Annotated in this window: 68 protein-coding genes and 1 tRNA gene (1 of these 69 running past the window's edge); 60 read left to right on the top strand and 9 right to left on the bottom strand. The window is 50.9% G+C overall.

The annotated features are described in order from the left end of the window. A protein-coding gene (locus R0J87_RS15830; protein ID WP_404341677.1) for a LysR family transcriptional regulator crosses the window boundary here: on the bottom strand, nt 1–122 show its 5' end (the start). Its footprint begins 781 nt before the window's first position; only the first 122 of its 903 coding nucleotides appear in the window; it begins with the start codon at nt 120–122; its stop codon lies beyond the left edge, outside the window. Between the two features lie 189 nt (nt 123–311). Here R0J87_RS15830 and ppnN point away from each other — a divergent pair, with 189 nt between their 5' ends. The 3 genes from ppnN to R0J87_RS15815 all read left to right on the top strand — a co-directional run bounded on the left by ppnN (nt 312) and on the right by R0J87_RS15815 (nt 2,798). Next, entirely contained in the window at nt 312–1,694 is a 1,383-nt protein-coding gene (gene ppnN, locus R0J87_RS15825; RefSeq protein ID WP_404341679.1) for a nucleotide 5'-monophosphate nucleosidase PpnN, read from the top strand. A 60-nt stretch (nt 1,695–1,754) separates the two neighbouring features. Beyond that, entirely contained in the window at nt 1,755–2,489 is a 735-nt protein-coding gene (locus tag R0J87_RS15820; RefSeq protein ID WP_498887365.1) for a TSUP family transporter, read from the top strand. Between the two features lie 108 nt (nt 2,490–2,597). Beyond that, nucleotides 2,598–2,798: a hypothetical protein gene (locus R0J87_RS15815; RefSeq protein WP_498887363.1), complete on the top strand. Its 201-nt coding sequence runs from the start codon at nt 2,598–2,600 to the stop codon at nt 2,796–2,798. A 72-nt stretch (nt 2,799–2,870) separates the two neighbouring features. Here the strand turns inward: R0J87_RS15815 and R0J87_RS15810 are convergent, their stop codons facing one another. From R0J87_RS15810 to R0J87_RS15795, 4 genes are all read right to left on the bottom strand, one after another. Beyond that, nucleotides 2,871–5,606, bottom strand: a complete 2,736-nt coding sequence (locus R0J87_RS15810) for a cation-translocating P-type ATPase (protein ID WP_498887361.1) — start codon at nt 5,604–5,606, stop codon at nt 2,871–2,873. A 216-nt stretch (nt 5,607–5,822) separates the two neighbouring features. Then, a complete protein-coding gene (locus R0J87_RS15805; RefSeq protein ID WP_498887359.1) occupies nt 5,823–6,542 on the bottom strand; it encodes a DUF6694 family lipoprotein in 720 nt (239 codons plus the stop codon). 280 nt (nt 6,543–6,822) lie between these two features. After that, nucleotides 6,823–6,899 (bottom strand) — tRNA-Pro (locus R0J87_RS15800). Between the two features lie 339 nt (nt 6,900–7,238). Then, on the bottom strand, nt 7,239–7,646 hold the full coding sequence (locus R0J87_RS15795; RefSeq protein ID WP_498887357.1) for a helix-turn-helix domain-containing protein: 408 nt from the start codon (nt 7,644–7,646) through the stop codon (nt 7,239–7,241). A gap of 294 nt (nt 7,647–7,940) precedes the next feature. Here R0J87_RS15795 and R0J87_RS15790 point away from each other — a divergent pair, with 294 nt between their 5' ends. From R0J87_RS15790 to R0J87_RS15525, 54 genes are all read left to right on the top strand, one after another. Then, a complete protein-coding gene (locus tag R0J87_RS15790; protein ID WP_498887356.1) occupies nt 7,941–8,108 on the top strand; it encodes a hypothetical protein in 168 nt (55 codons plus the stop codon). Nucleotides 8,109–8,206: 98 nt separating this feature from the next. Then, nucleotides 8,207–10,429, top strand: coding sequence for a cobaltochelatase CobT-related protein (locus R0J87_RS15785; RefSeq protein ID WP_498887354.1), 2,223 nt, complete (start codon nt 8,207–8,209; stop codon nt 10,427–10,429). A gap of 98 nt (nt 10,430–10,527) precedes the next feature. After that, nucleotides 10,528–11,757 (top strand): AAA family ATPase, encoded by a 1,230-nt coding sequence (locus R0J87_RS15780; protein WP_498887352.1) that lies wholly within the window; start codon nt 10,528–10,530, stop codon nt 11,755–11,757. 25 nt (nt 11,758–11,782) lie between these two features. Further along, complete coding sequence (locus R0J87_RS15775; RefSeq protein ID WP_498887350.1) at nt 11,783–12,310, top strand: hypothetical protein; 528 nt, start codon at nt 11,783–11,785, stop codon at nt 12,308–12,310. Continuing rightward, nucleotides 12,307–15,657 (top strand): DNA polymerase III subunit alpha, encoded by a 3,351-nt coding sequence (gene dnaE, locus R0J87_RS15770; protein ID WP_498887348.1) that lies wholly within the window; start codon nt 12,307–12,309, stop codon nt 15,655–15,657. Before R0J87_RS15775 ends, dnaE begins: the two co-directional genes overlap by 4 nt. A gap of 614 nt (nt 15,658–16,271) precedes the next feature. Then, nucleotides 16,272–16,565 (top strand): hypothetical protein, encoded by a 294-nt coding sequence (locus R0J87_RS15765; RefSeq protein ID WP_498887346.1) that lies wholly within the window; start codon nt 16,272–16,274, stop codon nt 16,563–16,565. Then, nucleotides 16,562–17,023: a hypothetical protein gene (locus tag R0J87_RS15760; RefSeq protein WP_498887344.1), complete on the top strand. Its 462-nt coding sequence runs from the start codon at nt 16,562–16,564 to the stop codon at nt 17,021–17,023. The genes R0J87_RS15765 and R0J87_RS15760 overlap by 4 nt, the downstream gene beginning before the upstream one ends. Before the next feature lie 437 nt (nt 17,024–17,460). Beyond that, nucleotides 17,461–17,847, top strand: a complete 387-nt coding sequence (locus R0J87_RS15755; RefSeq protein ID WP_498887342.1) for a hypothetical protein — start codon at nt 17,461–17,463, stop codon at nt 17,845–17,847. Between the two features lie 84 nt (nt 17,848–17,931). After that, nucleotides 17,932–18,441: a hypothetical protein gene (locus tag R0J87_RS15750; protein WP_498887341.1), complete on the top strand. Its 510-nt coding sequence runs from the start codon at nt 17,932–17,934 to the stop codon at nt 18,439–18,441. Nucleotides 18,442–18,547: 106 nt separating this feature from the next. After that, nucleotides 18,548–19,594 carry a hypothetical protein gene (locus R0J87_RS15745; protein ID WP_498887339.1) on the top strand — a complete coding sequence of 349 codons (1,047 nt, stop codon included), beginning with the start codon at nt 18,548–18,550 and terminating at the stop codon, nt 19,592–19,594. Then, nucleotides 19,554–20,609 (top strand): 5'-3' exonuclease H3TH domain-containing protein, encoded by a 1,056-nt coding sequence (locus R0J87_RS15740; protein ID WP_498887338.1) that lies wholly within the window; start codon nt 19,554–19,556, stop codon nt 20,607–20,609. Before R0J87_RS15745 ends, R0J87_RS15740 begins: the two co-directional genes overlap by 41 nt. Next, complete coding sequence (locus R0J87_RS15735) at nt 20,606–21,670, top strand: RecA family protein (protein ID WP_498887336.1); 1,065 nt, start codon at nt 20,606–20,608, stop codon at nt 21,668–21,670. The genes R0J87_RS15740 and R0J87_RS15735 overlap by 4 nt, the downstream gene beginning before the upstream one ends. Before the next feature lie 69 nt (nt 21,671–21,739). After that, nucleotides 21,740–22,333: a hypothetical protein gene (locus R0J87_RS15730; protein WP_498887335.1), complete on the top strand. Its 594-nt coding sequence runs from the start codon at nt 21,740–21,742 to the stop codon at nt 22,331–22,333. Next, the gene (locus tag R0J87_RS15725; RefSeq protein ID WP_498887334.1) at nt 22,281–22,691 is read left to right on the top strand and encodes a hypothetical protein; all 411 of its coding nucleotides are present in this window, start codon (nt 22,281–22,283) and stop codon (nt 22,689–22,691) included. The genes R0J87_RS15730 and R0J87_RS15725 overlap by 53 nt, the downstream gene beginning before the upstream one ends. 19 nt (nt 22,692–22,710) lie before the next feature. Continuing rightward, nucleotides 22,711–23,082: a hypothetical protein gene (locus R0J87_RS15720; protein ID WP_498887333.1), complete on the top strand. Its 372-nt coding sequence runs from the start codon at nt 22,711–22,713 to the stop codon at nt 23,080–23,082. A gap of 105 nt (nt 23,083–23,187) precedes the next feature. After that, complete coding sequence (locus R0J87_RS15715; protein WP_498887331.1) at nt 23,188–24,261, top strand: metallophosphoesterase; 1,074 nt, start codon at nt 23,188–23,190, stop codon at nt 24,259–24,261. Then, nucleotides 24,251–26,164 (top strand): AAA family ATPase, encoded by a 1,914-nt coding sequence (locus R0J87_RS15710; protein WP_498887329.1) that lies wholly within the window; start codon nt 24,251–24,253, stop codon nt 26,162–26,164. Before R0J87_RS15715 ends, R0J87_RS15710 begins: the two co-directional genes overlap by 11 nt. Next, a complete protein-coding gene (locus tag R0J87_RS15705) occupies nt 26,165–26,380 on the top strand; it encodes a hypothetical protein (protein ID WP_498887328.1) in 216 nt (71 codons plus the stop codon). It abuts the gene before it with no gap. A gap of 74 nt (nt 26,381–26,454) precedes the next feature. Then, on the top strand, nt 26,455–27,201 hold the full coding sequence (locus R0J87_RS15700) for a hypothetical protein (RefSeq protein ID WP_498887326.1): 747 nt from the start codon (nt 26,455–26,457) through the stop codon (nt 27,199–27,201). Between the two features lie 133 nt (nt 27,202–27,334). Then, complete coding sequence (locus R0J87_RS15695; protein WP_498887324.1) at nt 27,335–27,907, top strand: crossover junction endodeoxyribonuclease RuvC; 573 nt, start codon at nt 27,335–27,337, stop codon at nt 27,905–27,907. A 126-nt stretch (nt 27,908–28,033) separates the two neighbouring features. Further along, nucleotides 28,034–30,400, top strand: a complete 2,367-nt coding sequence (gene nrdA, locus R0J87_RS15690; protein ID WP_498887322.1) for a class 1a ribonucleoside-diphosphate reductase subunit alpha — start codon at nt 28,034–28,036, stop codon at nt 30,398–30,400. Between the two features lie 24 nt (nt 30,401–30,424). Beyond that, on the top strand, nt 30,425–31,585 hold the full coding sequence (nrdB, locus tag R0J87_RS15685; protein ID WP_498887320.1) for a class Ia ribonucleoside-diphosphate reductase subunit beta: 1,161 nt from the start codon (nt 30,425–30,427) through the stop codon (nt 31,583–31,585). A gap of 128 nt (nt 31,586–31,713) precedes the next feature. Beyond that, nucleotides 31,714–32,493: a pyrophosphohydrolase domain-containing protein gene (locus R0J87_RS15680; protein ID WP_498887319.1), complete on the top strand. Its 780-nt coding sequence runs from the start codon at nt 31,714–31,716 to the stop codon at nt 32,491–32,493. 203 nt (nt 32,494–32,696) lie between these two features. Then, on the top strand, nt 32,697–33,770 hold the full coding sequence (thyA, locus tag R0J87_RS15675) for a thymidylate synthase (protein WP_498887317.1): 1,074 nt from the start codon (nt 32,697–32,699) through the stop codon (nt 33,768–33,770). A gap of 87 nt (nt 33,771–33,857) precedes the next feature. After that, on the top strand, nt 33,858–34,124 hold the full coding sequence (locus tag R0J87_RS15670; protein ID WP_498887315.1) for a hypothetical protein: 267 nt from the start codon (nt 33,858–33,860) through the stop codon (nt 34,122–34,124). 3 nt (nt 34,125–34,127) lie between these two features. Then, nucleotides 34,128–34,496 carry a hypothetical protein gene (locus R0J87_RS15665; protein WP_498887314.1) on the top strand — a complete coding sequence of 123 codons (369 nt, stop codon included), beginning with the start codon at nt 34,128–34,130 and terminating at the stop codon, nt 34,494–34,496. Further along, complete coding sequence (locus tag R0J87_RS15660; protein ID WP_498887313.1) at nt 34,493–35,104, top strand: phiTE_072 family protein; 612 nt, start codon at nt 34,493–34,495, stop codon at nt 35,102–35,104. Before R0J87_RS15665 ends, R0J87_RS15660 begins: the two co-directional genes overlap by 4 nt. After that, on the top strand, nt 35,101–35,304 hold the full coding sequence (locus R0J87_RS15655) for a hypothetical protein (RefSeq protein WP_498887312.1): 204 nt from the start codon (nt 35,101–35,103) through the stop codon (nt 35,302–35,304). Before R0J87_RS15660 ends, R0J87_RS15655 begins: the two co-directional genes overlap by 4 nt. Beyond that, complete coding sequence (locus R0J87_RS15650) at nt 35,301–35,801, top strand: ribonuclease HI (RefSeq protein ID WP_498887310.1); 501 nt, start codon at nt 35,301–35,303, stop codon at nt 35,799–35,801. The genes R0J87_RS15655 and R0J87_RS15650 overlap by 4 nt, the downstream gene beginning before the upstream one ends. After that, complete coding sequence (locus tag R0J87_RS15645; protein WP_498887308.1) at nt 35,798–36,160, top strand: hypothetical protein; 363 nt, start codon at nt 35,798–35,800, stop codon at nt 36,158–36,160. Before R0J87_RS15650 ends, R0J87_RS15645 begins: the two co-directional genes overlap by 4 nt. Before the next feature lie 112 nt (nt 36,161–36,272). Continuing rightward, nucleotides 36,273–36,968 carry an HD domain-containing protein gene (locus R0J87_RS15640; RefSeq protein WP_498887306.1) on the top strand — a complete coding sequence of 232 codons (696 nt, stop codon included), beginning with the start codon at nt 36,273–36,275 and terminating at the stop codon, nt 36,966–36,968. Nucleotides 36,969–37,051: 83 nt separating this feature from the next. Then, complete coding sequence (locus tag R0J87_RS15635; protein WP_498887305.1) at nt 37,052–37,546, top strand: hypothetical protein; 495 nt, start codon at nt 37,052–37,054, stop codon at nt 37,544–37,546. A gap of 88 nt (nt 37,547–37,634) precedes the next feature. Further along, the gene (locus R0J87_RS15630) at nt 37,635–37,880 is read left to right on the top strand and encodes a type II toxin-antitoxin system Phd/YefM family antitoxin (protein WP_498887303.1); all 246 of its coding nucleotides are present in this window, start codon (nt 37,635–37,637) and stop codon (nt 37,878–37,880) included. Next, the gene (locus R0J87_RS15625; protein WP_498887301.1) at nt 37,877–38,272 is read left to right on the top strand and encodes a type II toxin-antitoxin system VapC family toxin; all 396 of its coding nucleotides are present in this window, start codon (nt 37,877–37,879) and stop codon (nt 38,270–38,272) included. The genes R0J87_RS15630 and R0J87_RS15625 overlap by 4 nt, the downstream gene beginning before the upstream one ends. Before the next feature lie 99 nt (nt 38,273–38,371). Next, complete coding sequence (locus R0J87_RS15620) at nt 38,372–38,644, top strand: hypothetical protein (protein ID WP_498887300.1); 273 nt, start codon at nt 38,372–38,374, stop codon at nt 38,642–38,644. Next, entirely contained in the window at nt 38,637–38,957 is a 321-nt protein-coding gene (locus R0J87_RS15615) for a hypothetical protein (protein WP_339118930.1), read from the top strand. The genes R0J87_RS15620 and R0J87_RS15615 overlap by 8 nt, the downstream gene beginning before the upstream one ends. An 84-nt stretch (nt 38,958–39,041) precedes the next feature. Then, the gene (locus R0J87_RS15610) at nt 39,042–39,503 is read left to right on the top strand and encodes a hypothetical protein (protein WP_498887298.1); all 462 of its coding nucleotides are present in this window, start codon (nt 39,042–39,044) and stop codon (nt 39,501–39,503) included. Continuing rightward, nucleotides 39,500–39,745, top strand: coding sequence for a hypothetical protein (locus tag R0J87_RS15605; RefSeq protein ID WP_498887296.1), 246 nt, complete (start codon nt 39,500–39,502; stop codon nt 39,743–39,745). The genes R0J87_RS15610 and R0J87_RS15605 overlap by 4 nt, the downstream gene beginning before the upstream one ends. A gap of 40 nt (nt 39,746–39,785) precedes the next feature. After that, entirely contained in the window at nt 39,786–40,283 is a 498-nt protein-coding gene (locus R0J87_RS15600; RefSeq protein WP_498887294.1) for a dihydrofolate reductase, read from the top strand. Nucleotides 40,284–40,292: 9 nt separating this feature from the next. Continuing rightward, a complete protein-coding gene (locus R0J87_RS15595) occupies nt 40,293–40,907 on the top strand; it encodes an AAA family ATPase (RefSeq protein ID WP_498887292.1) in 615 nt (204 codons plus the stop codon). Nucleotides 40,908–40,914: 7 nt separating this feature from the next. Continuing rightward, a complete protein-coding gene (locus R0J87_RS15590) occupies nt 40,915–41,274 on the top strand; it encodes a hypothetical protein (protein WP_498887291.1) in 360 nt (119 codons plus the stop codon). A gap of 56 nt (nt 41,275–41,330) precedes the next feature. Further along, nucleotides 41,331–41,813 carry a hypothetical protein gene (locus R0J87_RS15585; protein ID WP_498887289.1) on the top strand — a complete coding sequence of 161 codons (483 nt, stop codon included), beginning with the start codon at nt 41,331–41,333 and terminating at the stop codon, nt 41,811–41,813. Further along, a complete protein-coding gene (locus tag R0J87_RS15580) occupies nt 41,791–42,345 on the top strand; it encodes a 3'-5' exonuclease (RefSeq protein WP_498887287.1) in 555 nt (184 codons plus the stop codon). Before R0J87_RS15585 ends, R0J87_RS15580 begins: the two co-directional genes overlap by 23 nt. A 10-nt stretch (nt 42,346–42,355) precedes the next feature. Continuing rightward, nucleotides 42,356–42,673, top strand: a complete 318-nt coding sequence (locus R0J87_RS15575) for a hypothetical protein (RefSeq protein ID WP_498887286.1) — start codon at nt 42,356–42,358, stop codon at nt 42,671–42,673. Nucleotides 42,674–42,773: 100 nt separating this feature from the next. Continuing rightward, nucleotides 42,774–43,601: a hypothetical protein gene (locus tag R0J87_RS15570; protein ID WP_498887284.1), complete on the top strand. Its 828-nt coding sequence runs from the start codon at nt 42,774–42,776 to the stop codon at nt 43,599–43,601. 146 nt (nt 43,602–43,747) lie between these two features. Next, a complete protein-coding gene (locus R0J87_RS15565; protein WP_498887283.1) occupies nt 43,748–44,350 on the top strand; it encodes a hypothetical protein in 603 nt (200 codons plus the stop codon). Between the two features lie 152 nt (nt 44,351–44,502). Next, nucleotides 44,503–44,907 carry a hypothetical protein gene (locus R0J87_RS15560; RefSeq protein ID WP_498887282.1) on the top strand — a complete coding sequence of 135 codons (405 nt, stop codon included), beginning with the start codon at nt 44,503–44,505 and terminating at the stop codon, nt 44,905–44,907. A 196-nt stretch (nt 44,908–45,103) separates the two neighbouring features. Further along, nucleotides 45,104–45,370: a hypothetical protein gene (locus R0J87_RS15555; RefSeq protein ID WP_498887281.1), complete on the top strand. Its 267-nt coding sequence runs from the start codon at nt 45,104–45,106 to the stop codon at nt 45,368–45,370. A gap of 108 nt (nt 45,371–45,478) precedes the next feature. Next, nucleotides 45,479–45,859: a hypothetical protein gene (locus R0J87_RS15550; protein WP_498887279.1), complete on the top strand. Its 381-nt coding sequence runs from the start codon at nt 45,479–45,481 to the stop codon at nt 45,857–45,859. Continuing rightward, nucleotides 45,856–46,134: a hypothetical protein gene (locus tag R0J87_RS15545; protein ID WP_498887277.1), complete on the top strand. Its 279-nt coding sequence runs from the start codon at nt 45,856–45,858 to the stop codon at nt 46,132–46,134. Before R0J87_RS15550 ends, R0J87_RS15545 begins: the two co-directional genes overlap by 4 nt. 422 nt (nt 46,135–46,556) lie before the next feature. Continuing rightward, nucleotides 46,557–46,796, top strand: coding sequence for a hypothetical protein (locus R0J87_RS15540; protein ID WP_498887276.1), 240 nt, complete (start codon nt 46,557–46,559; stop codon nt 46,794–46,796). Between the two features lie 14 nt (nt 46,797–46,810). Further along, nucleotides 46,811–47,062: a GrxA family glutaredoxin gene (locus R0J87_RS15535; RefSeq protein ID WP_498887274.1), complete on the top strand. Its 252-nt coding sequence runs from the start codon at nt 46,811–46,813 to the stop codon at nt 47,060–47,062. Next, the gene (locus R0J87_RS15530; protein WP_498887273.1) at nt 47,055–47,441 is read left to right on the top strand and encodes a hypothetical protein; all 387 of its coding nucleotides are present in this window, start codon (nt 47,055–47,057) and stop codon (nt 47,439–47,441) included. The genes R0J87_RS15535 and R0J87_RS15530 overlap by 8 nt, the downstream gene beginning before the upstream one ends. Further along, nucleotides 47,438–47,746: a hypothetical protein gene (locus R0J87_RS15525; RefSeq protein ID WP_498887271.1), complete on the top strand. Its 309-nt coding sequence runs from the start codon at nt 47,438–47,440 to the stop codon at nt 47,744–47,746. The genes R0J87_RS15530 and R0J87_RS15525 overlap by 4 nt, the downstream gene beginning before the upstream one ends. Nucleotides 47,747–48,493: 747 nt before the next feature. Here the strand turns inward: R0J87_RS15525 and R0J87_RS15520 are convergent. After that, nucleotides 48,494–48,706: a hypothetical protein gene (locus tag R0J87_RS15520; protein ID WP_498887269.1), complete on the bottom strand. Its 213-nt coding sequence runs from the start codon at nt 48,704–48,706 to the stop codon at nt 48,494–48,496. An 824-nt stretch (nt 48,707–49,530) separates the two neighbouring features. After that, complete coding sequence (locus R0J87_RS15515) at nt 49,531–49,800, bottom strand: hypothetical protein (RefSeq protein WP_498887267.1); 270 nt, start codon at nt 49,798–49,800, stop codon at nt 49,531–49,533. A 116-nt stretch (nt 49,801–49,916) separates the two neighbouring features. Here R0J87_RS15515 and R0J87_RS15510 point away from each other — a divergent pair, with 116 nt between their 5' ends. After that, a complete protein-coding gene (locus R0J87_RS15510; RefSeq protein WP_498887265.1) occupies nt 49,917–50,246 on the top strand; it encodes a hypothetical protein in 330 nt (109 codons plus the stop codon). Nucleotides 50,247–50,724: 478 nt separating this feature from the next. Here the strand turns inward: R0J87_RS15510 and R0J87_RS15505 are convergent, their stop codons facing one another. After that, nucleotides 50,725–51,096 carry a hypothetical protein gene (locus R0J87_RS15505; RefSeq protein WP_498887263.1) on the bottom strand — a complete coding sequence of 124 codons (372 nt, stop codon included), beginning with the start codon at nt 51,094–51,096 and terminating at the stop codon, nt 50,725–50,727. A 205-nt stretch (nt 51,097–51,301) separates the two neighbouring features. Here R0J87_RS15505 and R0J87_RS15500 point away from each other — a divergent pair, with 205 nt between their 5' ends. Beyond that, the gene (locus R0J87_RS15500) at nt 51,302–51,625 is read left to right on the top strand and encodes a hypothetical protein (protein WP_498887261.1); all 324 of its coding nucleotides are present in this window, start codon (nt 51,302–51,304) and stop codon (nt 51,623–51,625) included. A gap of 620 nt (nt 51,626–52,245) precedes the next feature. Continuing rightward, a complete protein-coding gene (locus R0J87_RS15495) occupies nt 52,246–52,881 on the top strand; it encodes a hypothetical protein (RefSeq protein ID WP_498887259.1) in 636 nt (211 codons plus the stop codon). A gap of 572 nt (nt 52,882–53,453) precedes the next feature. On the opposite strand, the gene R0J87_RS15490 is transcribed toward R0J87_RS15495, so the two are convergent. Then, nucleotides 53,454–54,731 (bottom strand): DNA adenine methylase, encoded by a 1,278-nt coding sequence (locus R0J87_RS15490; RefSeq protein ID WP_498887257.1) that lies wholly within the window; start codon nt 54,729–54,731, stop codon nt 53,454–53,456. Nucleotides 54,732–54,977: the final 246 nt, after the last annotated feature.

Here is a 54,977-nt window from a genome sequence, read left to right as displayed (position 1 = left end):
TCCAACTTACGAATATGCTGGCTAACCCCAGGCTGCGTCATCTCTAAACGGCGCGCCGTTCGTGTGAAACTGCCGGTTTCCACTAACGTTATGAACGTTCGAAAATATTGGGCATTAAACATAGGGTGTAAGCAACATCCTCATTATCCATCATCGCCAGGCGCTCTTGTTACTCACCGCTGCGCGCTTACAAAGGCTCTAGCGTAGCACAAACGCTGATAAGACGGGCGCTTAGCAGCGGTGCTGAACAGCGCTAAGTGCCGTGCTAGTATGCAGTTTCGTTATCAATACTTTTAGGGACAGCCCAACTAATGACGCAGATGCCAGCGCCTCGTGCCACGATTTCCAGCATTATTTCTCCTGAAGGGAGTCTTGAGGTCCTCTCGCAGCATGAGGTTAATCGACTCAAGAGCACGTCCAAAAGTGGTTTGCACGATTTACTGCGCCGCTGCGCACTTGCCGTACTTAATTGCGGCAGCCCCACGGATGACAGCCTGGCCATTCTCGAAGCGTATAAAGACTTTGATATCGAAGTGCTGCAGCAAGATCGCGGGATACGCTTAAAACTGACTAACGCACCCGCAGAAGCGTTTGTGGATGGACGAATGATTCGCGGTATTCGCGAACACCTCTCGTCAATCATTCGTGACATTGTTTATGTTTATAACGAGATTCAGCACCACAAGCGTTTTGATCTCAGCACTGGCGAAGGCACCACCAACGCGGTATTTCATATTCTCCGCAAGGCGGGAACGCTGAAACCCGGCCGCGACCCCAGCTTAGTAGTGTGCTGGGGCGGGCACTCTATTTCCCGGGAAGAGTATGAGTACACCAAGGATGTGGGCTACCACCTGGGCCTGCGGGATTTAGATATTTGTACCGGCTGCGGGCCAGGCGCTATGAAAGGCCCCATGAAAGGGGCCAACGTGGCGCACGCTAAACAGCGCCGTAAAGACGGCCGTTACCTGGGCATCTCTGAGCCGGGCATTATTGCTGCCGAAGCGCCCAATCCCATCGTTAACGAACTCGTGGTGATGCCGGATATCGAAAAGCGTCTGGAAGCGTTTGTACGTTTAGGCCACGGTATTATTGTCTTCCCCGGTGGCGTAGGTACCGCAGAAGAGATTCTTTATCTGCTGGGTATTTTGCTGCACCCCAGTAACAAAGAGATCCCCTTCCCACTGGTGTTTACAGGTCCCGCCAACTCAGCGGCCTACTTCCAGAAAATTGATGAATTTTTGGTATACACCCTGGGTGAGGAGATCCGTCGCTACTACACCATTATTACCGGCGACCCGGTGGCTGTTGCTCGTAAAATGCGCGAAGGCATTGACCAAATTGCCGACTTCCGCCGCCAGCACCAAGACGCCTTCTACTACAACTGGCGCTTAACCATTGCCCGTGAGTTCCAAGCACCGTTCGAGCCCACCCACGAAGCGATGCGCGGCTTGGCACTTCACCGCCAGCAGCCTACTCACGAGCTAGCCGCTAACCTACGCCGCGCTTTTTCCGGCATTGTGGCGGGCAACGTCAAAGAGCCGGGCATCCGTGCTATTGAAGCCCATGGGCCCTTCGAGCTCACCGCTGAGCCGGAACTGATGCAGCGTTTAGACGCACTGCTCAGCTCCTTTGTCGCCCAAGGGCGCATGAAGCTGGACGGTCAGCCCTACACGCCCTGCTACGTGCTTAAATAACAGGTTAATAACCGCCAACGGCAGGCATCCTGTAGCGGTGCCTGCTAAAGAGAGTTTGCTGTGATCATTGCACTGCTTACCTTGGTTGTTGCAGGCATCGTTAAGGGGGCAATAGGCTCTGGAGTGCCTGTGGTCGTTGTGCCTGTATTGACCATGCTCTACGACGTTAAACTGGCCATTGCCGTGCTGGTAGCTCCCAACCTGTTCAGCAATGCACTTCAAGTATGGCAGTACCGCCAACACCTTCTGCCCTTACGCTTTCTCTTTAGCTTTGCAGTGGCCGGTGGCGCGGGCATTGTGCTTGGCACCTGGGGGTTGGTCGTTCTATCACCGACGCTGCTCTCGCTAGGCGTGGCAGGGGCCATTCTTCTGTATCTTGCCATTAAGCTGGTTAAGCGTAAGGCCACGCTGCCGTTTACCATTGCAGAGCGCATCGTGCTGCCTGTTGGGCTAGTCGCTGGTGTGCTTCAGGGCGCGGCAGGCATGTCCGCACCGGCCTCCGTCACATTCTTAAATGCCATGCAGCTTGAACGCCGCGTGTTTATTGGCTCCATCTCGGTATTTTTTGTGGCGATTACGCTGGTGCAAATTCCTGCCCTGCTAAACGCTGGCATACTGACAGGAGAACGCACGCTTTACAGCCTCGGGGCCCTGCTGGTCATACTGGCGGCGATGCCCCTTGGCGCAACGCTTGGCAAACGCTTACCCCATAGCTGGTTCGATAACCTCGTTATGTGTTTGCTGGCGAGCATTGCGCTTAAAATCATCGTGGATACGGTACTGGCATACCCCTAACAGATGCACCTTTCTGCAAAACCAAACGATAGCCGCTACACTAAAGGCCTCTATCTCCGCAATATTTAGCGTTGACGAGCTGATTTTCACCAAGGAAAGGAGCAACACATGGAAATAATCAATCAGTTACAGGACGGCCAAACCAAAGCTTTCGCGAAGCACTGTTTTGAGCGCTACTCCCCTGAAGAGCTCAACAGCGCAGCAGAAGGCTACCCTGATCAAGCCGAAATGGAGCACTGGGGCATCACTGCCGGGCAGTGGGAAGAAGCGGTTGCTGCCGCCCTTGCTGATCATAAAGCGCAAGGTTGACCTTCTCTTACTAACTTCTTGTTTTTAAAAAGCCGCGTGCTGAATGCAGCACGTGGCTTTATCAGCTATTCATTACTGGATAAGCGCGTCAGGTGAAAATCGACGCCACGCTGCCTTTTCCAGCTCAATAACAACGTATACCGACATGCTCATTATCAGTATCGCGCACCAGTGGAAAAAGGAGAGCCCCTCACTGGCGAAGATAAATTGCATGAACGGAAGGTAGGTGAAGCTAAACTGCAACACCATCACCACGGAAATCGCCAACCACACCGGCTTGCTGCCGAAGATACCCTGGAACGACAGCGTACTATTAAGCAAATAGCGGCTATTGATGAGGTAGGCCGCGCTGCCCGCTACCAACATGTTCACTGCCCCTGTACGCGCCAGCTCCACACTTCCGCCTTGCGCCACAAGCCCACTAAACATACCAAATACACAAACGAGCAGCAGGGTCGACACGAAGACAACGCGCCACAGTAAGAACATATCTAATAAGGGTGCCTTAGGGTCACGGGGTTTGCGCTGCATAAGATTTTTTTCTCGCGACTCAAAGGCAAGCGCCAGCCCTAGCGTAATCGCAACGACCATGTTCACCCATAGCGCCTGAAGCGGTGTAACGGGTAGCGTCGAGCCTGCCAACACGGCCAACATGATGGCTAACCCCTGAGCCCCGTTAGTGGGCAGAATAAAGGTGATCGTCTTACGGATGTTATCGTAGACTTTTCGACCTTCCTCAATCGCTCGCACAATGGTGGCAAAATTGTCGTCGGCCAATACCATCTCTGACGCATCTTTCGCCGCCTCAGTGCCTTGGATCCCCATCGCGACACCTACATCTGCACGCTTTAACGCCGGACCATCATTAACGCCATCGCCCGTCATTGAACAAACGCCGCCCCGAGCCTGCATGGCTTTTACCAAACGCAATTTATGTTCAGGCGACGCGCGGGCAAAGACATCAACCTCCAAAATAATCGCTTCCAGCTCGCTATCAGTCATGGCTTCCATTTCTCGCCCTGTTAGCGCTTTGTCCGTTTGCGAAAATCCCAACTGCTTAGCAATTGCCAGCGCCGTCGCGGCGTGGTCTCCAGTAATCATCACTGGGCGAATACCTGCTAACTGGCAACGCCTCACCGCTTCAATCGCCTCTTGGCGCGGCGGGTCTAACAGGCCAATAATGCCCAGTAAGCGCAGGCCGGTTTGCACGTGCTGATGGTCCAGCGGCTCTTGCCCTTCCATGGTTTTATCGGCAATCGCCAGTACCCGCAGGCCTTGTGATGAAAGTTCCTGAATGCGCGCCTCCCACACCGCTTGCTCTATCGGCTGCTCGCCCTCTTTAGTGGCCACCTGGGAACACATTTCAATAATGCGATCCGGTGCTCCCTTCACGAAGACCCTACGCGTCTCTCCCATCGCATGAAGCGTGGCCATATACTTATATTCTGAGTCAAAGGGGATAGCATCGATACGCGGATACTGTTGACGTATCGTTTGCGTCACAATACCCGCTTTTTCAGACGCGACCACCATCGCGCCTTCCGTGGGATCACCAAATACTTGATAGCGCTCCTCCACGCAATGTAGCTCGGCATCGTTGCATAGCGCACCGGCGTGTAAAAAATGCGTCAGTGCAGGCGTCTCCTTCAGTTCAACGGGCGTATTGAGCGCTCCTTGAGACAAAGAGACCCGGTGAAAGCCCCCTTCTGGCACAAAGCCAATGCCATCAATAGTAAACCGCTCATCGGCCAGCCATATCGCTTGCGCGGTCATTTCGTTACGGGTGAGCGTGCCGGTTTTGTCAGAAAAGATAGTGGAGATAGAGCCCAGAGTTTCAACCGCCGGCAAACGCCGAATAATGGCTTGGCGCTTCGCCATACGCTGTACGCCAAGAGCTAAGCCAATGGTCACAATAGCGGGCAAGCCTTCGGGGATGGCGGCCACCGCCAAGCCTACCGCGGCCATAAACATGTCACTGGCGGGCTGTTGATGTATCAACGTGCCCAATAACGCCGTTACGCCTGCTGCTGCGAGTATAAACACCGCTAGCACACGACCGGCTCGGTCTAACTGCTGCAGCAACGGTGTCTTGATTTTCTCAACGCTGCGCAGCAATTCTGAAATTTTACCAATTTCGGTGTGCGCCCCCGTCGCCACCACCAAGCCCCGCGCATTGCCCTGCACCACAATGGTACTGGCAAACGCCATACTGTTGCGCTCCGCTAAATCGGTATTCTCACCTACCAACGCGGCCTGCTTATCCACCGGCACTGACTCTCCCGTCAGTGCCGCTTCCTCTGTTCGCAAGCGCCGCACCTCTACCAGCCGCACATCGGCGGGTACCCGATCACCACTCTCGATCAATACAATATCGCCGGGCACTAATGCCTCTGCAGGAACCGTGGTGCGCTTACCATCACGCAATACATTCGCCTGAGGCGATAACATATGGCGAATACTATCCAGCGCCTGCTCTGCTTTACCTTCTTGAAAGAAACCAATCAGGGCGATAATAACTACCACGCCCACAATCGCGGCAGCATCAATCAGGTGCCCAAGTAGAAAGCTCGCCACCGCTGCCACTAACAGAATTAACATTAAGATATTGGCAAACTGCGCGCGCAGCCGCCGGTACCATGGCCGCCCCTGAGCGCGCTGAAGACGATTTTCTCCGTAACGTGCTAAACGCTCCTGAGCCTCTTGACTCGACAAGCCAACATGGGAAGACGACTGCTGGTGTAACGCCTCCTCTTCAGAAAGCGCGTGCCATTTCACACGTTTATCGGCTGCTGGGGATGCAGAATTCATTGCGTGACTCCTTATGACGCCAACTATCAGCATAGCCCACCATGCTGCAGCGCAGTAAACATCCTCGTAAAAGGATGATATACATCAACTAGAATCACGATAATTGAGGTTTGAAGCGGGAGCCCGGGCTTGCTGCGGGGTGAAGATATTTGATTTCTTCGCCATCATGACGAGCATAAAAAAACCCGCCGACGCGGGTTTTTGCACTGACGACGCTCAGGGTCTTTCCCATAGGGTATTGCCAGAAGGATCACCTAGCCGGAGCACTTCCATACTTAGCATCGCATCATCGGATATGGATGGATTCCCCCATGGCCCCGAACGATCCGGTGCTAGGCTCCACTCCAGCGTTTCGCCGGGCTCAATGCCCCCTGAAATGGTGTAATAGAACGTTTCATCGACCCAAGGAACCGAGCGCCCCGGGCTTTGTAAAATACCTCGGAAGTGCACCCGCGCCACCGGCTCACCGGTGTTGTTAGTGACACGTAGCTCGATAACCGGGGTAGCCCCCGAGGCGCCCTCTTCACTCAGCCGATATTGCGCATTTTCCACAACAAAGCGGCTCAGCATTTCTTGCGCGATGGGCTCTTCAAGTGCATTACTGTCTTTCGTTTTGTCCGACTGCTCCCCGGCAAGCGCCAAGACCTCTTGACCGCTGAGCCCGTGCAAACTCCGGCGAGCCTCAGTAGCGAGATCTTCTAGCTCATCATCACTAAGCTCGCTCATCTCAATCACCGTGAGACCCTCTTGAGAGCGGCGCATCAGTAATGCTTCCAGTGCATCATCAAAGCGCTCGACCTCGCTTGCATCCAGAGAAGCGCGAATCTCTTCAAGCGACCGATCAAAGTATCGAGGGTTAGAGCCGTCTATGGTGGGATCTGCATAAGCAACGCCCGCCATGGCTACTGCTATCGCTACTGCTAATACCCGTTTCATACACTCACCATCCTGTTGGTTGATATATCAACATAAGCTATATGAGGGTGCTTTGGAATATTTTGCAGTCATGACAACTTCCCCGCTGAGCCGCCCCAGCAGAAAGCACAGTGTTACTAGTACCAACTCATTATTTATCGAGAGAAGAGGCTGATGGGCATCGCTAACAGGTGCCAATGCAGACGCGCTGAGTGTTCAAGCGCATCAAGTTCTGGATGAATGTTCAACACAAACAAAAAACGCCGCTCGGGGTGACCCGTAAGCGGCGTTTTATAGATTTTGGTCGGAGTGACAGGATTCGAACCTGCGACCTTTGCAACCCCATTGCAACGCGCTACCAAGCTGCGCCACACTCCGATGTCTATTTGGCTTTTGCCTCAAGACGGTGCGTCAATAAAAACAACCACTTAAATGACTTTTAGCGCCAGAAGACCAAACACGTCACCAAATTATAATTACCAAAAAATTGGATCCATTGTGGATCCACGCCCCAAATTACCTCAAAAATGTGTTGTCTTGGATCCATAGTGGATTCATGGATCCACGCGTAAGCCCTTGATTTATGGTTAAAGATAAGAGGTCGCCTGATTTCAACGAAAAACAGCCACTTTGATCCCAAAATGGCTGTTGCAAGGGGCTAGATTACTTCCATAGAAAAAGGCGGCCTCCGCCGCCTTTATGTATGGAGGGTGACTTCTACATAGAGGCAGCAGATTGCTTCATGATGGTTTGAAAGCCTTGATGGAGACCTTTGATTTCAGCTTCAGTTAGAGCGGGGTCTTCATTGTTAGTAGAGGATCGCCACACCTGCAAAAGAACGCGCTCATTTTGAGTGGTGGGTTCGCCCAGAACATCAACAATGTCGTGGTAGGCGTCGCTCATGTATTCGCTCAGGGCCATACGCATCAAACGAGCGCGGTCGACATTCAGCGCGTCGGCCATCTTTTTGACTTTATCGAGAGGCAGCTTGGTTCTGCCCTTCTTGATCATGCTGATGACGTTTGCATTGGCATATCCAACGCGACCAGCGATGTCTTGATTGGTGAGATTTAGGTCCAGTTGCCGCTCTATGATCAGGTCGGTGACTTTTTTGGTTTCGGCCATGATGTCTCTCCTCGGATTGACATAAAAATGATTTTGAACCCTCTGATGACTCTATTCTTATAGTAAGCTGTTACTGAGTCAAGCAGTGGTTACTTACTTTTTGAAATTTATACTTTTTCCTGACAGCAGCCCCGTATGTGAAATAATAGACTATTATTATTTTTACCTTTAATAACAACATCTTACCTTTTGAAATATTTCTCTTGCCATGCTCACGCCGTGCGCTTACTATAAGCGCTTTCGTAAGCCACCGCTTACTTATCTAACTAATAGGTTGCATGGAGATTTAGACCTATGTCGAGCGCACACGAGACAATTGATCAGGATCGGTTTTGCGAAATGCTAGAGGAGGCTGTCGAGGTCGTCGACCTCTTGGATGGCGGTCAATTGCTCAAAATGCCCTCTGGAAAAGTGGCTCACTTTAGCCCCATGTCCGGCACTGGCAGTGTGTTCACCTTGTAAGTTCTGCAATCAAATATGAAATAGGACTGCGCTACTACGCCAGTCCTATTTTTTTTATCATCTTAATAAGTAAGTGATGACTTAAACCGGAGACTAACATGGCATTTAAAACGAAAGACACTAGCGGTAAGAAGAGCTACACGAACATTGGCGAGATGCGAAACGCCATCGAAGTGGTGGTGAAAATGCTCGCAAACAAGGGCATTAAAGTCACCCAGTCGGGCATTCAAGCGTATGTCGAATACGATGAAAAAACGCTTGAGGCAACTCGCGTCAACATCCCCTCTCTCAGCGAGAAATCTTCACCCGAGCTGGTCACCGCCATTAAGGGCTTCGTTGATCATGAGGTAGCTCACATCCTGTTTACCGACTCAAAGATTGTTGCCAGGGCGCACAAAGAGAAGATCGCCAATCTCCACAACATCGTCGAAGACACCTTCATCGAAGCGAAGATGAAAAAGGCCTTCGCTGGCTCGACAAGGAACATTGATAAAACGGTCGAGTTTGCCGTGAAACACTTCTTTCAGAAGGCGTTTGACAAATTCATTGGTGAGTTTCAGCGAGATGAAAATGCCTCTCAGGCGATGTTCTTCGTAAAGGCTCTGGCAACACCTGGCATCCGAGCTTTAGCCGGACAGGAAGCCGCTCAGAATTACATGGCTGATAAATGGGAGCTGATACCTGACGTTTACGACGCCCTTCTGCCGCTTTCCAAAAAGCTCCAGACCATCGAATCATCTTTTGAGGCGCTAAAGATGGCCAACTCCATCCGCGACATACTCGCCGATGTGGAGCGCGAGCAGCAGGAGAAGAGCAAAGAGCCTGAGCCGGAAGAAAGCGATGAAGAAGGTGAAGGTGAAGGTGAAGGTGAAGGTGAAGGTGAAGGTGGCGACGCTTCTTCTAGCAAAAGCAGCAGCGGCTCGCTAGATCGTCCTGGCGATGAAATTTTCGATACAGCCGAATCTACACCTGAAGAATCGGATGGCGATTCATCCGCCGCTTCAGATGATAACGGCGAAGGTGAGTCTGGCCACGGATCCAGCGACGGAAAAGGCGAAGGCGAAGGCGAATCAGACGAAGGCGAATCAGACGAAGGCGAAGAGTCTGATCGCAAGGGTGAAATGATCGATGAGCGTGGCAAAGAGGCTGCGGAAAAGGACGGCACATCGGCAGACAAGTCAGGCGATGCCCATTCCGACAAATCGACAGGTGATGAGCGAGATCGGGATATTGATTCAGAAGGCGGATCAAAGGGGGCGCTCAACGACGGTAACATCGCTGATCACCCTGAACTGGCAGAAGCTCTGGAGAAGATGACCACCTATGATGCTGCACTTGAAACGGCCATTGCAGAGGGGGCTATTGAGAGCCTAAAAGACAACTCGTATATGCCTTACTCCAACGAAAAAGACTTCATTGGCCCCTACACCATCAAGCCTGGGTCGACCATTGATAGCCGCTCAAAGGATCGTCAAGCAAAATTGCGAAGCAAAACTGGCGAGCAGATCGGTGTGATGTCAAAGGCTTTGGAGCGTCTGTTAATGGCCCGTAACCGCTCCATGTTTGTTCCTGGCTTCAGAAGCGGACGCCTGCACAGCTCCAGCCTTTATAAGCTGAATACCGGCGACACTCGCGTCTTCCGCCGCAAGGAAGAGGTGCGCACTAAGAACACGGCGGTCTTATTGCTTGTGGATTGCTCAGGCTCCATGAACCACCGAGACCGCATCGGAATAGCTTCTGAGGCCGCCTATGCACTTTGCTCGGCTCTGGATCGCGTGAATGTAAAAACGCAGGTAGTTGGCTTTACAACTCAAAGTGATGATCTTCCATCTGAGGCCCGTGAGGAATTGAGCAGAATTGTAGAAAAACATCCAGGCTTTAAGGGTGGGTTTGATCGCATCGAGCCTTTGATGATGCCCATCTATAAAACCTTCGATGAGCGGCTGACGCCTGCCTGTGAGCAGCGTATCGCAGCCATCCCCCTCCTTGAGCTTCGGAATAATGCCGATGGTGAGTGCGTTGAGATTGCCGCGAACATGCTCAGAGCTAGAACCGAAGAGCGCAAGATTTTGGTTGTTCTGTCAGATGGCGAGCCTGCGATGCAAAGCGTCTCGACAAGGGGCGGCTACGGAAGTAAACGCGCCGAGGAACACTTGGCGCATGTTGTGCAAAGCACTGAAAAAGACGGTATCGAAGTGCTAGGGATCGGAATTGAAACCCATCAAGTTGAAGCCTTCTATCCCAAAAATATCGTCCTCGATGATGTCAAAGAGCTGCCAAGCAAAATCGTCTCTGAGCTTTCCGCCATGCTACTTCGCTAAAAAATCCGTCATGCAGCGTTCCAATACCAACACTGCATGACGTATGATTCACTTGTGACAGTAAGTCAAAACTTACTTACCTAACTTTGGAGTTACCCATGACCACTAGCACCGCTACCACCACCGCTCTTCCTTACGCTACTCACGCAGAAGACGGCAAGATCATTTGTCAGCTTGATGGCCAAGCCGTTCACGTCATTCAGACCTACCTGACCAAAAACCACCCGTCTGTGAGCCTGGATGCCTATCGTGATCGCTTTCCTGACGCGCCGCTTTTATCCGAGGCTGCCAAGAAGGCCCTGAAGAAAAAGCGTGAAGAGGCTGAGTCCATCAAGACTCACATGGCTGGCGTAAGCGCCGTCGCAGAAACTAAGGTGGTCTCGCTTCGTAAGAAAGCCCCTGATTATGGCATCCGCACCGCTGACGTATTAAAGCTGATTCCTAATGTAAAAGGTGTTCCGGCCTCCACCTCCATTCCGGTTTCTGTTTTTGAGACTCACGAACATCAGGAAATGGTGCCAGAGACAGACGGTGATTATATCTGGAACCCTGAAGTGCTTCGCGACTGCATCGCCGCAATGGATTACAACATTCCTGCTTATTTCTGGGGTCACGCAGGCACCGGCAAGTCGACCACCTGGGAGCAATACGCGGCTTACACCAACCGCCCCTTCATCCGTATCCAGCACACGGCCAACACCGAAGAGTCTCATATCGTTGGTCAAATGCTTGCTAACGAGAACGGCACCTACTTTGAACCTGGGCCACTTGCGCTCGCTATGCGCTACGGCTGGGTGTATCTGGCTGACGAATACGACTTTGCATTCCCTCAAGTGCTGGGCGTCTACCAGCCCGTGCTAGAAGGCAAAGCGTTGATTATCAAAGAGGCCCCTCAAGAGTGGCGTCGCGTCGACCCACACCCGCAATTCCGCTTTGTAGGCACTGGCAACACGAACGGATCTGGAGACGAAACCGGTCTGTATCAGGGCACCAATCTTCAGAACGCGGCCAACTACTCTCGCTTCGGTATCGTCACGAAGGTGGAGTATATGGACCAGGAAGATGAGGCTCAAATGATTGAGGCGAAAGCGAAGATTCACGCTGACAAAGCGAAAGAGCTGGTCAAGTTTGCCACCCGTGTCCGTGAGTCCTACGACCGTGGAGAGATCACCAACACCATTGGCCCGCGTGAGCTGCTTTTCGCTGCCAAGTTAGGTGCACTGTTCGGTGGCGATTTCAAAGCGGGCCTTAATCGCGCCTTTATCAACAAGATGCCCTCCTCGTCGGCGTTGGCGGTTCGTGAAGTCTGCGACCGAATTTTCGCTTAAATCATAAGTAATAGGTGACTTACAAATGCTCGGTTGCATCAACAGTGCTGTGGTTTTCTCGCCTGAATCGAGCGCTTGTCGTGACTGCCCTTACTTTGAGGGCTGTCATAAAAACGCACTGGCGCTGACACAGCAAAAACGTCCAAACGCCAGTGCGGCTTTCTTATCCGTCAATTACTCAACCAACGCCTCAGATGTCGAAGACATTCTCGACATTCGCCTATCTTCCGGCAGCGAGCGCGTTAAAAACCAAGCCCTCTTGCTCAATCGCAAGGGCTTCTCTTTTTCAAAAGCCAGAGCGCTGATCAAAGCCGGAAAGAACCCCCTCAATGGCTTCCGCACACAGCGCGCCTTCATCACGATTTTCGACCACCTGCTTAGCGAGGGGAAAGTCAGAAAAAGTGACCTCGTTAAGCACGTTATTGCCGTTCATCAGTGCAGCGCCTCCACCGCATCCAGCTTAGTGTCCGATGCTCTCGGGCTGGGCGAGTTGATGAAGGTCGTGACGACCACTCGATTTACCGCTGAAATCAGCATTAAGGACGACAAATGACCATTTTGTTTGCCAGAAGTCACTTCAGCATTGGCGAATCAACACTCACGCCAAAAGCTATCGCAGCAAAAGCAAAAGCTATGGGTCACAACGCCGCGTGCCTCATTGACACGATGAACATCAGCGGAATGATTGCCTTCTCTAAGGCAGCCAAAGAGGCAGGCATTAAGCCCATCGTCGGAGTCAGAGTGCGTATAGTGCCTGACCCGCTGCATCGTAAGCCTAAAAAGGGCGACACTCATGCCGACAAGCCAAACCCTGAAAGCTATCACGACCTGATCATCAAAAATGACGATGGCTTGCAAGATGTGTTTGAGCTGCTATCCAGAGCCTACAGTCGTGACTACTTTTACTACCGCGCTCGCGTGGGTTTCGCTGATCTGAACGATATGATCGCGAAGGGCAATCTCATAGCGCTCAATAGCGACGCTTACAGCGTTTGCCACTCGACAGACTATGCAGATGCTATCCAGAAGATTCCCAGCGCTCAGAACGCAAATTTGAGCGTTCTAGCGATACAACCAATCCACACTCCTTACTACGATCAGCACAATAAGCGCGTCCTGGCGTTAGCTGAGAAAACGGGGCAGCGTGTCATTGCTTATTTGCCCTGTTATTACGAAGAAGGTGAGGCTGACACCAAAGACGTTTACCGCGTCATCACGGAAAACAGCCAGGTCGACAGTCCGTTTACCCGCATACCCTACACACGAGACCAGCACCCTCAATCAGCACCCTCTCTGGTTGAAGCACTCAAGGGCTTTGCAAAGCGAACGGGCTGCAAAGTCAGTAGCGCGATGATCCGCGACCACGACTGGCTCTGCGATCAGGTCACCTACGAGTGGCATAAGCTGCCTATTTCGCTGCCTGAGCTTGCCGAAGATGAGAACGCCGAACTGGTCAACTTGTGCAAGGTCGGCTGGCGTGAGCGATTCTCGGCTCCCGTAATGGGCCATCAGCCAACCGGCGCTGAAGTGGCGGTCTATCGAGACCGATTTAAATTTGAACTCTCAACGCTCAAAAGCATGGGGTTTGCTGGCTACTTCTTGCTAGTCAGCCAGATAACTCGTTGGTCTAAGCTAAACGGCATTGGAGTTGGGCCTGGACGCGGATCAGTCGGTGGCTCTTTGGTGGCCTACCTGATCGGAATCACTGACGTTGACCCGATTCGCTTCGGCCTAATTTTTGAGCGCTTCATCAACCCCGAACGTTTGGATTTGCCCGACGCCGACTTGGACTTTATGTCCTCTCGCCGTGAAGAAGTGATTAGCTACCTACGACAAACGTTTGGCGAGGATCGTGTGGCGGGCATCAGCAACTACGGTCAGCTTGGTGCCGCCTCTGCGCTTCGTGACGTTGGCCGCGTTCACGGCCTATCAAGCGTGGACATTTCGGTCTCGAAGCGTATACCGGCAGACACCACCCTGGAAGTCGCACAGGAAACCGTTGCCGAGATCGATGCGTTCTCTAAGACGCACCCAGACCTTTTCAATCACAGCCTTCGGCTTCAAGGAAAAATGCGCTCTTTCGGTAAGCACGCGGCGGGCATCATCGTGGGCGGCCGACCTTTGCGTCAGATGGCGGTGGTGGAGTCGAGAGGTGATGAGCCGGTCGTCAACTGGGACAAGCGCGTCTGTGAAGACATGGGAATGGTCAAGCTGGATATATTGGGTCTATCGAACCTGGATGTTATTCAGCAGACCGTAGAGCGTATCAAGACGCGGCACGGTATCGAGGTGGATCTGCTCAAAGAGCCTCTTGATCAGCCTGATGTTCTGGAGGCATTCACCCTCGGAAAAACCACCGCTATTTTCCAGTTTGAGTCATCTGGCATGAAGGGGCTGCTCACCAGCTTAGCCTATGCCGGAACGCTGACCTTTGAACAGCTTGTCGCGGCAACTGCGTTATATCGCCCAGGCCCAATGGAATCCGGCATGTTGGAGTCCTATGTGGCAATCACGAAAGGCTTCGAGTCACCGGACTACCCTCACCCGAACCTTATCCCCGTGCTGGAAGAGACCAAAGGCGTTTTTGTTTACCAAGAGCAGGTGATGCAGTCGGCTCAGGTGCTTGCTGGTTTCACGATGGCTCAAGCGGACGGCCTGCGTAAAGCGATGGGTAAGAAAGACGCAGATATGATGAGCAAGGTGCGTGAGGCTTGGGTGAAAGGCTGCGAGTCTCACTCCGGCATGAGTGCGCCTGACGCTGAAAGTCTGTTCGATAAAATCGAAAAGTTCGCGGGTTACGGGTTTAATAAATCACACAGTTGCGCCTACACCCTTCTTTCCTACTGGACGATGCTGCTCAAGGTGCGCTACCCCGCCGAGTTCTTCGCTTCGTGTATGTCGATCATGGACAGCGACCGCATCCCTGCCTTAGTGGGTGATGCAGCCAAGCACAACATCAAGATTGGCCCGCCCGACATCAACGCCTCGACCGCTCGCTACGAAATCAAACGGGATCCCGTCACCGGTCACGATATGCTGGTGGCACCGTTCAATTGCGTGGCCAACATCAGTGATAAGGGCGCAGCCTCCATCGTCGAGGGGCGAGAAAAGGCCGGCGGTTTCTTCACGGATCGAACTCAGTTTGAATTGTCGGTCAACAGGAGAGTCGTCAACAAGCGTGTTATTGACCATTTGGAGCGCGTAGGAGCGTTTGCATCCATCACCTCTGGCACCCCCCCTGCAACGGATAAATCGCGCTTAAAAGATCAGCTTACGCTCATGCCTGGGGTCATTCAGAAGGTGGCCACCATTGATCGCGATATGATCGTGGACAAGGGGACTCATGCGCGGCTGCTGTCTATCGTGAACGACTACTCCACCGTCTTTGATGACCGCTGGGTGTCGGTGCCTCGCATCGGCAAAAAGTCGAAAATCATGGTGGTGTTCGATGCACCCTCTTGGTCAGACGAAAACGAAGGTCGACTGGTATCTGGCAAGCCCTACACGTCTTGGAACGAGGCTATCAAGGCGGCTGGCCTGACCCACGAAAACTTCTACTACACCACTCTGATGAAGTTCGTGAAGCCTAAATCTGACGAGGAAGGCGGTGTAGACGGCTTCAGCAACGAGGAGATTAGCGTCTGCGGTGAGTTCTTGGATCGTGAGGTCGCAGAGCTAGACCCTCCGGTGATTTTGACAATGGGGTCTCTCGCGACACGCCATTTCAGCGATGATCAGAAGAAGAAGCCAGGTGAAATGATCGGCAAGAGCAGCTACAACGCCGCTGCTGACCGGACAGTAGTCTATGGCTTCAGCCAGGGTCGCATCTACTTCAACCCAGAACTGGGGGCTGAGCTGGTCAAATGCCTGAGTAAAGCGATTGAGGCAGCGGGTATTTAGTTCGCCAGTATTAAGGGAGGCGAATCAAGTCTCCCAAATAAATTACCGCTTCATCTTAATTATCAATCGCTGTTACTGTTAGGCTTTCTTCAGATGGCAAGGAGGTATGATGCGACATTTGGTGGCTGCAATTTTCCTCTGGTCCCTGTCGAATGCTGCCTGCGCCCAAGGAGAGGTTACCCCACAAGGCGACATGGCCATTCTAAGACTTTATCAAGCCAGCATCAGTTGTGCTGTAATCCAAGAGGTCAATCCAGAAGCAGTAGGCATTGAGTCGAGCAACTATTTTAGCGACGCCGTTAGTCTTTACGCCCTCTACCACAGCATGTCTGAGAGCGAGTCGGAACTTCATCAAGAAGGTTGGATGGAGGTCGGGACTGGAGAGACTGCCATCAAGGCGCAAGGTCTTCGGTCTAGCGCAATGGCTAACGATTATCTGAGGCCATTTCTGCAAAGAGCCGACGTAAGCAACTGTAATGAAATTAGATTTTCTGCAAACGACGTCCTCTCGCATTACGGACTAAGATTGCCATAGATTTTTCTGCCGTTTATTTTTAGCCTGATCGTGTATCGTGTGGTCAGCTTTTACAGCAACATTGTCATGGACGACCGTCATGCCAAATATGTCTACTAATTTCGTCAAAGCCTACGAGCGTTTTGTGCTGGTCGCTAAAGTCCTTTTTGACGGGCTAGACCGAGTGGGTGTAACAATTTTGGCGCTCAGTATCATAGGCGGATTACTCGCCCCAAAAACCAGTGCAATGACTACCGATAGCGCTTTCACAGGAGCTTTTATCGGGTTTGCTCTCATGATGGTGGGCGGCTACGCGAAAGATAGGGCGGATGCTACACTTAAAACGATCAGAGAAGTATTGCGTGCCGAAGATGAAACTGGAGAACAGCCATGACTTCCGAAAATTGGATTATGATCTCGCCAGCGCTGGTCTTGATTGTAATCGCTATAGTCCTGATTCCCTTTGTAAACCGTGCAAATGCCAAGTTTTCTCGAATGGCTCACGACGTGCGTCAAGCTAAGTCACGCCCGGAAAAAGACACCAGTTTCGCTCATAACCTATCGAAGCTAGAAGCTCAAACCAATCGACTAACAGGTGCAATTGAGGCTTTGTCTCGAAAATTTGAAGAAGCCGGTGCAAAAGATACTGCGACAAGGCCTTTTAAGCGAAGATTTGCCAAAAATAAAGATGTCGCGAGTCGATCTCTCGACCTAACTGATCATTTATTTAGCGCTACTACCTCTCCTGCGGCTTCACTGGCAGAATTAGAAAGTCTCTTAGATTCACAGCGAGACAAGCCAGCGGTTTTCGTTAAACCCATCATTCCTAATTTTGGGAAAGAGTCAAATTAGGACTTGATCCAAACCTTAGCCCGCTCATGCGGGCTTTTTTGTGCCTGTCTTGCTGACCAAGAAGTTTTGCTACTCGAACCAATAAGTAATAGCTTACTATAAATAGTCGCAAATATGAGCTTGGAATCAGCTTATGCAAATTACTTATCTAGGATTTTGTGCATTGGGCGGATTGACCAACCCCAACCTGTTTACACGCAACGTGTATCTGGGAGGTCACTACATGCACACGACCTATTGGATGAGAGATTAGGGAGTAAAGATAGCGGAATATGCGAGACGGGATGCTATAGAGATCGATACTGAAGGCGTCCACTGCCGAGCAGAATCCAAGATAACCAATTGAATGTAATGGAAAAGTTGCTAGCAGAGCTACAGCGCACCGCTCAAAGCTGACATATCATTAACACGTAGCACAACACACAGAGAGACCTATCATGCTAGACGTCTTGAAATACATGGTAATTACCGCAGCGGGCATGGCCGTTATCGAAGCTCACGCGGTCGACACGCCCTTCTCAACCCCGAAGGATTATGCCGACTTCAACGTGTCGATCACCAAGACCGTATTGCAAGCCCCTGAATGCGCCCGCGCTTCTCAGGCGGTTATGAGCACAATGCCCTCAGAATGGAACGGGCTTTCTTCCATCGCCAACAGCTACGAAACCATCGGTGAATTGCCGGTGCTATCCAGCGAGATTGCCGAGATTCGCGATCTATCGATCCACCTCGAAAATCCTGACCTTTTGACAGCTCGATGCGCCTTTTTGATGGGGCAAGCCTACGGCAGCGCTGCGGGGTATTTTTTCTTCTCTGAAATGTAAGTAACTGGTGACTTACTAAAAGCGCAAGTATAAGATTGCGGTGTCTGATCTCGGTCAGACCCGCTCTTTAACAAGGAAATCACCATGACCAAAGAGGTTCAGAACCTTATTGACCCCAAGCAGCTCAAGGAGGATGTGTCATTCAACTCCACCGACCTTGACGCGATGTGGTCAACTCAAGCGGGGTTATACGTCCGCTACGGTGTTATCTCTGCGCGAGCCGATCACCAAGCGGCAGCGTTCAAGAACCGTCTCAGCATCATTGAGGCTGAACTTGGAAAGGCGGCCCGTGAAGAGCTTCCGAAAACCGGAGTTAAGGTGACGGAAGGGACAGTGAAGGAGTTCGTGGCCAGTCATCCACGGATGCTGAAGGCTCACGACGACTTCAACAAGGCGACTCTAATCTCGAACCTAGCGAAAACAGCGCTGGAAGCGCTACGCCAGCGACGAGATATGATCGTTCAAGCCTCCAAGCATCATCTGGAGCAAATGGTGATGAAAGATAGCTTCAAGGGCGGCTCTTCAGCTCGGGACGAGGCTCGCGCTCAACTGGCCGAGTCCATTCGCAACCGTGAAGAGCGTCTTTCGCACTAAATAGTAACTAATCGCTTACTTCCCTTTAACGCAAGCGATAGAATATCTACTCCGCTTGAGCGGATAGACGAAAAACTAAAAAACCACACTGAAACGAGGCTTTACCATGTCAGGATCATTAGCTGCTCTTAAATCCCGTCTGAACAACCGCAAAGCTGAAGCGGCTGCGAAGAAAGCGCAATACATTCGCCCTCACAAGTTCGCCCCAGGCAAAAACCGCGTTCGCATTCTTCCTGGCTGGAACGCTGCATCACCCGACGTCTTCTATCACGACTACGGTATGCACTACGTGAAAGATCGCGAGAACAAGACAGCGGCGGTCTATGTTTGCACCGACAAGACCTACGGTAAGGATTGTCCTGTCTGCTCCGCTGTTTATGAGGGCATCCGCTTAGCGAAAGATACTGGCAACACTTCGATGGAGAAGTTGATCAGTCAAGCTCGCGCCACCCCACGTGTCCTGGTCAATGCGCTGATTCGCGAAAGCGATGAGCCTAATAAGCCGGTCATCCTTGAGCTACCTTCTGGTGTTTTTGATCAGATGGTTGACCAGATGATGACGTTTGCTGATGACGGCGTAGATGTGCTGTCCGTCACAGAAGGTCACGACTTTATCGTCACCAAGTCTGGCTCCGGTCTGGATACGGAATACTCCGTTTCTCTGGCACCCAAGCCGACCGCTGTGACATACGACGTCTCTTTGGTGGTCGACTTGGCAGCTTATTGCTCTCAAGAGTCTGAGCAAGGCTTGCTGAAGGCAGTGAACGCCACCACTGCGGTCACAGGCTTACCCGCTCCTAAGTCGATGGCGTTGGCTGCTCCGGCTCGCACTGGCACTCACGGTGGTAGCGAGGCAGGTGCATTCATCACTCCGCCCGCAACTGCTACGGTCGCTGTGAGCGCCCCCGCTGCTGCGGTAGGTGCTGCCGCCGTTCTAAGCGCTGCCGCTTCTGCTGCGGATGAAGCTGAAAAAGAGCTGGCCGCGCTGGAAGGTGAGCTGATGGAAGAAGCGCCCTGGGAAGCTGATGAGGTGGTTGTCGAGCCTACACCGGCTCCGGCAGCAAGCGCTGCACCCTCTGTTGATCTTGCTGAAGAGATTAACGCCTCTGACGATGACCTCGACTCCATTCTGGACGGACTGGACGACCTCTAAGCAATCGCAAACAGGGAGCCGCAAGGCTCCCTTCTCAGTTGGAGCGACAAATATGCGATATGCCTTTTTCGACAGCCACGCCATAGGTTACGCCGCTCAGGACGGCATGAAACTAACCGTAAACGACCGAGAGGTGCAGGCCATCTTCGGATCGATCAAAAGCGTTCGTCGTTACGTTAATGAGCTGAAAGCTCGCCCCATCATGCTTTGGGACGGAAAAGCCAAGTGGCGCTACGACTTGTTCCCTGACTACAAGGCCAAGCGAGGTAAAGAGCCTGATCCCCGCGTGCAGCACATGCGCGCCTGCTTTCGTGATCAACGCGAAGACATCAAGCGCGGTCTGGGCCTGCTGGGAGTCCCTTCTCTCTATGCCGAAGACTTTGAGGCGGATGATTTAGCTGGGCATCTAGTTCAAACCTACACCGCTCAAGGCAAGCAGGTCTTCATGATCACGGGTGACCACGACTGGAAGCAGCTCATTAGTGACAAGGCCACCTGGGTAAATCACAAGGACGGACGGATGGTTCATGCCGGCACGTTTGCAGAGAACACCGGTTATCTGACCCCCACCGCTTTCGTTCAGGGCAAAGCGCTGTTCGGCGATAACTCCGACGAGATCCCAGGCGTAGGGCGAATCGGCGAGAAGTCTGCCCCGGAAATTCTTGCTCAGTATGGCGACGTGAAGACCTTTATCCAGCGCATTCGCGATGACGTGGCGGCAGGACGGAAAGTCCCTAAAGCCTATCGCGACTTTGCAATGGGCGAAAAATCACCGAAAGAGCCTGCGATGACTCGCATCCAGGTGTTTAAGCGAAACGTCAAGCTGATGAATTTGCTGTCTGGCCCCAAACCAACCGGCGTTCAGGTGCTTTATCGAGACGCTATGGATTTGGATGGCTTTCGCGACTTTTGTCGTGAATTTGCCTTCAACTCAATTCTCAACGACTTCGATGCCTTCGTAGAACCCTTTATTGACCACTGCGTAACCACTAATACCAAGAGAGAAACAGCATGAGCAAGCCAAGCGATTTAGCCAAAGAAATCATGAGCGCCATCGGTGCAAACGACGAAGTGTCCACCGTAAAAATCTGGTTGGATACCGGCTTTCCTCCTCTGAACCGCATTGTTAGTGGCCGTTACTACGGTGGCGGTATGCCCTCTGGTCGAGTGATCGAGCTGTCAGGGCCAGAATCATCGGGTAAGACGGCCATTGCCAACGAGATCATGAAGTCGGCTCAGCGCATGGAAGGTATCGCCGCCTTCTTTGATCATGAGCGTAGCTTTGATACCGACCTGGCTGAACGAGGTGGTCTTGATGTAACGCCAGGTCGCTTCGTCTTCAAGCGCGGTAAGACCTACGAACAGACCGTCGTCGAGACGATCAAGCTGCTGCGTGTGGTGCGTGAGAAGAAGCTGATCCCTAAAGAAGCGCCGATTGCGATTGTGTGGGACTCGCTGGCGTCGATGGTGCCACAGCAGATCGCCGAGAAGTCAGCCGACGCGCTCAATATGAACGACAACACTGCTTTGGCACGGGCAACGTCCGCTTCGTTCAAGTTGATTGCTCAGGCGTGCGACGATTACAACGCCATTCTGGTCGTGCTGAACCAAACGCGCACGAAGATCGGAGTGATGTTTGGTGACCCTACAACGACCCCTGGCGGTGACGCAGTGAAGTTCTACTGCTCGGTGCGCATTCGTCTCGGCAAGACGATGATTAAAAAGTCGGCCAGTGATAGCACCAAAATTGGACAGCAGATTGGTGCCGAGTGCATCAAGAACAAGGTCTCGGTGCCGTTCCGCAAGTGCAAGTGGAATTTCATGTTTAACGAAGATGGCACTGGCAGTTTCGACATCGAAGGGTCGCTGGTCGAATATCTCTGTGAGCATGAAATTGTCGAGCCAGGGGGCAAGACGTCCGCTTACTGCTATTGGGAGGGCGAGAAGATCACCAAAAAGAAGTTGGCCAACCTTATCCGCACCGATGAAACCGTCGCTGAAAAGGTTAAGGCGCTGCTGACGAAGGCGGATCCTGACGATCTGAAGGATCCGGTAGACGCCGCAGAAGAAGCCTAATTTTTCTGCTGGCTGCCTTGTTGGTAGTCGTCCTATAGTCATGGCCGTGATCAAAGGAGATTGGCGGCCATGACTGTGAAATTGAAACGCGCTCGCTGGGTAAAGCGGACAGATGCCGGGCGGTTCACCATCGAAACCGTTGCGGAAAAGAAACGCGAAGTGCTGTTGTGCGATACCTGCGGGATCAATGACCAGTGTCCAGTGAGGTTGATGATGGAAAAGGCAGAATCCTTTGTCACCCTCTCTGTTCGTAATTGCGAAAAATACATCCCCTCTATTGGCTTCATGCCGCCGATGATTGGTCTGGAGCGTCAGTTCAACACGCTGCGTGTCGGTAAGGGTTGGTTTGAGCGTCTGCGCCCAAGCGACAAGATAGCGTTGGTAAATACAAAGACTGAAGAGATCGAGGGGTATGCGGAGGTAACGCACGTATATCACGGCAATTACAACGACATGCTGGAGTGTCATGCAGTCTACAACCACGTAGCTTGCAAACGAGCGCCTGGACAGTCCGCTCAAAGCTATGTCGGTGAAGTGCTGCGGAAGGCACACGGTCATTTTCTCAGCGAGAACTCCACGCTAACCGCGATTTACATGCGGAGACTGGAAAATGGCTTACGAATTAGGTCCAAAGAAGAAGTTGGAGCTGGTCAAGAAGGGTAAGCGTCTTTACGGTGCCATCGTCTCGTTGGATTCTGGCGAGAAAGTCTACATGGCTTACCGAAAACACAACGAGATTTATCGCTCTGGCGAAATGCGTCTCGGGGATGCCATCAAGAAGGGCGTAGCGGCCTGGGCAATGGACGACGAGACCCTCCAAATCATGCGCGCTCACGGCATCAAAGTCGTGGGCGTTTTTGTTCGTGATACCGGCGACCGCTACGTTACTAGCATCGACAACTACTTCGACAAAACCAAGATCAAGATTCTTAACTATGCATCTCGGGGAGGTGCCTTGCAGCGATACTTGCCATTAAAGTATTTTGTCCTCCGAAAATCAAAGAAGACAAAGCTAGATTAACCAATGGGGATAGCTAGGGATGGATGAGGTAGTTACAAAGGGACTGCGGTCAGGAATGACATTTATGTGGGTGATGATGAGCGTGATGATGATTATCGCGGTCCCTATCTTTTTTGGCACACCCATATACTTTTTCTACTGTCTTATTGAATACAACTTTACACCCTTGGAGCTTGATAGGTGGTTTTTAGCCAAGTTCTTTTCTAACTACTGGGATGTTCTAAAGACTTTCGCTTGGTCCATTGCGGCTTTCTGCGGGCTGATTCAACTACTCATACTTATCACTCCTGTAAGGATGCTCAAAATTGCAGCTTATCTGGAGGGAATTAACCCGCCAAGCAATGTTGAAACAGGCAAGGTTTGGGTGCGTGGTCATTACAGAAAAAAATAACCGTTAAGTGGAAGTTATAACTCACCAATAGCGATTGCTTTATCTTTCGTAGTGCATTTAATCAAAGCAAATAGTAAGTAACAAATGACTTATTAAGGAACCTCTATGCGTTACGGCATCATTTCAGACACTCATTACCACTCTTGGTCAGCCTTTTCTAAGCAAGAGGAGCATATCAACAGTCGTCTCGCCATTCTCATCGCAGAAACACGAAAGGCCGCTATCCACATGAAGGATGCTGGCTGCTCTGCTCTCTTCCACACGGGCGATCTGTTTCATGTTCGGGGTCGCGTTTCCCCGTCAGTGTTAAACCCCGTCGTCGACCTCTACAACGAAATCGTCAACGACATCGGCCTTCCAGTCTTTCTGCTGGCGGGCAATCACGACCTTGAATTCGAGGACTCCAACCGTATCGGCAATAGCGGCGAGTCTCTTCGTCACACTGGCGTTCGCGTAGTGTCAGAAGCGCCCTACTTCGACCGTGATCATCGCGTGTTGATGATCCCCTGGCACGCCAAACAAAAAGAGCTGCTGAGCGTCATCGCCAATGAGCTTCTAGGCGGTATCGATCCGCACGATGTCACGCTCATGATTCACGCCCCGATCAACGAGATCATTCCTGGCCTACCAGATCACGGCATCGATCCCGATTTTCTGGCGGATTTTGGTTTCAAAAACGTCTTTTCTGGCCATTACCACAATTTTAAGCGTGTTCGACCTAGCGTCTTCTCAGTGGGCGCTCTAACGCACCAAAACTGGGGTGATGTGAACAGCAAGGCCGGTTACCTGATTGTCTCTGAAAGAGGCACTGCTAGCGATGTGCAGCACTTCGAGACCGACGCGCCCAAGTTCGTCAATATCGAGGAGGTCGACGAGGACTCTCTGGAGGTGGTGGCGGGTAACTACGTGCGCGCCCGCATCGAGATCGAAGAGGAAAAGGAGGTAGTTGCCTTCCGCGAGCTGCTGGTCGAAGAGCTAGGTGCTGCGGCCGCCCTCATCCTGCCCATTCGTAAAGAGAAGGTCATTACGCGCAAAGGTGCCGCGAAAACCAGCCTGGATCGCCTAGAAGACTCAATCACCCATTTTGTTAAGGCTAGCACCACTATCCCAGACCCCATCAAGGACGACGTAAATGCCGAAGTCCTACGCACGTTAGCGGAGATCGACCATGCAGTTTGAGCAGCTATCCGTCACCAATTTCTTGAGCTTTGCACAAGCCGACTTCCAGCTCGCCGGTCGTGGGTTGTTGCTCATTCAGGGCGTCAATCTGGAAAACGGAGGGGCGTCTAGTAACGGCTCCGGCAAGTCCTCCCTAGTTGACGCTATCTTTTGGTGTTTATTTGGTAAAACCGCACGCGGTATCAGCGCTGACGATGTGATCAACGACGCTGCGGGCAAAGAGAGTCGTGTGCTGCTGGTCGTCAAAGATGGCAGCGACGAATACGTTATTGCTCGGCACCGCAAGCACTCGAAAAACAAAAATCGCCTGACCGTCATTCAGAACGGGAAGGACATTACGATGGGCACCGATAAACAGACGCAAGAGCTGGTCAACAAAATCGTTGGCTCTTCAGAGTCCGTATTTGCCAGCTCAGTGTATGCCGGTCAGGAGGCCATGCCCGACTTGCCTATGCGCACTGATAAAGAGCTGAAGGCATTGGTTGAGGAGGCTGCGGGCATCGACCGACTCAACGAGGCTCATAAGCTACAGCGCGATAAAGCCAACCTTGTGAAGCGTGAAGTTGAGCAGCAGCAGTCAGAGGTAGAGAAGCTGCAAACTCGGCTACGTGACGAGAAAAATCAACTTGCTCGCTTCGAGGATACCGAGAACCAGTGGCGCATTGATCAAAAGCTCAAGGCGGATCGCTGCAAAGAGAATGCGAAATCCTACCGCGATAGCTATGTCGCCATGAATGTCGCGGATTTGCAGGCCAAAAAGACCGCACTTGAAGAGAAATTGGCTCAGGTGCGTAAGCGGATTGAGTCGACCGATGAAGAGCGCAAGAAACAGGCGAAACTTCAGTGGGAGGCTAATGATGCCGACACCAAGCTACGGCTGGCCGAAACCTACTTGAAGACAGCAGGTGAAAAGGTAAAAACGCTCAAGACGGCGCTAGATGGCGTCGATGGTCTGGTTGGAAAGCCCTGTGGTGAATGCGGCAAGCCTTACGCGGAACACGACCTGGATGATGCTCGCTCGCATCGTAAGAAAGCACTCACGGATGCCGTTGAGGAGTTCAAGCGTCTGAAGTTGGAATTAGATGCAGCACGGGATCGCTCTACAAGCGCTCAGGAGACGCTTACCAGCTTTGAAGCTGCGATGACTAGCATCAGCGAAGAAACGCGCTCAGAAAGCGAAACTCGCAGTTTAATCGGCAATATCGACGTTGAGCTGACAAAAGCTGGTCGACTGAAAATGCAAATTGAGTCAGAAGTCGAAAACGTCAAAAAAGCGATGGCTGAAACCAGTCCTTACGCCGACATGATCCGTGACTCTCATGCACGCATTACCGGCTTAATTACCGAGATCGATGCCGCTGTCGAAAAGCTAAAAGCCATCTCTCATCGCTGGAACGTGGCCCAGGCTGCCGTTGAGGTGCTGGGGACTTCTGGGGTTCGTGCGCACATTCTTGACCACGTTACCCCAATCTTGAATGAGCGAACGTCCCACTACCTGGGTCAATTATCAGAGGGCGAAATAAGCGCTACGTGGCAGACCATCAGTGCAACTAAAGGTGGGGAGCTGCGAGATAAGTTCGCCATCAATGTAGTGAACACCAAAGGCGCGAAGTCCTTCGGGGGGCTATCGGGCGGTGAGAAGCGAAAAGTGCGCATTGCAACGGCAATGGCACTTCAGGATTTAGTAGCCACGCGCTCAGCCAAATCAATTCCACTGTTCATATTCGACGAGATTGATCACGCCCTAGATTCGGATGGTCTTGAGCGCCTGATGTCGATCATGAAGGAAAAGGCTACCAAGTCCGGCACCGTGTTGGTGATTTCACATAACGATCTGAACCATTACATCAGTGATTCCGTCAGGGTCGTTAAAGAGCATGGCGTTAGCCGCCTGGAGGCATAAATGTCGACACTCGAAAGTCCATCCCAAACCACCCTTGATCAGCGCTGCGACTCTGCCATTGCAGCCATCCAGTTCGCTTTAGAGACCGACGAGGGTTTGGCGTTTCTGCGCTGTTGGAACGAGGGTGATTTTGACGCCATTCGAGATGAGTGGCCAGAGGCTCCAGACGAGGTCTTTATCGGAGCCGACCCACTACATCCTGATACCTCACTTTAACTACTGAGCAGCGTGCATCCCGTCGATGTGCGCTGCATATTGTAAGTAATTAGTGACTTATCATAGAGGCAGTAATGACACACGTTTACATCCCATCGCTACACAGTTTTTCACCCACCACCGATAGTGAGGCTGGCGACTTCGACTATCGGAAGGTGTTGTTACTAGCGGGTGCCAGACTCCCGCAGATCTTCACAGATGCCGTTCGTTCGCTGATCCACAGGGATGAGCTAATTTACGAATCGCCCTCCTATCGGGAATTTGAAATTGCGACAACTGAAGAATCTGCGTTTATCAACCTCTCGACCAGCACCTTCATCCCTCACGACATCGAGAGGTTTGAGTTTGTAACATTGGAAATGGAGAGCGAAGCGCACTTGCCGGAGCTGGCGTTCGGCATACGAATGCGCGATCAAAGTCTGGCTTTGCTGTCGGAGTCGGACTGCATAAGGATCTTCAGTAACATCCAACAGAGCGACCCCAATTCTGAGCCACTGTCCTTTGCAAAACTGATCAACGATCTCGCCTCCAGGTCATTTCATGAATACCGACGAGAGGATAAATGGCCGGTCGATCTGCCTAGCGGAGTGTGGAGATTTTTATCGATGGCAGAGACCCCTCATCGATTGACGCAATATCACGCTATCGAGATTGGCGAGCGAATCATGCGGCACAACAGACTCCCCTTCTTACTAGGAGGAAAAGTCATTGAACCAAAACCGAAGAGTATCGAGGTGCCTGATATTCCCGAGCTAGACCGCTCGTCGGCGTTTGAAGAGGCCAAGAAGATAAACCCCAACTTTGGCGCACTATCGTTTTAGGAGACTGATGTGGTCAAAGCGCCCTATTCCTGCCCTTTCTGCGGTCAAGACGCCTGGCATCATCCAAGCGACATAGACCCACCTGTAGATTACTGCCATGAGTCAGATCATGGCACGGAAGAGGATTACCAAGATGAATGAACTGAATGTGGTCGGATTTGACCCAAGCCTGCGAAATTGGGGGATTGCTGTTGGTCGGCTCAACCCAAGCAGTTTGAAGCTCACCATCGACACCCTGGACGTTATTCGCCCTGATCAGCCACAAGGAAAGCAGGTTCGTCAAAACTCCAAAGATGTCGAGGTGGCCTATCAGCTTTTTACGCGCAGCAAGCTAGCCGCTGGAGGTGCTCAGGCGGTCTTTGTTGAGGTGCCGGTAGGTAGCAAGAGCGCACGGGCGATGGCCTCGTATGGGGTCTGTGTGGGCGTTTTAGGGGCAATCCGAGGGTCGGGCATTCCCTTCTTTGAAGTGACGCCAGATCAGGTCAAGAAGATCTCGGTCGGCAAGAAAACTGCCTCCAAGGAGGAAATGATCGCTTGGGCAATGAGCAAGCATCCAGAGGCCCCCTGGCCTATGCAAACCAATAAAGGCGTTACCTCTGTTGTGGCGGGGTCTGCCGAGCACATGGCGGACGCCATCGCTGCTATTTACGCCGGTATGGCGACCGCTGAATTCCAACGCACGTTAGCCTTTCTAAAAGCTGCATGATGTAACCAATAGACCTCCTCGCTACAAAATCTAGTGCTTGACGGTGAATTTTGTCGCTGTCAAGCCTAGTAAGTAAGTCATCGCTTACTTATCATTGCCGTATCACCCACCCTGTAGGAAAGAAACATGCACGTAATTAAACGTGACGGCACCCGTCAGCCATTTAACCGAGAAAAAATTGAACGCGTTATGTTTTGGGCCGTTGGCGAACTGAAGAGCGTCAGCGTTGCCGCCATTGCCAAGATTGCTGAAGCCAGCGTTCGCGATGGCATGAGCACCAAAGAGCTTCACCACATCATCACGCAGGCCGCCGCTCAGCTCATTGGCACCGAACCTGGGTTTCATCCCAACTACGCCATCGTTGCCGGTCGTCTTGAAATGTTTCGAGCACGAAAAGAAGCCTATGGGCAATACAGCTACCCTCACCTAGCAGTATGGGCGCAAAAGCTGATTGACGAAGGCATCTACGACAAGTCGCTGCTCTGGCATTTCACCATTGATCAACTCAACGACTTGAACAGCTACATTCGGCCAGAGCGGGACATGCAGTTTCACTATGCTGGTGCGATGCAGATGACCACCAAGTATCTGATCAAGAACCGTGTGACGGGTCAGATTTACGATGCCCCTCAACACGCGGCCATGTTGATCGGAATGGCGGTGCTACCTACTCGCTATCATGGCGACGAGCTAATCCAGCAGATCAAAGACTTCTACGACGTGGTGACGACCTTTGAAGGCTCATTGCCTACGCCTATTTGGGGTGGTGTGCGCACTCCTCTGCGTCAATTCTCAAGTTGTGTGGTGGTTGAGGCCGGTGACTCCCTGCCAGAAATCAATGCGGCGTCTGACGTGGCCAGTCTTTACGGCGCTGCTCGTGCTGGCCTTGGTATCAACCCTGGCATGATTCGCGCTGAAGGCTCTCCGGTGCGTGGTGGCTTGGCGTATCACACCGGCATCGTGCCGTTCATCAAGAAGATCGAGGCGTCTGTTAAAGCCTGCTCTCAGGGCGGTATTCGTGGCGCATCGGCAACGCTCTTCTACCCCATTTGGCACCTTGAGTTTGAAAACCTCGTGGTGCTGAAAAACAACAAAGGTTTGGAGCTTAACCGCGCACGGCGGATGGATCACTGCTTTCAGATGAATGGCTATCTTCTGGAGCGTTTGCAGAAAGGCGAAAACATTACTCTGTTTAGCCCGCATGAAGTCCCTGGTCTTTACGATGCGTTCTTCGCTGACACCGCTAAGTGGATCGAGATTTACGAGGCTGCTGAGAAGAACCCCGCCTATCGCAAGGAGGTGAAGAGCGCGGTCGACCTCTTTACTCACCTTCTGCTTGAGCGGTTCGAGACCTCCCGCATTTACGTGATGAACGTTGACCACTGCAACACGCACAGCTCGTTCATTCAGGAAATTGCGCCGATTCGACAATCCAACCTTTGTATGGAGATCACGCTACCCACTAAGCCTCTTCAAAACGTCGATGACCCCAATGGCGAGGTATCTCTCTGCACACTGGCCGGTGTAAATATGGGCAAAGTGACCTCCAGAGCCGATCTGCGCCGCGTGGTGCGGGTTCTGGTGAACTTCCTTGATGCTCTTTTGGATTATCAGGATTACGTCGTCCCTGCTGCACGCAACGCCACGATGAAATATCGGCCGCTTGGCATCGGCATCACCAACTATGCCAACTGGCTGGCAAAAAGCGGCGCGCGTTATAGCGACGGCTCTGGCAACAACTTCACCCATGCCTACATGGAGTCGTTTCAGTATTACCTCATCGAAGCCTCGGTGGATCTGGCTAAGAAATTTGGCGCGGCCCCTGGCTTCCATGCCACGAAGTATTCGCGTGGCCTGATGCCTATCGATCACTACAAGAAAGCCGTCGACGAGCTTCACAGTGAGCTTTTACACATGGATTGGGACTCACTTCGGGCCGACGTCCTGCGTCACGGTATGCGCAACTGCACCCTTTCTGCGCTGATGCCTTGTGAATCTTCAAGCCAGGTATCCAACAGCACTAATGGCATCGAGCCGCCTCGTGAGCTGGTCTCTGTGAAGGGCAATGCGGATATGACCATTGCTCAGATCGTGCCGGATTATGAAACGCTGCAAGACGCCTATGAAACGCTATGGGAGATGCCTCATAACGAGGGCTATTTGGCCCTGGTGGCCATCATGCAGAAGTTTGTTGATCAGTCGATCAGCACCAACACCAACTACTACCCCGACCGGTTCAAGGGCGGCATGGTTCCGCTACAGGTGATCGCTCGCGAGCTTATGTTGGCCTATCGATGGGGTATTAAAACGTTGTATTACAACAACGTGAACGATGGGCAGGGCGTCGAGGAAACTGAGAAAGGCGCTAAGACCGAATCGGTAGAGATCGCCGAGGCATCTGCCAGCGAAGAGCTGACGAGCCTCAAGCAGCGGCAGTGGGAAGCTATTGCCAACGACGAATTGGGCTGCGATAGCGGCGCGTGCGCACTTTAATTTAACCCAGAGAGTAAGTAAGCAATGAGTTATACCACGTTTAATGCCAATCAAGTCGATGCCACCACAGAGCCGATGTTTCTGGGTCAAGAGGTCAATCTGGCGCGATACGACAAGACAAAATACCGCTTCCTCGACAAAGCCACTGACCAGCAGTTCGCACAATTCTGGCGACCGGAAGAGATTGACCTGAGTCGTGACAAAGTAGAGTTTTGGGGGAAATTGACAGAAGACCAGCGCTACATCTTTCTGGCTAACCTGAAGTATCAATCACTGCTGGACTCGGTGCAGGCCCGCGCACCTATGCTTGCCTTTGGCCCGCTGATTTCCATTCCTGAGCTTGAGACGTTCACGGTGGTTTGGCCCGCCTTTGAGGTGATTCACTCAAAGAGCTACACCCATATCATCCGCAACGTGTTCCCTGACCCTGGCGCAATCTTTGACTCTATCGTGCTAGACGAGAACATCATCAACCGCGCTCAGGCTTTGACCCGCGCTTATGATGAGTTGATCGAGCTTGGCATGATCTACTCGGTGTATGGCTATGGGTATCATGTGGTCCCGTCACGCAATGAGCGCGTGATGATCACACCCAGTCTGATGCGTCGAGCGATTATCAAGGCACTGGCAGCCGTAAATGCACTGGAAGGCGTTCGGTTCTACGTGTCTTTCCTCTGCTCATTTGCTTTCACCGAGAAGCTGAACGTTATGGCGGGCAACTCCAAGATCATCCGGCTGATTGCCCGAGACGAAGCGCTTCACCGCAAGGCCATTGGTGACACTCTGAAAGCCATTGCCTCTGGCAAAGAGGGTGACGAGTGGAAGGCGGATTTTGAGGCTGTTCTGCCAGACCTTCAGCAAATTTTCACCGAGTGCTTTGAGCAGGAAGTGGCCTGGGCGCAGCATCTTTTCGACGAAGGCCGCAGCATCCCTGGCTTGAACGCCTCTATTCTGGAGGACTGTCTGAAGGTCTTTACCTTCCAAACGATGGCCGGAGCCGGTATTGCCCCTGTTTGCGAGATGCCTAACCCCCACCCTGCCCCCTGGGTGAACAAGTATCTCTACAGTGGAAACGTCCAGGTGGCCCCGCAGGAGTCCGAAATCACCTCCTATTTGATTGGCCGCGTTCTGCCTGAGCTTAATTTGGAAGAATTGTCAGCCGTTAGGCTCGACATCCAAGTATAAGTAACGGCATACTTACTATCAGAGGGCGAGGCCGCTAGCTTCGCCCTTTTTTCTGGATATGAAGCCTACTCTCAGTGCGTGATAATTAGTAAGTCATCACTGACTTTTTAACCTAATGAGGCATATGAATGTCGCTCACCAAACCTCAACTAGAAGCCATATTTGTCCAGTCGATGATGATGGTCAAAGAGTTCCATGAAGTTTTTGGTCACCCTGTAGGCTTAAAAGCCTCAAGCTCTCTCTCTGAAACGCGAGCAGTTGAGCGAGGGGCTTACCTATTTGAAGAGCTTCAGGAGGGCCTGACGGCTGCTATTGGCAAACAGAAAGTCAAAGTCGTCGACGCTTTTGCGGATGCCGTCTACTTTACCTGCGGAAACCTGATTGAGTGCGGGTTCCCTCCGCACAAAGCCAACGAAATTCTGTTCAATCTTGTAGGAGATAATGAATCAGCGCTGCTCTCCTTCGCGAACATGAAAGAGGAGTCCGAGGGGTATGGCTGGAGCCGTTACGCTCGGAACGTGTTTGTAGGCTCACTATCTGAGGTGTCTACTCAGCTACTTGAGCATTTAGGCGGTGCGGATCAAGAGGCTGACATCCCTGTTGAGAATTTCAGCGTTGAGATGGCCTTCGCCTTCCTGTCCATTATGAGCGAATGCTTAGAGGTCGACCCGCTAGCCGTAATGGTCGAAGTTCACCGTTCCAACATGAGTAAACTCTTACCGGCTGAGCTACCGGATGAAGACGCTTGTCGATTCTTTATGGCTGCTAACGGCTGCCCCCTCCCCGCCATTGAGCTGAAGTTTGAGCGTCTGGATGATGGCCGCTGGATTGCCAAGAATATCAGCACCAACAAGGTCGTAAAAAACCCACTCTACAGCGAGGCGGATCTGGCCTCACTGGTGGCTTAAATTCACGCATAGAGCGCCTTCAGTGCGCTCTATACAGTAAGTAATAGATTACTTATTAGGAGCGCGCTGATGATATGGCTCGTCGATTTAATCAAAGGGCTACTGGCTATGTCTTTGATTGCTTTTGCCACCGCTGACCTAACCCCGCTTTTTGCAACGCTGGGTTTCTGAGTCAACGACTTACTCAACAATGGGATTGGAAGATGACCAAAAATGTAGTTGATGACATCTATTTGCTCACCGCTGAGCAGATTGTCGATCTAGGCGTTAAGAAAGACGACCGGACAAAAACCGGCACGATCAGTCTGTTTGCGCAGCAGATGGCTTTTGATTTGACCGGTGGCAAGCTGCCTCTCCTAACGACTAAGAAACTTCACCTGACCTCAATCATTCATGAGCTGATCTGGTTCCTACGAGGCGAGAGCAACATCGCTTACCTCAAAGAGCACGGCGTGCGTATTTGGGATGAATGGGCTGATGAAAATGGCGACCTGGGGCCGGTATACGGCGTTCAGTGGCGTAAGTGGGACGACACCCGCGTCATTCAAGATAGCGAATTGGCCAAATACAAAGAACGCGGCTTTGAAGTGATCTTTGGTGATGGGTATGCAGGCATGGTGGCAGTTAGCCGTAAGATCGACCAGATCGCCGACCTACTCCATCAGCTTCGCACGAATCCCGACTCTCGCCGGTTGATTCTGACAGCCTGGAACCCCTCTGTTGTCGAAGAGCAAGCATTGCCGCCCTGCCATTCGTTTGTGCAGTTTTACACCCGCGAGCTGAGCTTCAAGGAGCGATCTGACATTGCCCGTGAGCGGGTGCTGTTGAAAGTTGAGAATAACGCCGAGCTTGATGACTCTGAGTATGTCTTGGCGAAGTCCGGCCATCTTGAAAATATCGACGACACCATCCCAGAAGAGCTACTAGAGGGCGTCGTTCCGGCTACCCGAGGAATTAGCTGTCACCTGTATCAACGCTCAGGCGACTTCTTCCTGGGTGTGCCCTTCAACATCGCCAGCTACTCGCTACTAACGCACTTGCTGGCCAAGTGTGTGGGTATGGAGCCTTTAGAGTTCGTTCATACCATTGGCGACGCTCATCTTTACTCCAATCACCTCGACCAGATCTATGAGCAGATGTTACGCGAGGGCGTGGATTGCACCCCCATCGTGACACTGCTTGGCGAATACAAAGATCCGGCTGAATTCAACTACTACGACATCAATATCTACGGCTATGAATCAGAGGCCGTTATTAAAGCACCTGTGGCTGTATAGAAATCGAGCGCGAAGTGTGCAACTTCGCGCTATTTCCCCTCCTTTTCAATCCAGATAATGACACTTCACACACATGGAGTGCAGCACATGCAACCACAAATAAAGCTCAATCCCAGCGATCTTCTACTTCAAGCCAAAGCAAAAGACCTGCGGGAACACTACTCAGAGGCGTTAAAGAGCGGCTACTGGCCTGGGGTCAATGGCGACCATTACACCCTGTTGGAATACATGGATAGCTTGTCGGCTAAGTCAGCGATCCACGCTGTCCACCGTGACGAAGTTGAGGCATTGAAGTTAAACCCCGACCTCAAATTCCAATGGCTAAACGCCCTAAACCTGATTAGTAAGGGTTAAATCGTGAACACAAATACCTCATGGGGTGCGCTTGGCTTTTTAACCTCACCCAAAAAAGAAGCCTCAACTAAAGGTGAACCAACCATAGGTTTGAGTCTTCAGGATCGCTTATCAAAAGCCAAAGAGCTTCCGAAAACTTCCGAGGGTTATCGAAAAGCCGCAGACCTACGGGTCTGGCTGTCCAGCTCGAAAAAAGGTGGCGTCATGCCGCTTGAGAAAATGGACGTGGCTTATATGGTCAACACTCTCAAGATGATCTCCGAGAATCGCCATTCGGTGATCAAGAAGAACGATGACGCGGCTCTTCGTTGGGTGTCGCTGCTTGAGAAGGAGATTGAAAAAGCCAGCAAAGAGCGCGGAGATAGCAAATGAGCGAGGTAAATTACACCTGCCGTGTCAAGCAGGTCACCCAGCTTGCCATTTCTCGTCACGGCGGCACAACGTATGTGACTGTCGACACTTTCAAAGGCAACAGTGAAAGTCTAGTGAATGGCGGCACGATTCAGATTAGCGGAGACTTTGGCCCCTGGTCACACACCTGGACTCATGTTGGCGACGGATCGTTCATCGACTTTCTCGGCAAGCTCAATTTCGATTACGCCATGAACAAGCTATTGGGTTGCGATGACCTTTACGTATTTGATGCAGAACAGACAATAAATGGCATTCGCAAAACGGTGCTTGAGCGCCGCCGTGAGGATGAGCTGACCGCTGAGCAAGCGCGTGAATACTGGGATGAGCTGGCCAATATCGACGCGACCACTGAGAGAGAGTTCTTCGACTCCCTGAATGACATCTCTTGGTATGGAGGGCGTGGCGACTTTGTGAGCCTTACGAGTGCGCTTTACGACGACGATATTTCTCAGATGCCAATACTCACCTCACCGAAGGGCAATACGCTCTACTTCTGGGAAAACGTATGGCCCATTGTGCTGGTTGAGCTTCGCAAGGTGTTTGATGCCAAGGAGTTGGCTGCATGATTTACAAACTTAACCTCCCTCATAACCGAAGCGCTCACATTGCCACTTGTGACGGTGTGGTTGTCGAATCCACTTGGTCAATGAAGTGGGCCATTGGCAAAGACATTAGTGACGTTATTAGCTGGGTAGAAAGACACTCTGGCATTTTCATTGAGATCACCGACATTAAGTGTCGTTTGGTTGTTGAGGTGGCCGCATGAACAGCTACCAACACCTAGCAGATCGTCGGCCGCAATTTATCACTGTCTTCTGTGACGCCTCACACTGCCCCAAAACACTCGCTGGAGGCTGGGCAGTTTGGATGAAGCACGGAGTTCCCGCCATCACTCAGCGCCTCTCTGGGGCGCTGTTTAGCGTCAAGGACAGCCATTTTGCCGAGATTGTCGCGCTTGAGAAAGCGCTGGACTACATCGAGACCAGCCTGGACGTTACCAATCAGATCGTGGTGATCGAGTCGGATTGCCAGGGGGCGATGAAGTCCATCGAGAAGCGCGCAGAGGCGTTGAAGATGCGGGGAGCTAAGCATGTGAAGCTAAAGTGGGTAAAAGGTCACCAGGGGGTCAAGTGCGCAAGGTCATCGGTCAACACTTGGTGTGATAAAGAGGCCAAACGACACATGCGCCTCACGCGAGACCGGATTATTCGGCAGTCGAATAGCTGCTCAACCATCTATGGGCCTTCTGAGGTGGCGTCATGAAGGATCGCTCACCTGAGAACATAGCGAACACGTTGGCCCACGTAGAGCAACTGATTACCCATCAACTAAAAACCATCGAAACCCTTGAAAAGTTGAAGACGTCTCTACGGATTGCGCTGGTTTGGCCCGAAGCGTGGCAGTCGAGCAAAGATGTAAAGGTGCATGACTACTTTGAGTATCACTCGATCCACCCCATCGGAAAAAGTCGACCGGCCACCGAGGAGTTGCGGGTAAAGCTCTATCAGCGACTTCGGCATCGCAATGACGCCTTTGGTCAATTGGTTGGGGGAGAAAAGCGGCGTCAACTGACAGCTCTTGAGCTGGCTTTCATACGCGGTCATCTGGACACGTTCACGTAAAAACAACCCTCTATGCCACTTGGGCAGTTTCACGATGTAACAAAACTACCCTTTTCTGATTTATTAAACGCCTTACCCTTTCACCTTACCTGTCAACGAATGGATGAAAATCATGAACTTGGTAGAACGCGCAGCTCTCTTTGCAAAAGCCGCACACATGGCCATCGATCAGAGGCGTAAATATACCTTTGAGCCTTATCACACTCACCCCTATCGCGTCGCCGACATGGTTCGAGAGCATGGCGGAACCGATACGATGATTGCCGCCGCATATCTCCACGATGTCGTTGAAGACACGAGCATCGGTCTGTCGGCTATTCAGAAAGAGTTCGGCCTTGAAGTTGCGACTCTGGTTGATTGGCTGAGCGATATGCAAACGCCGGCCGACGGCAATCGTGCGACTCGAAAGCAAATAGAGTGCGAGCGGCTGAGCCACGCTCCATATGAGGCCAAGACCATTAAGTTGGCCGACCTCATCGACAACACAAAAACGATTGTCGACCATGACCTGGATTTTGCGACGATTTACCTGCAAGAAAAGGCGCACTTACTCAAGGTTCTGGAGGGTGGCCATGCTGATCTCTGGGTAGAAGCCAATCAACTATGCCATTCGGGCATGGAAAAGGTGAAGGTCGAGAAGGAAATGCGTCGGGAAAGAACGTATCGCGTCTACATCAATGGCAACAGAAAAGAGACGGTATATTCGGAAAAAGAAGCCTGGGGAGTTATCGACAAGCAGCCAATGGGTGTTGGATACGAAGTGCGTGATGCCGATGACAAAATCAGGCGTGAATTTTTGACTCACTGACCTCTGCGGGGCTAGATAGCCCCGCTTTTTAACTTGCGATACTGACTATCCGACACACTGCTCTCACTGAGAGGAATACCGTCATGAAAGAAGCGCTTTTTAGCCTATCAACGCAAACCAAGCAGCCCAAAAACGAGGTTTTTTACCGTTGCGAGCGGCCTTCAGGGGTCAACTTTGGCATTAGCGACGACGGCATGATCATTTCCGGCCTCGCCCTCGTCCATTACGTGTCGACCGAATTTGATTTCGTCGACGAAGACGTTTCAAATTTAGGCGCTGAAGCCTCATTTATTATCCCTGACGCGCTTGTAGAGGGTGGCGTTTATCGGGCGACGATGACCAACCTAAGCCGAGATTGGGAGACGGGTCATGTTGAGGATTGGTCTGTGCAGTTTGACCTAGTGACCGATCCCGCAGAGCTTGAGCGAATTGAGACTTTGAGAGCGAGCATGGCCGCCGAATACTCCGAACCCGAGGAGGTGGCTTCGTTCATTTCCAATCCTGAGTCAGAGACTATTGCCAGAGCAGATGCCGACGAGGTTTATGCGGGTTCTATTTCGTCGTTGACTTCCAAGTAGTCGATGGGATTGGGTGCAGGAGCGTAATGGACGCGCCAACCCTTCAGCGCTAGACTTAGCTAACAACTTAGCTAACAAGGAGTCAGGCATGGACGTCAACGTTCATGATGCCAAGTCCCAACTGTCCAAGCTGATAGAGCGAGCGCTGGCCGGTGAAGATGTCGTCATCGCTCGACGCGGTAAGCCGATGGTTAGGCTGGTTCCGGTGGAGCAAAAGTCCACTGTATCCGATCTATTCGGCTGTATGAGAGGCGAAATTGATTACATCGAGGGGTGGGATGCCCCGCTAGATAACGAAGCTCTAGCGGCATTTTGCGAGGATAACTTGGGATGAAGCTGCTGCTCGACACCAACATCATTATCTGGCTCCTGGCGGGCGATGAGCGAATCAACGCTGGCGTGCGAACACTTCTCGATCAAGCCGATGAGGTTCGCTATAGCGCCGTTTCTCTCTGGGAAATCGCTATCAAGGCAGGCAATGGAAAGCTGAATCTCAAAGCCTCTACTGTGATGGGGCGCTTGGAGGGCACCTTTGTTAAGCCTCTGGCAGTGCTGCCCCAACACACCCTGCCAGTCCAACACATGCCCAGGCATCACGCAGATCCCTTCGACCGACTTTTGATTGCTCAGGCCACCGTAGAAAGCTTCACTTTGATAACAGGCGACAGAGAGCTGCAACGATATGATGCGTCCGGCAACGTGATAAAGTTAATTTACGGCTTGTAGATTAAGTAACCGATTACTTATACTTGAAAAGCAAAGGGGCCTCGCGCCCCTTTTTGATAGCTGCAATACTGCGCTGATTACGATGATCTGGAGACTGTCATGGCTGCCTGTGAAAAACACACCCAATCCCCTTACGTGGGCTATAGCCAATGCCCTGGCTGCGAATGCGAGCGACTTGTCGCAGAGAAAGAAGCTCTCTGGGAAACGCTGCTCAAGATCGGCGACGCACTGGACATCGACTACGAAGAGGCGCGTAAGGAGGATGGTAAGCCCTCTGACGTCTACATTCGGCACATCAAAGCGCTTGAAGCCACGATTGAGCAGCTTGAGGCGCAAGTAGAACAACTGGGAGAAATGACCGGAAATGACTGATCTGGATAAAACATTGGCACTGGACATTAAAGCTGCTGGGATCCCGGCAGCTCTTTGCCATACGGCAGCGTTCAAAGTGGAGGCTCCGAGTGAGCTTGTGATCAGCCTCAATGGCCCTATTGGTCGGTTATTCGAGAAAGATGGCAAACTCCACTTTGAGGGCGACCTTCACGAATCGGCTTCTGTCTTTTTTGACTACCTTTGCAAGAGCTTCTGGATCGACATCGAGAAGCTGCGCCAAGAGGCCGCCCGCGCTCAAGCCAATGAGAAAGAGGCGCTTAGGCAGCTAGCGTCATGCCGCGCTTTTGATTGACCAAAATAGTAAGTAATAGCTTACTGACTACCTGAGCAAAACTGACGATAATCTTCCTACACACAAACGCAATGGAGCACTGAAATGGTTGACGTATTTATGATTCATCGCGCCAGTGGCGCAGCAGATCAGAAGGTTCGCTTTGAGCTGATGAAAGCTAAAGCGCTGAACGCCACACTCTCTGCCAAGCTGAATGAGCTTGAAGGGGTTCATGATCGGTTGGTCAGTGACTATTTGGATGACGCTGCGGTGATGCGCGCTACCAAAGCTGAAAACGACCAGCTTAAACAGCAGCTTTCTCGCCTGAAGGGTATCGAGCGAGCGGTATCGGAAGACATCGCACCCACTATGGTCATGGCCTTCCTAACCGTCTCCAAGCTAAACGCGGATATTAAGCGCTGGTCAGAAGCGACAACATCCGGCGTCCCCTCCATGCCGATTGACCCGCACATGAAGCAAGCCTTCAAGATGCTTCATAACGAGCTGTGCAAGCACATCAAGGGCTTTGATGAAGAAACTGGCAGCGTGGTGGAGCTGAGCGAATGAACACGATCAAGCCTGAGAATTTGGGTATCCGTCTCTACTCCGGTGACTTTTTCATGGGCAATCGCAAGGCAGATCTAGGACGCCCTGCGCCCTCCTCTGTCACGAAGTTGCGCAAAGAAATCAAAGTGACCGCGCTAAGCACGAAGCGATTTGCTGACAAGCCCGAATCCTTCAAAGAGATGGTCGAGGAGCGTGAAAAGCGTATCGAAGCCCTTCTCGACCGTCGCGGCTTATTGAATTGATTTTGGCCTGATTAGTAAGTAACAAGTTACTGAGGGTAATATGAAAATTATCGCTATCGCTCTGGCAGGTTTGAACTGGGAGATTGGTCAGCATAACGACCTTATCTGGCGTATCTCTGAGGACATGAAGCTGTTTCGCAAGGTCACTGAGGGCAATCCGATTGTGATGGGTCGTCGAACCTTCCAGTCGCTTCCTGGCTTGTTGCCCAACCGGAGACATTTCGTGCTAACGCGCAACCCTGACACCTTCTTTGATCAAGCAGTTGAGGTTCGCGAGAGCCTGAGTGACGTGATTAAGGAGTGTGTCGGCTGCTACGTAGGTCAACTCTGCGTGATTGGAGGTGGCGACGTCTATCGTCAGGTGATCGAGGGTGGATTGGCCCACAAGGTCATCTTGACGCGTGTCAACGAGTCGGCCGATGAGGCCGACACCTTCTTTCCCAACATGGATCGCCAGTCGTCTTATTCCGAAGTGTCCGTAGAGCGACTGACCGACTCTGCCAACGTTCACACCTACCTTCGCAACGACCTTTTCTGAGAGTAAATCATGAATCGATTTGGTATTTCCGGTGCACACAAATCTGGCAAGACGACCCTGGCCAAGCATGTTGCTTCTAAGTGGCGCATGAAATACGTGGATATGCGCTTGTCTGAGGTGCTGCGTGCCTTTGGGGCCAGCCCTAACGAAATCATGCCCTTTGCAGATCGCCTAAACATTCAGCAGAACATGGTCAAGCACTGCATCAACTTGCTTGATGAGGCTGATACCAACTACATCACTGACCGGACGTTCATCGATGTGGCGGCCTACACCCTGAGCTACATGCCTCACGCCGTATCCGACATCGAGAGCGAAACGGTGAAGTTGATCATCAACCAGTGTTATCAGGCGCAGTCTGCCTTTTTTGACAAGCTGATCGTGGTGGGCAACGGCTTCGAGCCTCCAAAAGCTCCCGATGCTCACGAAAAGGCAGCTTACTCATGGGCCTGGAATTTCCAGCTCCAAGCAATCATCAAAGGCTTGGTGTTGAACGGAAATATGAAATGCCCGGTGAGTTTCATCGGCGATCAAATCAGCGGGTTGGCAGCTCGCAACGACAAAATCGACACCATCATTGCCGAAGCTCAGCGCGATGCTGCGTTGGAACGGCTCATTCACTGAGGTCGTCATGAAAATTTTCCAAGCACACTTTGGTAAACGAAGAAATCGCGTCGTTATCGATGGTCGAGAGTTCACCGGAAGCTCTATAGGCATCACTGATGATGGATCCGTGTATGTCGATGGTGTCGAGGTGAATGGGAAGCTCTTAGGGCCGGTTAGCGTCACGGTTCATGGCGATGTTGATCATATCGAGTCGATGAGCGGCGATGTGGAAGTCTTTGGGTCAGTTAGAAACCTATCGACTAAAAGCGGCGATGTGGACTGTGGCGATGTTGCCGGAAATGTCTCGACAATCTCGGGCGATGTGGACTGTGGCGGCGTTGGCGGAAATGTCTCCACGGTGTCAGGCGATGTATCTGCGGGGTGAAGAACCCCGCTTCAAACTCTTTGAAAATGCTCTCAGAGACTTACAGGAGAGCGGTAATGATTGAAGACCTCCCGACCAAAGAAGAAGAGCTAGAAAGAAAGGCGATGGACGAGCTGAGTCGAATACTAAACCTCTATGACATCGGCCGAATCACTCACCGAGAAATGAACCTCATGCTCGACACCCTTTGGGAGTGCATGGCTGGACTGACCAGCGAAGAGTGGCGCGAATTCATTCAAGAGGCACGTCGCCTGGGGGATGACCGAGTGCCTTTTGAATATCACGCACTTCGGAAGCACCCCTATACCTTAATTTCACTGCATCGCAGCGACGAAAGCCTATCTGTGATTATGCGCACATCAACCGGCGACATTAAGCGAGTGCGGCGAATTGATCTGTCCGACAAGGTGCTTCCGGCTAAGTTGGCGCGTGATCGTATGAAAGCGACCATCAAAGAAATAACCAACGGAGGCTTTAAGCCTCTACTCAGCCTCTATGAGACAGGAGCAATTGACCATGCCGACAGTGCTCGGATTTGACCTTGAGACCACAGGTCTTTCCGCTGAGAACGGTCATCGAATTATCGAGTTTGCGGGTATTGTCCATGACCTTCACACGGGCAAAGCGCTGGGCAAGTATGAACAGCGGATCGACCCGAAGCGCAGCATCGACCCGAAGGCTCAGGCTGTTCATAAAATCACGCTTGAAGACTTGCGAGGTAAGCCAGTATGGGCCGACATTGCCCCCAAAATCGTTAAGCTCTTTGGCCGTGTCGACTTGGTGGTCGCCCATAACGGCATCGGGTTTGACCTCCCCTTCCTTTTGGTAGAAATGGATCGGGTCGGACTGGAGCTGCCGGACGTTCAAATCTGCGACACCATGCTCAGTTGTAAATGGGCGACTCCAGATGGCAAAGCCCCCAGCCTTAGAGAGCTAGCGAACTCCTTGGGCTTTGAGTATGACCTTGAACGAGCACACTCGGCGCTTTACGACGTGGCGCTGATGATGAAGTGCTTCTTTAAGGCTCGTAAGGACTACCCTGGCTTTCTTCTTACGCCTTTTGATAAGTAACCGGTGACTTATGAAAAAATCGAAATGCCTAAGCTATCGTATCTTTCCTGACGACGTGCCAAGCAATTTCGCGGTGTCTGCGAAGAGCTATTTAGCTCTCATTTTTTGGCTGCCGTTAGGTGGCATTTTTGCAATCAAAAACGGTCTGTCGGCTCTCAAGAATGAGATACAGAGAGATCCCGACCTTACCGAAATGGAGGCGTTTGCAATGCGCCTCTCCATCGTGACTTTTGGGCCTTTCATGTTGCTCGGAATCGTTTGGGATGCTCTGAAGGAGGCTGTAAAAGGTCGACTCATGTGTGCCGGAATCGAAGAGTTTGAGCCTTAAAAAAGATGCAAAAATCGTCAAACATGCCGCTATCTGTTGCGTAAAATCATAAATGTAAGCAGACAAACACACGCAGTGAACAACCACTAGGAGTTTTATCATGGCAAACGCAACTGTCCAGATCAGCGAAATCGATGCCATCTTCAGCGAAGTGGATGCCTTGGATGCTTTGGATGAGCTGGATTTTGAAACCGAAGAGAGCGCGCCTGTTGTCGAGGAAGAGGAGATTTTGGAGGCCGCACAAGAAGAGCTGACCGCCGAGGAGATTGATGAGGCTGAGGCTGAGGCTGAGGCTGAGGAAGTCACCGAAGAAGCCGAAAGCGAAGTTGAGGTTTCTATTGATGAGGTGGAAAAAGAACTCAAGACCGCAGAGCGGGAAGCGCGTCTTGAGCAGGCCGCTCTTTCAGAGGAGGAAGCAGAAGCCAATAAGATGAGCATTGGCAAAGAGGCTACTAAAAAGCTGACAAAGCGCCCCTCAGTGGCCGCCAGTGCTTCAAAAGAGGCTATCAATGTGGCTGACGTGCTGGATGCCAAAGTAGCGGCCAGTGACGCCCATTGGGGCTTTATAGCGGCGGAAGAGGCAGAGGTGACAAAGGCCAGAATCCTGGCCGCTTGCGATACGATTCCAAAGAAGACCCGAGAGAAAGTGGTCAACTTGATGGATTGGTGGGTTCGCGGCCACTCGCTTTCAGTTTACACGTCTATCGCGTTTAGCCTGCTGGTCGAAGAAGGTGTTATTTCCTCCGCCTCTCTTCGCAACCGCTATCTCAGCAACCCAGGCAAGAGCTACACAATGGGCACTGCAAACGCGCAAACCGGTCAGGTCATGAAACTGCTCTCGGTTTTTGAACTGATCAACGCCGATGGCAGGCTAATGTCGGATCACCCCATGATTGAGCGCTTTATTGATCTCAAGAAGGCAGCTTAACTCTGAGGCTGGGGCCAACCGCCCCGCCTCTCGAAATGATCTTGAGGGGTCATTCCGAAAGGCGAAAGCCTGATGACAACAGCGAGTGGGCTGTGTGTGTGCGGGGCATCTACATGATGCCCCATTTTTACGGCTATGAGGTGCGTATGAGCGGTATAAGTTATCCAAACCGAGTGGACATTGGCAGTGGCAAAGTGCCCTTTCGCTTCGATCACACTGCCGAGCAAAGAGACTCTTTTCGATATGAAGCGGGCATGTGGACGTTGGTTGATAAGGCATGGACCAAGGCGCTGGCTAGCGAGCTGACCGGAAAGAAGTGCCTTGAGGTATTTGCAGGGCGAGGTTGGTTGACTCAAGCGCTGCGAGATCACGGCGTTGATGTGACCTCCACTAGCCGTTTCAGCTCTCATGACGGCAGCAATGCTGGGCTTGTTGCCGACGTCATCGATATGAGCGCTATTCAGGCAGTTCAGGGCTTTAACTTTGAGGTTTTGATCATGGGGTGGCCACCGGCCGGAGAGGAAGCTACCCGTGCCGTCATTGAGGCTATCCGTTGCGGTCGGCAGTTTAAGATCGTATTTATCGGCGAGCCATACTCGACACACCCTGGTCGGCTGTCTGGCACCGCCTCGGACAGCTTTTTCGAGATTACCGAGCTAGAGAAAGAGCTGACCGACTACCGTCTTGCGCGAGGAAAGCAGGGAATTGACGTCTGTCATATCCTGCGAGTGAAGCAGAACAGTTTTTGATGCTGGGAAACGCTCAGATTTGCTCTCAGAGACGTTTCCCAGATTAAGACTAGCGCTGATATTGCTCTCAACTAAAAGCGCTTAGAACGCAAAAATGGACATTTCAGCCAACAATAGTAAGTAAGCGATTACTAACATTAAAGGTATACATTGTGACCGACATTGATCAGTTGTTTGTTAGGCGACCAAGAGCTATTCGTGTTTCGCCCTTCACCGCTGAAAAAGCCGATTACGTGATGCAGAGTGACGGGCGAAAGCCGATCTACTTCATCCACACCCGAGAGGGTCGCCGACACATAAGCGAAGATATACTCATCGCCGAGAAGTCTGACAGCTACCGGCATCCGATGGATGCTAAGGTTCTTCAGCGCGAATACGTGAGTCTCCTGGCTTACGACAGCGCCTTTGTGGTCGAGCTAAAAAGCCAACTTGCCGAGCAGCTTCGTGAGATTGCTCATGGCAACGATCCCGTGGCCGCCATACTCGCTCTTGCTAATGCGCTTTCGGGAAAAGACACAAGAGGCTCCATTCACGCCGAACATGAAGAATGCGTCTGAAACGCCTATTGATCGCCATACTAAGTCGTTGCTACCCCTGACATCTTCACTTATTATTCACTCCATCGAACGTCTTTCGTTTGATAACTCCGATGCGGCTCACATGAGCCGCTTTTTTTTGCTCTGTGCTATGGTAAGTAACCAATTACTTACTATAAGATAAGCCGTGCCTTTCCAACTCACAGAGAAATTCTCAATGAACCAAGAAAACCAAGTCTTCCGCGTGACCATGACCGGCGTCGTGCAAGCATCCAACCCGATTGAAGCCGCGCATCTGTTCGCTCAATCCGTCGGCCAACCTGGCTTCGACAAATTCCAGGTAGCCGATAGCGAAGGTCAACAGAATGTCGTGGACATGGGCCTGCTGTTTAAAATGGGCATCCTGAAGGTTCAGGAGCCGGAAGCCGTTGAGACTGCTGAAGACGCGCAAGCGACGGCCGAAGAAGTCGCCGAAGAAGTCTAATCTTCGTCAACAAGAACCCCTCCAGGCGAGGGGTTTTTTATGGGTGCAGTGAGCGCCTGTCCTGTGTGATTCATCATTCACTTACACACACAAACGCAGGATAAAACGATGAATATCAACCGCATAACTCTCGACCTGTCTATCCACCCCTCTTCAGGCGGTAACAACACGGTTCACATTCCTCGCGTCGGCGCGGTGCACTTTCGCCACACCTTCGATCATATCGAGGTCTTTGAAGACGAGCGCAGCGGCATCCTGCACGCTTTTGCTCATTCGCCCAGAGAGCGCTGCATCAAAATCATGACCTTTGCCCCGAACGAGTCGCGCTCTTACGGTGAATTCAGCGTGGAGTGCGGGCTATATGACCGGTTTGTCAGTGAATACGAACACCTGAATGGCCTTAGTGTGCACCGGATGCAGTCGATCATTTGGGTGATGGGACAGATGGCCAGCGCTGAACGCCAGCATCAAGCGGAGGAAGCCGCATGACTCTTCAAGCGACCAACCCTGGAAAATGGTTGAAGACGTTTTTTGAGGAGAAGGATCTGGAAAACCAGATTTATGAGGCAGAGGTGAATGGGAACATTCACTTGATAGATACCGAGACTGTGATTGGGCTGATCCAAAAGGCTAAAGATCATGAAAAAGTAACCATCATGAACATGCTCAGCCATATCGACTTTCAAGGCGGGGATATTCATCACTTCTTAAAGCATCTGGCTTTTTGCTACGCTCGCCAGTGCTACGCTCGCTGGGAAAACTAGACCGTCTGTTCCCAAAAAAATAAGCCTCCGAGGGTTGGAGGCTTGTTGGTTTAGAGACTGGGTTTAGGGTCATGGCGAAACCCTACCGCAAGATCAAAATACCAACAAGTCTCCTAGTAAGTCAACGCTTACTTACTGTCTTTGCCCAAAATAAGCCCGGAGGTAGTGATCTGAGGTCGCTCCTTAACCTCCGATGCTATGCTCCAGGCAAAGACTTCACTGAAACGAGACTGCTGCCGTTCGAGAGTTTCGGCCTCTCTACTACCACAACTGGCCTCTTCCCTAAGTATAAGCATGATGCGTAACAAAAACCAAGCAACAGAGCTTGTGGCAGATGAAAGGAGCCATCAGAATAAGTAAGTGCTGACTACCTTTTAGAATTGATTCACGATGCGTGTGTAGCTCAAACACAAGGGACCATCATGCCTAGAAGAAAAAAGCATAAGCACGAACCTAATTCTGCGGTCATCAAGAACAGCGTTTATGCGGTTAAAGGTGCCAAGAACACCAACCCGCCTAAGAAGGCGATGTTTAAGTCAAATGCGAAGCAGACAAAGCAGGCCCGTGTAGCCATCGAAAATGCGCAGAGGATGGCAAAAATTGAGGCATACGCCAAAGAGCACAAAATCACCGTAACCCAAGCAATGATTCACTTCATGTAACCAGGACAATCGTCATGTTAATTACGATCTATGGCAGAGAAAACTGCCCCTTCTGCACCAAAGCAAAAGAGCTGGCCGAATCTATCGAGACGGCAGAGACCATTTATATCGATCTCGCACGGCACGGAATGACTAAAGCGGATCTGCAAAAGACCGTTGGTAAGCCGGTTGAGACGGTCCCTCAGATATTCGTCGAAGGCATTCATGTCGGGGGATTCACCGAGTTTGAGGCCAAGATGAAAGCCGAGAACGTTGTCCATGATTGAAGCCAATGACATTGCCCTCTGCGTCTTCCATGACGAACGTCACGAAGACTGTCTTCGCCATAGTGGTCAAGCGCCTTGCATGACGCAAAGTGAATCTGACCTGGCTTCTCAATTAGCCATCGCTCAGCAACAACTCTTTGACGCCCGTGCTGATGAACGTCAAGCCATGCAGTATCTACAGCAAGCCCGACAAGCAGCAGGCCACATCGGAGATTTCCCAACCATGATCGAAGCCATCAATCACATGAAAAAGACCGCAGAATTGGCGGAGAAGTTTGCAAAGTCCAAAGGTCGATTTCACTCTCAGCAAGCCATGTGTGATTTGCTCGATCACCTCGGAATGAAATGCGTGCGGCCAGAAAAGTCGATCCGGTCATGACCGATTTCTTCGACCATTACCCGCAACACGTTCTTGATCGTCTTCGTCGAGAGAATGAGGCTAATCAGCAGGCTCGTGTTGACAGAGGTGAGGTTCTTTATGAGGGCTGCGTCAATGACCCAGGGCCAAACCTGAGACCCTGCCGTTGCCCTTACTGTGATCCGGTGTTGCCAGAGATTATCGTGTCTGAAGACTTCGACTTGGATGCCATTGCCAACTTCGACTCAGATGGCGATGGCGATGATTTCGACCCGACCAGTGACGAAGCCTATCAGCAGGACGTAAACGATTCGCTCTACCCATGACGTCAATAAAAGGAGGCATTTCGCCTCTTATACTAAGGCTGAAAAATGTGACGTTTCGAGGCCAAGTATAAGAACGAATGTGACGTTTCATTTTGACCTCATCAATCGCGCTGAAACCCCCATGACACGGGGGTTTTCTTTTGCGTAATCAACCTCAAAACAGGCAAAAACCACGTCAACGTAACGTCAACTTTTTGAGCGATTTTTTCAGACTTATACCAAGCGCGAAAAATGCGTTCTGAGACGTTTCCCGATCCGAGACATACGCTGACTAGCATCTAGCTGGGAAACGTCTCTCAGAGGAAATTTGACAGCTTCCCGACGCACTCAAGCATCCAACGCAAGGATCAGGAAATCGCACACACCCCGATCATGCTCAGGAGCGCTCAGAGAGACGATGAGACAGGCAGAAGGCTCGGCGGCCGCCCGCTCACTCCGACCAATTTCCCTTACTTGTATTATTACTAATTACTTCGGAATAGGTATTTATATAGAGGGAATGAGGCATTCAATACAAAAACTCTGCCTCAGTGATCTCGGAGGTTAGGCAGACGCCGCAGCTCCAATTTTCCAACCAAATTTTTGCCTACAAGTAATACAAGACCTTCGGAGAGGATATTTATATAGAGGGAGTGAGGCATTCAATACAAAAACTCAGCCTCACTGAAATCCTCGGAACAGAGGGTTTCCCCCTTCGCAGGCTCAGGGAAAGCAGACCAGCCAAGACACGGTCTCTTCAGACTCAGGCTACCGCGTGTCCCAGGCTGTTCCGCTGACCTCCAGAATTCCGCCGAACACCACAAAACAAGGTCTGATTTTCACAAGGCTCAGGCACTCCGGCTTATTTTTCCCGAACACCACAAAAACAAGACCACTTTTTCCAAGGCTCATCGGATCAGGCTCAACCTCCTCAGAGAGAAACGAAATCCCCGGAGAGCAAATCAACACGACCAGAACCAAAGAATCAGCCTCGGAGAGAGAAACCTGATGCCAGAGAGAAAGAAACAAGCCTCGGAGAGACCACTCTATGAGAGAGCCGTGTAAGAGACAGCCTGATCAGGAAAGCCAGATCACTCACCGGAGAGAAGAATTGGTGTCGTGTAGGAGGTAGAGCCTTGTGAGAATTGCCAGTAGGTAGAGACCGTGTGGTAAAGATTGGAATAGTGGTGGGAAAAGCGGAGGGATGGAAATTTGGCGGGAGTGCCGCCTCTGCCATCGCCACGCCCTCACACCGAACCTTGGCTGCCCTCACCTCGGGAAAGGCTTTGCCTACATCCGTCTACCAAGCCAAGGGACTTCGGGAAAGGCTCTGCCTACATTTTTCGAGAGAGCCAAGGCGCTGCGGCCCTGCCGACCTACCGCTGCCTCATCACCGTGGGATCGGGAAAGGCTTTGCCTACATTCACCTGGAGCTGCCGTGGGGTCTGCCTAGATGCCTGCCTAATGACCGAGGGATTGGGAAAGGCTTTGCCTACATGAAGCGGTGGCCACCAAGGTATCTGCCAAGGCAACGGGATCACCGGAGTCGCCAAGATCCATCAACCAAGGCACTGAGAAAGCCGCACGGTTTCCTGTTACCGAGGCTCAGCCAAGGCAGTCACCACGGCACTTGCTGAGAGGCGAAAACCGAGGGGTCTCGGGGTAGGCGGAGTTTTTGTATTGAATGCCTCATTCCCTCTATATATAACCCTATTCCGAAGGTATTTAGTTCTTATAACAGTAGAAATAATTGGCGGAGAAATCGCCTCAGAGAGAAAGGGAAAATCGGGCCGCGCCGCCCTCACCTACTGGCTCAGGTCAATCTGAGCGCCAAGGTGCTGAAGATACATATCCGCCTTGAACCACAGCTCTTCACGAAATCCTCGGTATTGAGCCTCGGTCATCATGTCACCAAGGCTCTCAGGGAATTCGCCTCTCCAGATGGCCACGGCTTCTGCCACTGACAAACTCCGGCTCACCCGTAACCGTGCACCTTTGGCTTTCACGAACAGCCGTGGCCCACGCTCTGGATGGCTGGTCATGTAAATTTCGATCTCGGCGAGGTCGTTTGGCATCGGCGCACCCGTTGGATTATCGTAGATTATCCACCGCTGATATTTGGAGTGCTCCCCTGCTCTCTTGCAGAGAAACTACATGGAGTGTTGAACAGCAGGAGCCTAACAGGATGCTTATGTCACAATTTTCTACCGATTTCGACCCGACGACTCTCGATCAAGAATCCATCGAGCAGATGGCATGGCTGATGGGTGTCGACCTTGAAGCACTCAGAGCCAAAGAAGCCGAGCGCGCTCGACTGCACGAGATCGCCTGGAAGCGCAAAGACGATCCGAACTGGGAAACCTCAAAGGCCTTTCACCGCTACGAAGAGGTCTTCTCTCACAACGGAAAACAGGTCTTCTACAACGACTGGCACGATGTCTACGCGATCTTCGGACTCAAACGTGGGATGAAAGACGTCAAAACGCTCGATGAAGCGATTCGGTTGGTTTATAACGACTAGCGTTTTGACAACTTAACTTAACCGAGAAAGTAAAATTGAAAGACAAGATCGAACAAGCGCTGATGTCGAAAGGCTGGCTCAGACTATGGATGGTAGGCAGTGCGATTTGGGTTCTTTACTGCTCTTATGACTTTTATCAATTTGTCCAGGCTTGGTCTTACTCACCAGCTTACATATACAGAAACTTCTTAATGATCACCGCTGGGATTCCTTTGGTGGCCTATCTTTCTGGAATCATCGGACGCTGGGTTATTCGCGGTTTCATTAACTAACCATGTCAGGAGTCGCTGGATACTCTGATCCGTGACTCCATCTCCCTGCACACTCCCTCGCCAGAGCACCAAATTTGCTCACCAAGGCGTTTTCTTTCCTTGAGCGCTACGTCGGTATTGGTCGACTGCTATTGCGGCTTAAAACGAAAAATAGATCGGTTTTAAGCATCCACAAGGGAGGGTCGCATTTGCCCTCCCTACACATTTCACTCACCTCTAAGACGGCGTCGAATAGCGGGATTGTCTGCCAGGAACTCATCAAGACTGTAGCCCACACCCTCGGCTATTTTCCGATAGTAACCTGTCAGAATCTCTGTTGCCTGTGGTTCAGGGGTTTGCGCAAGCACCATGGCAAACTCCAGCGCGCTGTTGTAACCCCTCGCATCGGCCTCGGCCTGTAGCGCCCCATGAATGCTCATTCTCCTGGCGGCCAGAATCTGCTCAACCTCCTCTTCCTCAAGACCAGGAATAATCTGAAATTCTCGCTCAGCCTGCACTTGGAGCTGAGGATTGGCTTTCAAGAGAATATCAGCGCCTTGGCGAATGATGTCGTTTTGGATGCTGGTAGATTGGTTCATGTGCGTCTCGATTAAGTGAGGTGACGACCTACGCTACTATGGCTGGCCAGAATTTATAAAACGCAAACTACCACGGTCTTCAGGCTTCCAGGCTCCCGAAACAAACAGTCTTTTTCTTCCAGGCTACGTGAGTGCCTTAGTAAGTCATCGCATACTTACTTCAGGAACAACATCACGTTTACCTATGACACGTATGGAGCCTCGAATGACCGTCTTTAACCTTCATCTCAACGCATCGACTGTCGGTAATCCGCTAAGACTACCCGAGATCATGCAACTGGATCTTCGTAACGCCGATGATGAGCTGATCAGCGGTGTGACTGTCGTCGTCGGAACGGCGTCGCTAACGGTTACGCTGCAAGACATCAAGGACGCCAGTCTTGTGCCTCACTGCAAAGGGATGATTCATCTGACGACTGCCGTTATGACCACGCTAATGACCAACTTTAAGGAAGACCACAGCCTGATTCATGACGTGTTTATCTGCGAGACGACCGGAGAGACGAAAGCGCTACCACTATCACTATGACCGTCTAACCAAGACAGGAGCGCTCCCCGTGGGCGCTTTTGTTGGTGCACTTGGAGCCTTGGTGGTTTGGGAAAGGCTCTACCTACATTTGAATACGCCGAGCCAAGGGTTTTTGGGAAAGGCTCTACCTACATTTTTGCCGACCGTGCCAAGGCATAGCGGTTGAGGGTCTATGGCGGCTGCGGTTAAGACGTAGCCTCGGTTGCGGACAGCCTCATTTACATTTGCGGTTAAACCTTATTAACGGATGCGGTTAAACCTCACCCTTATTTGCGGTTAAACCTCACCCTTATTAACTTGCCTCACGAGTTCAAAGTGCCGTCAATAAAAACAATCGTTGAAAAAACTTTTTATAGCTTTAACGATAAAAAGCATTGACGCCTTTTGTCTTTGTGATAATCGCACGCGCTTTTCCTTATTGCGCAGCGCTAGAAATTTTTTTAAAAAAGAGTGAAAAAAGTGCTTGCGTGACGCGTCACGCTGTCTTAATATTCTCACATCGACAGCGGAAACGTCGATACTAGCGGAAACAAGCTAGTTGCTCTTTAACAAAATAAATAAGTAAGCGCTTACTTCGCTTTACAACGAAAAACTCTATCTATTTAATCGGAGCTTTAAAAATGAAAGACTTAATCAAGATCGCAAAAACTGTTATCGCCTCTGCTAATCCTAAAAAAGAAGCGCTAGACAGCAACGCTAAGCAATTAGCAGAAAAATTCTCTACTTTAAAAGTAGAAAGCAAAAATCCAGAAATTAAGCAACTGAAAGAAACCATCTTTAACGCTGCTACTCTGCGTTTAGATAACTACAACTTTAAGAAAGAAAAGCAGGAGATTGAATACACTGATTTAACAGTGGAAGTTACGCACGCTAAATACAACGCTAGTCTATTGGAGTTAGACACTAAAACAATGCAATACACGCTAAAGCGTAGCATTGATTTAGCTAGCGCAGTGAATCAAAGTCGTGAATACAAAAAGCGTCTTAAATCCATGCTTACAGCGTGCGCGCATCGTGACGCAAGCAAGCTAGACAAAGCGCTACTTGCACTGCAACAAGCGCTTAAAGCGAAGGAGTATAGCGAATTAAGCGTTGAACAAATTCAAAAAATAATGGAGCATTCGACAGCGACGCAAGCTAACTACTTTAAAAAGTTTGCACACGAATTAGGAGTCGTTACAGCGTCACGCTCCAATGCAATTCCGATGATAATCAATAAAGATAACGATGTTTATAAAGACTTCGTTTCTCTATAAATAAAAACGCGCTACTCTTCGGATTAGCGCTTTTATTATTGGAGCGCTGAGCATGTTAAAGTTTAAGATAGTGAATAGCGTTTTAATGTTAAGCAATAACGCTTTAACAGTAGAAATAAACGAAAACAAAAACACAATAACTTATATAACAAACGATAATCGCTTTATAGAATCGCTTTATATAAATCGCTTATCCTCCTTATATCGTGCGTTAGACTTGCTAACGCTAAGTGAGAATAAATCACAACAAGACGTAAACGACTTATTAGCGCGTCATGTATCGCACGTTGAAAGTATCGCACAGCAAGCAAGCTAGAACGCGTTAGAACAGCGTTCTAAGCGACGACAGCGCTTAGCTAGTATGAACGCATAGCTAAGCGCTTAAACGCTCTTAAACGCGCTATTTGATAACCACAGCGCAAAGCGAGCGCAGATGATAGCTTCCCTCAAATAAGAAAAGTCTTAGAAATTTGAGCAAGTGCTGTGGGCATAGCCGCCTATTCGCCGAGCGTTCGGAAAAGTCCCCTTATACCAGGCCAGAAGCTGGCAATTCTCAACCTTATAGCAAGATATCAACCATTCTTCCTCGCCATTATCAAGGCTTCTTTGACCTCCCTAGATCTATCACCTTTCCTTCCCATAGTCATATGATCGTGATCTATCTCCTCAAACCATATTGTGTAGTCAACCATTTCCAAGTTGGCGATATCGATAATATCTTGCACACCTAACATGCCCGTATTCGAGTAGCTAAGTATTAGGTCACTACCACTTTTAGCAACCCCGCTTAAAAGCTGAGAAAAAGCTGAGCGCACTTGAGTTTTTATACAGAAAGGGCTTTGATGACGGTCTTCACGATATCGACCTTTAACAAGCTTTCCGTTCTTAATCTGCAATGTCGGATAATCGTATTTAACAATAGTTTCTATTGCATGATAAAACCTAGAGTAATGGACAAATGCATAAGGTGGATCCGCATAGACTATGCTTGGTTCAAGATCGGAAAGAACATCCCTATAATCCTTACAAAGAATTTCGTGACCTAACTCTACAACGTTACTTTTGTTCCAAATTGCGAGTGCATTTAATTTTCTTGAAAACAAGTTCGGCACAGATGCTTGGCGATATTTATTAATATCATGCATAGAGGATTCTGATTTGGCATCACGATACTGTGCGTAGTGGCCGGTCCCTTGACTTGAATACGCCATAGCATGCATCAGACAAGTCAAACCAAGATTGTAGTCTGTCTCAGTTATATCATTAGCTTTATAAGCCACGTCTAGAGCTTGCTTGATTGAATCAATCCATAAACATTGCTCAGCACTCCACCAAGTGCCAGAATAATTTTTAGTGAACAAATGATATGAAAACTCGAAACTCTTATCAATTAGGCTTTGATTTTTAGCTTCAATTTTCAGAAACTCATCAAGAGCAACAACCTTTGGGTATTTCAAGTCATTAGACAAATGTGAACTATTCTTGTCAAAGTAACTCTGTGCGAGACTTAATATTAAATCAGAGCTAATATTGCTAACTTTCTTAAGATAGCAAGATGAAATAACAGCGGAGTAGCTTTGGATATCATTTGAGATAATTTTCTCAGAACCGCCAAAACCACCAGAAATAGCACAAGCTCCTGAAAACAAATCAACGATAGGTTTACCAGGAACATGTAGCTTCGAGATCGCACTGGAAATAAAGGGCAATAACTGCGCTTTAGAACCCATATATTTAATTACTTGAGGATAGGCTCTAAAAGCAAACTTTTTATCCGAATTAATTTCGTTTAAATTAAAACCAGCATTTAATTCCAAATTCCCAAGTTCAGGCTGCTTAACCTCAGTCATAACCCCTCCGATTGCCACACTTCATACAAATTATGGTGGGCAAAATTGGCAATTGCAGCAAAATATGATAAAGATCCATCCGCACACACAGTAAGGGAGCAGGTCTGATGACAGATCATTTGGAAAATAGTTTACATCAACGCTACGAAGTTTTTCAATGGAAACATCCTGAATCGCCCCGGGTATTCTAGACACCCGTTAGGCTCTTAAAGTAACGCCTTTCATACTCAACCGGTGACAAGTTAT

This window comes from Halomonas sp. SIMBA_159 (assembly GCF_046536035.1).
Classification (GTDB): Bacteria; Pseudomonadota; Gammaproteobacteria; order Pseudomonadales; family Halomonadaceae; genus Vreelandella; species Vreelandella venusta_A.
This window is presented reverse-complemented; position numbering and strand designations above follow the sequence as displayed.

Excerpts from the sequence above, each read along its gene's own strand:
- ppnN (WP_404341679.1), top strand. The coding sequence starts at position 312 with ATGACGCAGATGCCAGCGCCTCGTGCCACGATTTCCAGCATTATTTCT.
- R0J87_RS15815 (WP_498887363.1), top strand. The coding sequence starts at position 2,598 with ATGGAAATAATCAATCAGTTACAGGACGGCCAAACCAAAGCTTTCGCG.
- R0J87_RS15810 (WP_498887361.1), bottom strand. The coding sequence starts at position 5,606 with ATGAATTCTGCATCCCCAGCAGCCGATAAACGTGTGAAATGGCACGCG.
- R0J87_RS15805 (WP_498887359.1), bottom strand. The coding sequence starts at position 6,542 with ATGAAACGGGTATTAGCAGTAGCGATAGCAGTAGCCATGGCGGGCGTT.
- R0J87_RS15795 (WP_498887357.1), bottom strand. The coding sequence starts at position 7,646 with ATGGCCGAAACCAAAAAAGTCACCGACCTGATCATAGAGCGGCAACTG.
- R0J87_RS15790 (WP_498887356.1), top strand. The coding sequence starts at position 7,941 with ATGTCGAGCGCACACGAGACAATTGATCAGGATCGGTTTTGCGAAATG.
- R0J87_RS15785 (WP_498887354.1), top strand. The coding sequence starts at position 8,207 with ATGGCATTTAAAACGAAAGACACTAGCGGTAAGAAGAGCTACACGAAC.
- R0J87_RS15780 (WP_498887352.1), top strand. The coding sequence starts at position 10,528 with ATGACCACTAGCACCGCTACCACCACCGCTCTTCCTTACGCTACTCAC.
- R0J87_RS15775 (WP_498887350.1), top strand. The coding sequence starts at position 11,783 with ATGCTCGGTTGCATCAACAGTGCTGTGGTTTTCTCGCCTGAATCGAGC.
- dnaE (WP_498887348.1), top strand. The coding sequence starts at position 12,307 with ATGACCATTTTGTTTGCCAGAAGTCACTTCAGCATTGGCGAATCAACA.
- R0J87_RS15765 (WP_498887346.1), top strand. The coding sequence starts at position 16,272 with ATGCCAAATATGTCTACTAATTTCGTCAAAGCCTACGAGCGTTTTGTG.
- R0J87_RS15760 (WP_498887344.1), top strand. The coding sequence starts at position 16,562 with ATGACTTCCGAAAATTGGATTATGATCTCGCCAGCGCTGGTCTTGATT.
- R0J87_RS15755 (WP_498887342.1), top strand. The coding sequence starts at position 17,461 with ATGCTAGACGTCTTGAAATACATGGTAATTACCGCAGCGGGCATGGCC.
- R0J87_RS15750 (WP_498887341.1), top strand. The coding sequence starts at position 17,932 with ATGACCAAAGAGGTTCAGAACCTTATTGACCCCAAGCAGCTCAAGGAG.
- R0J87_RS15745 (WP_498887339.1), top strand. The coding sequence starts at position 18,548 with ATGTCAGGATCATTAGCTGCTCTTAAATCCCGTCTGAACAACCGCAAA.
- R0J87_RS15740 (WP_498887338.1), top strand. The coding sequence starts at position 19,554 with ATGACCTCGACTCCATTCTGGACGGACTGGACGACCTCTAAGCAATCG.
- R0J87_RS15735 (WP_498887336.1), top strand. The coding sequence starts at position 20,606 with ATGAGCAAGCCAAGCGATTTAGCCAAAGAAATCATGAGCGCCATCGGT.
- R0J87_RS15730 (WP_498887335.1), top strand. The coding sequence starts at position 21,740 with ATGACTGTGAAATTGAAACGCGCTCGCTGGGTAAAGCGGACAGATGCC.
- R0J87_RS15725 (WP_498887334.1), top strand. The coding sequence starts at position 22,281 with ATGGCTTACGAATTAGGTCCAAAGAAGAAGTTGGAGCTGGTCAAGAAG.
- R0J87_RS15720 (WP_498887333.1), top strand. The coding sequence starts at position 22,711 with ATGGATGAGGTAGTTACAAAGGGACTGCGGTCAGGAATGACATTTATG.
- R0J87_RS15715 (WP_498887331.1), top strand. The coding sequence starts at position 23,188 with ATGCGTTACGGCATCATTTCAGACACTCATTACCACTCTTGGTCAGCC.
- R0J87_RS15710 (WP_498887329.1), top strand. The coding sequence starts at position 24,251 with ATGCAGTTTGAGCAGCTATCCGTCACCAATTTCTTGAGCTTTGCACAA.
- R0J87_RS15705 (WP_498887328.1), top strand. The coding sequence starts at position 26,165 with ATGTCGACACTCGAAAGTCCATCCCAAACCACCCTTGATCAGCGCTGC.
- R0J87_RS15700 (WP_498887326.1), top strand. The coding sequence starts at position 26,455 with ATGACACACGTTTACATCCCATCGCTACACAGTTTTTCACCCACCACC.
- R0J87_RS15695 (WP_498887324.1), top strand. The coding sequence starts at position 27,335 with ATGAATGAACTGAATGTGGTCGGATTTGACCCAAGCCTGCGAAATTGG.
- nrdA (WP_498887322.1), top strand. The coding sequence starts at position 28,034 with ATGCACGTAATTAAACGTGACGGCACCCGTCAGCCATTTAACCGAGAA.
- nrdB (WP_498887320.1), top strand. The coding sequence starts at position 30,425 with ATGAGTTATACCACGTTTAATGCCAATCAAGTCGATGCCACCACAGAG.
- R0J87_RS15680 (WP_498887319.1), top strand. The coding sequence starts at position 31,714 with ATGTCGCTCACCAAACCTCAACTAGAAGCCATATTTGTCCAGTCGATG.
- thyA (WP_498887317.1), top strand. The coding sequence starts at position 32,697 with ATGACCAAAAATGTAGTTGATGACATCTATTTGCTCACCGCTGAGCAG.
- R0J87_RS15670 (WP_498887315.1), top strand. The coding sequence starts at position 33,858 with ATGCAACCACAAATAAAGCTCAATCCCAGCGATCTTCTACTTCAAGCC.
- R0J87_RS15660 (WP_498887313.1), top strand. The coding sequence starts at position 34,493 with ATGAGCGAGGTAAATTACACCTGCCGTGTCAAGCAGGTCACCCAGCTT.
- R0J87_RS15655 (WP_498887312.1), top strand. The coding sequence starts at position 35,101 with ATGATTTACAAACTTAACCTCCCTCATAACCGAAGCGCTCACATTGCC.
- R0J87_RS15650 (WP_498887310.1), top strand. The coding sequence starts at position 35,301 with ATGAACAGCTACCAACACCTAGCAGATCGTCGGCCGCAATTTATCACT.
- R0J87_RS15645 (WP_498887308.1), top strand. The coding sequence starts at position 35,798 with ATGAAGGATCGCTCACCTGAGAACATAGCGAACACGTTGGCCCACGTA.
- R0J87_RS15640 (WP_498887306.1), top strand. The coding sequence starts at position 36,273 with ATGAACTTGGTAGAACGCGCAGCTCTCTTTGCAAAAGCCGCACACATG.
- R0J87_RS15635 (WP_498887305.1), top strand. The coding sequence starts at position 37,052 with ATGAAAGAAGCGCTTTTTAGCCTATCAACGCAAACCAAGCAGCCCAAA.
- R0J87_RS15630 (WP_498887303.1), top strand. The coding sequence starts at position 37,635 with ATGGACGTCAACGTTCATGATGCCAAGTCCCAACTGTCCAAGCTGATA.
- R0J87_RS15625 (WP_498887301.1), top strand. The coding sequence starts at position 37,877 with ATGAAGCTGCTGCTCGACACCAACATCATTATCTGGCTCCTGGCGGGC.
- R0J87_RS15620 (WP_498887300.1), top strand. The coding sequence starts at position 38,372 with ATGGCTGCCTGTGAAAAACACACCCAATCCCCTTACGTGGGCTATAGC.
- R0J87_RS15615 (WP_339118930.1), top strand. The coding sequence starts at position 38,637 with ATGACTGATCTGGATAAAACATTGGCACTGGACATTAAAGCTGCTGGG.
- R0J87_RS15610 (WP_498887298.1), top strand. The coding sequence starts at position 39,042 with ATGGTTGACGTATTTATGATTCATCGCGCCAGTGGCGCAGCAGATCAG.
- R0J87_RS15605 (WP_498887296.1), top strand. The coding sequence starts at position 39,500 with ATGAACACGATCAAGCCTGAGAATTTGGGTATCCGTCTCTACTCCGGT.
- R0J87_RS15600 (WP_498887294.1), top strand. The coding sequence starts at position 39,786 with ATGAAAATTATCGCTATCGCTCTGGCAGGTTTGAACTGGGAGATTGGT.
- R0J87_RS15595 (WP_498887292.1), top strand. The coding sequence starts at position 40,293 with ATGAATCGATTTGGTATTTCCGGTGCACACAAATCTGGCAAGACGACC.
- R0J87_RS15590 (WP_498887291.1), top strand. The coding sequence starts at position 40,915 with ATGAAAATTTTCCAAGCACACTTTGGTAAACGAAGAAATCGCGTCGTT.
- R0J87_RS15585 (WP_498887289.1), top strand. The coding sequence starts at position 41,331 with ATGATTGAAGACCTCCCGACCAAAGAAGAAGAGCTAGAAAGAAAGGCG.
- R0J87_RS15580 (WP_498887287.1), top strand. The coding sequence starts at position 41,791 with ATGCCGACAGTGCTCGGATTTGACCTTGAGACCACAGGTCTTTCCGCT.
- R0J87_RS15575 (WP_498887286.1), top strand. The coding sequence starts at position 42,356 with ATGAAAAAATCGAAATGCCTAAGCTATCGTATCTTTCCTGACGACGTG.
- R0J87_RS15570 (WP_498887284.1), top strand. The coding sequence starts at position 42,774 with ATGGCAAACGCAACTGTCCAGATCAGCGAAATCGATGCCATCTTCAGC.
- R0J87_RS15565 (WP_498887283.1), top strand. The coding sequence starts at position 43,748 with ATGAGCGGTATAAGTTATCCAAACCGAGTGGACATTGGCAGTGGCAAA.
- R0J87_RS15555 (WP_498887281.1), top strand. The coding sequence starts at position 45,104 with ATGAACCAAGAAAACCAAGTCTTCCGCGTGACCATGACCGGCGTCGTG.
- R0J87_RS15550 (WP_498887279.1), top strand. The coding sequence starts at position 45,479 with ATGAATATCAACCGCATAACTCTCGACCTGTCTATCCACCCCTCTTCA.
- R0J87_RS15545 (WP_498887277.1), top strand. The coding sequence starts at position 45,856 with ATGACTCTTCAAGCGACCAACCCTGGAAAATGGTTGAAGACGTTTTTT.
- R0J87_RS15540 (WP_498887276.1), top strand. The coding sequence starts at position 46,557 with ATGCCTAGAAGAAAAAAGCATAAGCACGAACCTAATTCTGCGGTCATC.
- R0J87_RS15535 (WP_498887274.1), top strand. The coding sequence starts at position 46,811 with ATGTTAATTACGATCTATGGCAGAGAAAACTGCCCCTTCTGCACCAAA.
- R0J87_RS15530 (WP_498887273.1), top strand. The coding sequence starts at position 47,055 with ATGATTGAAGCCAATGACATTGCCCTCTGCGTCTTCCATGACGAACGT.
- R0J87_RS15525 (WP_498887271.1), top strand. The coding sequence starts at position 47,438 with ATGACCGATTTCTTCGACCATTACCCGCAACACGTTCTTGATCGTCTT.
- R0J87_RS15515 (WP_498887267.1), bottom strand. The coding sequence starts at position 49,800 with ATGCCAAACGACCTCGCCGAGATCGAAATTTACATGACCAGCCATCCA.
- R0J87_RS15510 (WP_498887265.1), top strand. The coding sequence starts at position 49,917 with ATGTCACAATTTTCTACCGATTTCGACCCGACGACTCTCGATCAAGAA.
- R0J87_RS15505 (WP_498887263.1), bottom strand. The coding sequence starts at position 51,096 with ATGAACCAATCTACCAGCATCCAAAACGACATCATTCGCCAAGGCGCT.
- R0J87_RS15500 (WP_498887261.1), top strand. The coding sequence starts at position 51,302 with ATGACCGTCTTTAACCTTCATCTCAACGCATCGACTGTCGGTAATCCG.
- R0J87_RS15495 (WP_498887259.1), top strand. The coding sequence starts at position 52,246 with ATGAAAGACTTAATCAAGATCGCAAAAACTGTTATCGCCTCTGCTAAT.
- R0J87_RS15490 (WP_498887257.1), bottom strand. The coding sequence starts at position 54,731 with ATGACTGAGGTTAAGCAGCCTGAACTTGGGAATTTGGAATTAAATGCT.